Genomic DNA, 57671 nt, shown 5'->3' with positions numbered 1-57671 from the left:
CGCCGTCTCAGACGTGATGGGCGACCCGGGTGCTGCGGGCGGCGCCGACGGCCCCGAGACCCCGGACGGGCTCGACATCGCCGAGGCTGTCCCCGCCACCGACCCTGCCGCTGGCTCTGGCGACGCTGCGACCGGACTTCGCGATGAGGAGCCTTGTGGCTGGGGAGCCGGTGAGCGCGGGGCCGGTGAGCGCGGGGCCGGTGAGCGGCGGCCCGGCGAGTGCGAGCCGCGCGACACCGCAAGCACCGCCGCTGCTGAGGGCGACCACGCCGCGAACGCCGACTCCGCCGAAGACGACAACATCACGAGCGCTGGCTCTGCCGAGAGCGACGAGACCGCGCCCGCCAAGGGCGATGGGTGGGATCGCGGCGCGGCCCGGTCCGGAGCAACCCACGCCCGGCGGGGTGCGTCAGCATGGCCTGCTCACGGTGGCGGGCATTGGCACACAGCGCCTTCGCACGCTGCCCCTTCGGACACAGCACCTTCGGACATAGCACCTTCGGACATAGCGTCTTCGGGCGCGACGGCTTCGGATGCGCCGCCATCGCAGGCGGCGCACTCGCAGGCAGCGCCTACGGAGGTGGCGCCTTCGGAGGCGGCGTGGCCGGACCCTCCTCCCGAGGACGCCTCCGTACGTCACACCCACGCCGGGCCTGGGCCTGCGGGGGACTGCCGGCATGGCCACAGCACGTGCCGGTGCGACGGCCAGGGCGCGTGGCGGTGCAGTGGCGAGGTGCGCTGCTCGCGTGCGACGCAGGCGTCGGGGACATCGGGACCGTCGGGAGCGACGCCCGGCGGGCCCGGACCGGAGCGGGAGACACCACCCGGATGGGCATCGGGAACGGCACCGGGAGCCAGGCGAGCGACACCGGAGACGGCGCAGGAGGCATCGCAAGGAGCCGCACAGGGGGCATCGCGGGGTGCATCACCGGGAGCAGCTCCCGGGGCGTCACCCGCAGCAGCACCGGGTGCGTCGGCGGGCACGATGCCCGGGGCGATCCTGGGGTCGGCGCTGGGAGCGTCGGCAGGCACGTTCCTGGGTGCGTCGTTGGGGATGGCACCGGGGACCGCGCCGGGGTTGTTGCTGGCGACGGGGCAGGTGCTGCCCGTCTCCAGCGTGCACCGCCTCGCCCGCACCTCGACTCTGGTGCGGATCGTCATGAACGCCGACGGGCAGGTGCTCGACATGGGGCGCAAGGTCCGTCTGGCGACTCCTGCCCAGCGGCGGGCCATCTTCGCCCGGTATGCCACGTGCTGGGTCGACGGCTGCCCGCTCCCGGCGACCATGTGCCAGATCGACCACGCCGACAACTGGAGCACCGGCGGCCTCACGGACCTGAAACTCCTCGGCCCGGCCTGCCAGTTCCACAACCGCGACCGCTACCAGCACCCCGACCGCTACACCCGCCGCAACGTAGGCGAAGACCGCTGGGCCTTCACCTACCAGCGCCTCGGAAGAACCCGACGACTACACGAGTAAGACGGGGCACACAGGGAGCGCGACGCGGCACCGAGCGACGCGCGGACCGGCCCGGACGGCTGCGCGAGTGAGGCGGGAGGCACAGAGGGCGACGCGCAGGCAGGCCAGGCGCGGGGAGTGAGGCGGGAAGCACCGGGCGGGTGGACGCGCGGGCAGGGAGGCCCGGACGACGCACAGGGCAGGCCCGGGCGGACGCGCGGACAAGTTCGGCGGCTGCGTGCATGACCATCAGGACCGAGGAGCGAGGCCCGACGCGAGGCACGAGGCACGAGGCGAGGATCGCCGGTGCGCTGTCCGTTGGGCGTCATAGTGCTCCGCACATGAGGCCTCACGGTGCCCGTCGGGGCTTCACGCTGTTCCCTAGGGCCAACACATGCTCCCTGGGGCTTGATCTGCGTCGTAGTGCTGCGTGGGGCTTCACAGTGCTTCGTCGGGATTACCCCGGTGGGATCGAGGGAGCGGAGCGGAAGGGAGCGAGGACCGCAGCGAAGGCCCAGCGGAGCGGGCTTCGCGAGGACCGTGCCGACCCGACCGACCCGGCTATGGGGCCGTGGACAACCCCCTAGCCAGTAGAAGCCCGGCTAGTCGAACAGGCCGGGCGGGGGAACGGGGGCGAGGACGGCGTCGCCGTCGGAAATGGGGGCGGCACCTGCGACCAGGCGGGTCAGGTCGTCGTCGGCCACGCATCGCGCCTGGGTGAGGCCGCCCGCGGCCTTCCTGGTGAGCGCCTCGATCGGCAGGTCGCCGGACGAGGCGGCCAGGATGACGTTGCCGAACCTGCGCCCGCGCAGGATGCCGGGCTCGGCCAGCAGCGCGGCATGCGGGAAGACCCGGCTCACCGAGGAGGCGACCCGCTTGACGAACGGCAGGCCCTTGCCGTCCGCGACGTTGATCAGTGCCATGCCGGAGGGGCGCAGCACGCGGGCGATCTCCGCCATGTATTGGACGGTCGCCAGCTCGACCGGCATCGTCGCGCCCGAGAACGCGTCGAGCACGAACAGGTCGGCCGAGTCGTCGCCGAGGGCCGTCGTGGCCGCGCGGCCGTCCGTCACCCGGACCTTCAACCGCGGCACCGACTTGAGGTTGAGCTGGTCGCGTACGAGCTGGACGAGTGCGGCGTCGGGTTCCACGACGATGTGCCGGGAGCCGGGCCGCCGCGCGGAGATGTAGCGCGGGATCGTGCAGGCCCCGCCGCCGATGTGGACGGCGTCGAGCGGGCCTTCGGGCAGGCAGTCGATCACGCTGGCCATGAGCTGCGTGTACGAGAAGTCCAGGTAGGTGGGATCGGTCAGATCGACGTACGACTGAGGCACGCCGTCCCTGATCAGCATCCACCCGTCGGGCCGGTCGAGGTCGCGCAGGAGCTCCACCTCGCCGAAGGACACCGGATAGCGGCCTGGCAACGGTTCTTTGCTCCTCGCCACCTATGACTCCTTTCGCGTGATATGAGAACCGTATGCGGAACAGGGCCCTGCTCGCCCTCGTCGTGGTCGCCGCGGGCATCTTCGTCTTCGGCGTTGCCGGACTCATTGTGTCCGGCAGGCAGGAAGCGAGTTCGGACTTCGTCGCCGCGCCGCGGGGGACGCCCGCGGGAGGGGGCCCGCAGACGCTCCAGCTCCGCCCCGACTCGTCCCCCGAGCCGTCTCCAGAGCCGTCTCCCGAGAGCTCGCCGGAGGGCTCCCCGGACCAGACGGCCGCCGCCTACTTCCAGGCCTGGGTCAAGAGCGACTACGACGCCATGCGCGAGCTGGTCGACGAGCCCCCGGACGACTTCGCGGACCAGCACCGCGAGTTCGAGGACGCCGCCCTCTCCAAGTCGCTGCGGATCACGGTGGGCAATCTCGTACGCACCGGGAACGACACGGCGGAGATCCCCTTCACCCAGGACCGGGACGAGCAGGACGCCGGCACCTGGCGCTTCGACTCCAGTCTCCATCTGGCCGTACGCGATCTCACCTGGAAGGTCGTCTGGACGCCGGCCGTCCTGCATCCGGACATCCAGCCCGGCGGCAGCCTCGTCAGGACCGAGCCCGAGGCGGGGCCGCTGCGGCCGGTGACGAGGGGAGGGCGGGAGTTCCCGCAGAACTCGGGCGCCGAGGCGTACATCGACAACCTGATGAACCAGGGGGTGGCGCCCACGACGGGGGTGGCCGTGGGATGGGCGCTTGAGGTCGAGAACCCGGGCATGCCGGCGAAGACCGTTCTGTCGTACAAGCCGGAAAAGCGGCCCGTCGGCGTACGGACCACGATCGACTATGCGACGCAGGTGGCGGCGGCACGGGCGCTGGACGGCGTGCAGCGGGGCGCCCTCGTGGCCGTACGGCCGTCCACGGGGGAGATCCTCGCGGTGGCCGACCGGCTGGGCGGCCGGGGGGCGTTCGAGCGGAAGTACGCCCCCGGCTCGACGTTCAAGACGATCACGGCGGCGGCGCTGCTCGCGAACGGGCTGTCCCCGGACAGTTCGGTGGAGTGCCCGGCGTCCTACCAGATCCCCTTCAATCGGTCGATCCCGAACTACCAGAACGAGGACCACGGGACGATCACGCTGCGCCAGGCGTTCGCGCTGTCGTGCAACACCACGTTCGCCCGGCTGACGATCGAGCGGCTGAACGCCGACACGCTGGTCGACCAGGCCAGGGCGTTCGGCTTCGGCGAGGGGGAGGGCGGCGGCGCGGGCACGTGCGGCAGCCTGCGGCGGCCGGAGAACCCGGACGCGCTCGCCGAGGACTCCTTCGGGCAGGGCACGGTGGAGGCGACCCCGCTGTGCATGGCGCTGGTCGCCGCCGCGGTGGAGAGCGGCGAGTGGCGGCCGGCCCGCCCGCTGGCGGACGAGGCGCCGCAGGGGGAGCTGCCGCAGAGCGTGCCGCTGCCGTCCAACGTGGCGGAGGGGCTGCGTTCGATGATGAGCGCGGTCACGGCCGACGGGACCGCGGCCGGTTCGGGGCTGCCGCAGGGGACGGCGGGTAAGACCGGCACCGCCGAGGACTGGCACGGCGGGCAGGACCACGCCTGGTTCATCGGCTATCGGGGCGACCTCGCCTTCGCCGTGTTCGTCGAGCACGGCGGCACCGGACGTGGCGCCGCCGTCCCGATCGCGGCCCGCTTCCTGAAGGCCCTCTGAACCCCAGCTTCACACGCCGGGCCAGGCGAACCGGTGGGTGTGGATGCCGAAGTAGGTGAACGCCTCGGCCCTGGTGACGCCCGGCACCCGCTTGATGTGGTCGTTGAGCACGGTGAGCAGCTCGGCCGGCTCCCGGCACACCACCTCGGCGAACAGGTCGAACGAGCCCGCCGTGAGCACCACGTAGATCACGCCGGACAGCTCGCTGATCCGGTCGGCGACCTCGTGCACGTCGCTGTCGACGCGGACGCCGATCAGCGCCATGACCGGCAGGCCCAGCGCCATCGGGTCGGTGACGCCGACGATCTGCACGACTCCCTCGTCGCGGAGCCGCTGCACCCGTTGCCGTACGGCGGGCGCCGACAGGCCGGTGGCCTCGGCGAGCGCGGTGTAGGAGGCCCGGCCGTCCCGCTGCAGCTCGCGCAGCAGGATCCGGTCGGTGTCGTCGAGCGTCATGCGACCAGCTCCGCGACGGCCGCGGCGAACACCTCGTGGTGCAGGTGTACGTCGGCCTCGGTGGTGGCGGGGGACATCAGCGCCATGTTGTGGAACGGCGTGAGCAGCACGCCCCGGTTGGCCAGATAGACGTGCAGGTAGTCGTCCAGGCCGGGGTCGCCGGCCGCGTTCGACTCGCCGCCGTTGCGCGGGGCGGGGCGGGTGAAGCGATACTCGGCGCGCGCCCCGAGCTGGGTGACCGACCACGGCAGGCCGTGCGCGTCGATCACCTCCTGGACGCCCTTGGTGAAACGGGTCGCCAGCTCGGTCATGGCGGCGAACGCGTCGTCGGTGAGCACGTGCTCCAGCGTGGCGCGCATCGCCGCGACCGACAGGGCGTTGCCGGCCAGTGTGCCGCCGACGCCGCCCATGTCGACCAGGTCAAGCCCGTCCATCGCCTCGACGCGCGCGGCGACGTCGGCGGACAGGCCGTAGCCGCCGCTGGGGATGCCGCCGCCGATCGCCTTGCCGATCGTGACGATGTCGGGGCGCAGGCCCCACGCCTTCGTGCAGCCGCCCGGGCCCGCCGAGAAGGTGTGCGTCTCGTCGTTGATCAGCAGGCTGCCGTACCGCCGGGTCAGCTCGCGCACGCCCTCCAGGTAGCCCGGTTCGGGCAGCACGATGCCGATGTTGGTGAGAGCGGGCTCCATGAGGACCGCCGCGACGTCGCCGTACGCGAGCTCGCGTTCCAGCGCGGGCAGGTCGTTGAACTCGACGACGCGCGAGGTGACGGTGGGATCGACCGGAGCGCCGACGTTGCCCTCGCGGGACACCTGCCGGCCGTCCGGGCCGACCACGAGCAGCACCTCGTCGACGCTGCCGTGGTAGCAGTAGCTGTTCACGAGGATCTTGGGCCTGCCGGTGACCGCCCTGGCCAGCCGGATCGCCCATCGGTTGGCGTCCGTGGCCGTGAGCGAGAAGCTCCAAAAGGGCACCCCGAACCGGCGGCCCAGCTCGGCGCCGACCCAGGCGGCGTCCTCGGTCGGCATCATCACGGTCGCGCCGCCCCGGCGGCCGAACCGGTCGGCGACGGCCTCCACGGTCGCCTGAGGGGAGTGCCCGGCCATCGCGCCGGTGTCGCCGAGGCAGAAATCGACGTACTCGTGGCCGTCTAGGTCGGTGACGCGGGCACCGCGGGCCTCGGCCAGGTAGAGCGGGAAGCCGGCGGCCGTCTTGTTCATCCACGTCATCGGCACGCCGCCGAAGAGGTGGCCTCTCGCCTGCTCGTACGCGGCGGCCGAGCGTGGGTTGCGCTCCCGGAACGCGTCGCGTTCGCGGTCGAGCAGCCGGGCCAGGCGAGTGCGGTCGATCATCATCCCTGCCTCAGAAAAGATCGCGACATCCGGGTTAAACCACGGAATCTGAAGTAAAGGTACACAATCGCGTTCGAATCGTCAGCATGCGGCCCGTGGTGGGGTATCGGGCGCGGATCTACCCTCACGGCCTGAAAAATGTCCTCTTAAGGTGCTATCTAAGCGGAAACCCTTCACATAGAAGGCCAGATATGAGGGAATCATCTCGTATCCCAGCGTGACGCGGAGGCGAAATGGACCCCACCACTGTGCACGACGCCCTCGCACGGCACCTGCTCGTGGACGGTTACCGCCTCGTGCTCGACCTGGACAGGAGCGCCGGCTCCTGGCTGGTCGACGCCCGGGACGGCCGGAGATACCTCGACTTCTACACGTTCTTCGCGTCGTCGCCGCTCGGGATGAACCCGTTCGCCGACGACCCGGAGTTCGTGGCGCTGCTCGGCAGGGTGGCCGCCAACAAGCCGGCCAACTCCGACATGTACACCGTCCACCTCGCCGAGTTCGTGGAGACGTTCCGGCGGGTGCTGGGCGACCCCGAGCTGCCGCACCTGTTCTTCGTCGAGGGCGGGTCGGCGGCGGTGGAGAACGCGCTCAAGTGCGCCTTCGACTGGAAGAGCCGCTGGAATGAGGCCCACGGCCGCCACCCCGGGCTCGGCACGCGCGTCCTCCACCTCACCCGGGCGTTCCACGGCCGCGGCGGCTACACGCTCTCGCTCACCAACACCGACCCGGTCAAGACCGACAGGTTCCCGCGGTTCTGCTGGCCGCGCATCGACGTCCCCGCCATCCACTTCGGGGACGTCGAGCAGGCGGAGGAACGGGCGCTCGCTCAGGCCAGGGAGGCGTTCGAGCGGTTCCGCCACGACATCGCCTGCTTCATCGCCGAGCCGATCCAGGGCGAGGGCGGCGACAACCACATGCGTCCCGAGTTCCTCCAGGCGATGCAGGCGCTCTGCCACGAGTACGAGGCACTGTTCGTCGTGGACGAGGTGCAGACCGGCGTCGGCCTGACCGGCACCCCCTGGGCGTACCAGCAGCTCGGCCTGGCCCCCGACATCGTGGCCTTCGCGAAGAAGGTGCAGGTCGGCGGCATCATGGCGGGCCGCAGGGTGGATCTCGTGCCCGACAACGTGTTCAACGTCAGCGGCAGGATCAACTCCACCTGGGGCGGCGGCCTGGTCGACATGGTGCGCTCCCGCCGGATGCTGGAGATCATCGAGCGGGACGGTCTCATCCCGAGGGCGGCCATCCTGGGTGAGAAGCTGCTGGGCGCGCTCCAGAGCCTGGAGGCCGAGGGCCTGGTCGCCAACGCGCGCGGACGCGGGCTGATGTGCGCCTTCGACGTTCCCGACCCCGCCGGCCTGGTCACCCGGCTCCGGGAGGAGCGCGCGATCCTGGTCCTGCGCTGCGGCGAGCGGTCCGTACGGCTACGCCCGGCCCTGTCCGTCCAGCCGGACGAGCTTGAGTACGGCCTGGCCGGGCTGCGCGCCGTCCTCACCGGGGACCTGGCCGGGCGCTGACGACACAGGGGTTGACGGCGCCGGTGGCGTGGTCTCGGCACGCCACCGGCAAATGGCCGTCATGCGTGAATCCACGCCCAGTTTCGCGTAGATGCGGTTGACGTGGTTTTTCACGGTCTTCTCGCTCAGGAACAGCAGCCGCGCTATCTCACCGTTGGAGTGACCGGTCGCGATCAGCTCCATGACCTCGGCTTCTCGCTTGCTCAGCCCGTCGATTCTCATCCGGCCTCCGTAGAAGACGATCAGAGATCGCCGAGGCCCCCGCACGGCGGTTGTGAGGCAGCATAACCCGCATCGTCCACCTTTGGGGAAAAGTGCACTGACTTGCCCGGGTCAACGCCTCTCGTGGACCGTGACGGTTTCGAGATGCGGATCGGCGGCGATCTCGGCCGCGGTGAAGCGCTCGGTCACCCACCCGCCCCGCGAGAACAGGGCGGTCTGGTCGGCGTGGTGGGGCGACGCGGGGTTGGCGGACAGCGAGTAGGTGAGGACGGTACGCGTGCGCGGGCCGGCGGGGGTGAGCTCGACGGCCATCATGAAGCTCGATCCGGTGTCCACCTCCGGGTAGCGCCCGTCGGTGCCCAGCGGCCCGCCCGTGCGCACCCGGTCGAAGCAGCCCTCCCCTTCGGTGCAGCCGGGAATCGGGATCGAGGCGTAGCTCTGCGCCTGCCCGGGAGTGAGCGTCAGCGGGATCCCGTTCGAGCGGAAGAACCCCACGGCGTCGGCGAGGGCCTGCCGTACGGCCGGGACGTCCTTGAGACCGCGCGGGGTGGTCAGCGGGTGCGCGGGGTCGAACGGCACCCGCCACGGGCTGTAGGGGGGATCTCCGGCCTTGACGGGACGGCCGAGCCGCGTGAAGAACTCGCGCCAGAGGATCGCGCCCGCGCCGTCCAGGGTGGCCCGCCCGTCCCACTTCTCCAGCGTCCGGCAGCCCTCGCGTACGTCGTTCCGGGAGTCGGTGTCGCACATCTTGAGCAGGTCGTCGCGCATCAGCTCGAAGGTGAGGTCGCGCTTGCCGCGCACCGTCGCCTGCAAGGTGTCCAGCGTGAAGCCGGGCGCGCCGAGCCCGTCGGCCCCGGACAGCCGCTGGGCGATCATGTCGAGGCTGACCCGGGGGCGCGGCTGCAGGTCGGTGCCCGTCTTGCCGTACGCCGTGGGATAGCCGGTGAGCGGCTTCGCCGGGTTGGTCATCCAGTAGGTGTTGTTGGAGTTGGCGACGTAGTCGGCGCGGATCAGCGCCGGCTGCTTGGCGGGCCCGAAGATGCCCGGCACGACGGCGTCGCCGTCCCTGCCCCACAGGCACGCCGAGGTCGAGCCGTCCAGGACGTACGCGTCGAGGCCGGGAACGGGCGAGGGCTTGGCGCAGCGCTCGGCCTCGGCGTCGGTGACGTGGGGGACGACCGAGGTGTCGGCGAAATAGGCGGTGCCGCTCACGTCGGTGGCGAGGGTGTGGACGAACGGCATCCCCTGGTAGGTCCGCTGGGCCGCGCGCAGCTCGTCGAGGCTGCCCGCCCTGGCCATCGCCAGCCATTCGTCGGCCGCCCGCAGGTTGGCGGCGTTCGCGTCGGCCAGCGCGTACGCGGCCTCGTCGCTCTGCCCGACGGCGAGCACCGGGCCATAACGGGAGGTGAGGAGGGTGTGCTGGGAGACGGTGCCGTCCGGCAGCGTGACCTCCACCTCCTGCTCGCCCATCGGCTCCACCCGGCCGTCGACCGTGTAGCTGTGGCCGCCCGCGAGCGCCAGCCGATAGACGGTGAAGTGCTGCGCGTGGGTGACGGTGTGGGTCCAGGCGACCTTGGCGTTGTGGCCGATCTGGACGACCGGGGTGCCGTACAGGCTGCCGCCCGAGACGTCGAGCACGCCGGGGATCGTGAGCTGGACCTGGTAGAAGCGGCGGATTCCCTGCCAGGGGAAGTGCGGGTCGGCCAGCACCATGCCGCCGCCGTCCCGGGTGGCCGTACGGCCGAGCGCCCAGGCGTTGCTGCCCGCCGCGGGCATGGGCCGTGGTTTCCCGGGTCCGGCCATGCCGGTGATGGCCTCCTTCAGGCTGGAGCCGGAGGCCATCCGGCTGAGGTCGAGCAGGTTGGTCCACATGTCGGTGGCGCTGATCGGGCCGACCCACGCCTTGCCCCGGCACCGGGGATCGGGCAGGTTCGCCACCCCGGTGTCCTCCAGGTAGCGGTTGTATCCGGCGACGTAGCCGTCCACCAGGCGGCGCAGCTCGGCGCTCGGGCCGACCGGCGCGGGCCGGGCAAGCAGCCGCGGTACGACGCCGGAGCCGGCGATGCTCTTGTAGTAGACGTCGCTGGCGAGGTCGGCGACCGGCTTGGCGGGGTCGTCGGACTCGGCCTCCGGGCCGAAATAACGCGAGCGTTCGCCGCGCAGCGTCACCACCCAGGAGGCCAGCGTGCACAGGTTGTCCTGGGCGAAGGCGTAGCCGTACCCGAACCCGAGGCCGCCGTAGTCCTTGGCGGTGATGTGCGGGATGCCGTATTCGGTGCGCCGGATCGTGGCCGAGTAACCCCCGCCGGCCGCCGCCGTCGCGGGCGCTGCCGGGACGGCGGGGGCGAGCAGGGCCAGCGCGACCACGAGGGGTCGGAGCTTCATCGGTCTCCTATTCGAAACGCGCGTTGTCGGGCGTGGTCATGCGCCGCAGCAGCGGCAGCGTGGTGAGGATCACCAGCAGGGACGCGGCCAGGCCGCCGCCGAGCGAGGCGAAGTAGACGGGCCCCGGCATCGCGAGCGACGTGCCCTTCATCCGGAGAGCGTCGATGAGCGGCTCGGCCACGCCGAAACCGGCGGCCGCGGCGAGCACGGCGGCCAGCACGAGCGGCAGCGCCGACTCCAGCAGCACCACCGCGGCCAGGGTGCGCGTGGGCGTGCCCGCCAGCCGCAGCAGGGTGAAGGGCTGCCTGCGCTCCACCAGCCCGCCGCCTGCCGCGACCACGAGGCCGCAGGCGCCGGCGACCAGGGTGAGCCCGACCATGGCCAGCGCGATGTTCTCCGCCCGGGTGTACAGATCGGCCCTGACCTCCGCGACCTCGGCGAAGGTCATCGGCGCTTCGACGGTGTAACCGGCCAGCAGGGTGCGCAGCCGCTCCAGCGTCCCCGTGTCGGACGTGGTGATCATGACGGCCGCCAGGTCGAGCCCGTCGGTGGAGGCGGCCGGGCTGTCGGGGCCCGCCAGCGGAAGGAGCCTGTCGACGGTGAGGGGGTTGTCGGCGCCGATGATGCGGGCGAAGTTGCCCGCCACGGCGCGCGTACCTTCGGGGCAGCGGCCCAGCACGGGGAAGAGGGCGAGGCCCGCGCACTCCACGACGTACGGCCTGGGCGGCGGGCCGTCGGGCCGCGGAGGCGCCTTCTCCGCGTCCACCCTGCCGTAGATCGGCAGCACCTCCACGCCCGGGTGGGCGCGCAGCCGGGCGAGCAGCTCCGTCCCCGCCCGCTGTGACAGGCCGGAGACGCCCGGCCGCTCGAACCTGGCGCCCAGGACGTCGTTGAGGGTGCCCCCGGCCACCTTCTGCTGCCCGGCGACCACCGCCGGCACGAGGGCCGCGATCGTCGTCCCGATGAACACCGCCAGCACCAGCCCGCTCACCGACCTGAAGGCGGTCTTCGGATCGGCGGCCAGGCGCCGCGTGGCCAGCAGCGTCGCCCCGCCCCGGGTCAGGCGGGCGGCCAGGCGCGCGGCGACCATGGTCAGCCAGGGCCCGGCCAGCATCAGCCCGACCATGATCAGTGCGAGTGCGACGACGGCGAGCAGCTCGTCGGGCTTGCCGTTGCGATACACCGGGCCCGCGAACATCCCCAGCCCCGCCAGCAGCGGGATCACCCGCCACGCCCGGGGCGGGGAGGCGGTGGTCTTCCGGGCGACGCCGAGCGGTGAGATCCGCACCCGGCGCAGCGACCACAGGGCGGCGCCGGCCGCCACCACCGGCACTCCGGCCAGCACGGCCGCGTACTGCCAGGCGTGCGGGGCGACCAGGCCGGGGAAGAACCGCGCGCCGGTGACCCGCACCCCGGCCACGGCCGGCCGTACGAGCTGGAAGATCGCGAGGCCCGTCAGCGCGCCGGCGAGCGCGCCCAGCGCCGCGTCCACCGTGGCGAGCACGTTGATCTGCCGCGTGGTGGCGCCGACCAGCCGGATCGCGGCGAAGCGGCTCTCGCGGCGGGCCGCGGCCAGCCGGGTGGCGGTGCCGACGAGCACCAGCAGCGGGACGATCAGCCCGACGGCGGCGACGCCGAAGGCGAAGCGGTAGACGTCCGCGTCGGCGCCGGCCGCGGGCCCGGTGGACGCCGTAGGTACCGTGGATACCGCGTCGACCTGCCGCGCGCCGGGCAGGGCGGCGACCTCGTCCGGCGTCCGTCCCACCACGACGACCAGCTCGTCGGGCCCGGACAGCGCCGCGTCGCCGATCAGCCCGGCGCGCGTGCCGGGGAAGCGGGCGGCGAGTCCCTCGCGCGGCGCGGAGTCCAGCAGCCCGGCCAGCGCGGGCGAGGCGTAATACCGCCCGGGGCCGGGCATGCGGGACAGGCCGGGGATGACCGGCGCCCGCGTGCCGAGCGCGGCGGCGTCGAGCCGCTTGATCGTCCGGCCCGCGTAGAAGTCCTCGCGGTAGCTCCACAGCGCGCCGTCGGCCGTCGTGTCGAGGGCCCAGCCGCTGGGCGCCGAGCCGGTCGTGCACTCCCAGCAGGGACGGCCGTTGGTGGCCTGGAACGCGTTGAACAGCGACAGCGTGGACAGCAGCACCGCGACGCCGGCCGCCACCCCGACGACGACCAGCGCCAGCCGCGCCACCGCCTCCCTGCCGCTGCTCAGCGACAGCCGCAGGCCCAGCCGGATCATCGGACCGCCCCGGTCGCGTACGGGTCGCTGACCCGGCCGTCGCGCACCACGACCTCCCGGTCGGCGCAGGCGGCCACCCGGGCGTCGTGGGTCACCAGGATCACGGTGGCGCCCTCCTCGCGGGCCAGGCCCACCAGCAGGTCCATCACGTGCTCACCGGTGAGCGTGTCGAGCGCGCCGGTCGGCTCGTCGGCGAACACGATCCGCGGCCGTGTGACCAGCGCCCTGGCGATCGCCACGCGCTGCGCCTGCCCGCCGGACAGCTCCCCGGTGCGCCGGCCGCCCAGGTCGGCCAGCTCCAGCCGTTCCAGCCATTCGGCGGCGCGCCGCTCGGCGTCCTTCCTCCGCGTACGGCCCAGCAGCAGCGGCAGCATCACGTTGTCGGCCGCGGTCAGCTCCGGCACGAGCTGGCCGAACTGGAAGACGAAGCCGAAGGCGGTGCGCCGCAGCTCGCTGCGGCGGCCGTCGTCGAGGGTGTCGAGGCGGCGCCCGTCGAACCACACCTCGCCGCTGTCGGGCGTGAAGATGCCGGCCAGGCAGTGCAGCAGCGTCGACTTGCCCGACCCGCTGGGCCCCATGATCGCCACGACCTCGCCGGCGGCCACCGACAGGTTCGCCTCGCGCAGCGCGACCGTGCTGCCGTAGGAGCGGCTGACCTCCCGCGCCTCGATGATCATGACGTACGCACCATCTCGGCCAGCGCCCCCAGCCGGGCCTGGGTGACGTCGATCCACCGCAGGTCCGCCTCCAGGTGGAACATGGCGTGGTCGGCCAGCAGGGCGTCGGTCAGGGGGCCGCTGCGCTTGACCTCGGTGAGCTCCCGCATGCGCCGCATGTGCGTGGCCCGCTGCGCGTCCAGATAGCCCGCCGCGTCACGGCCCAGCATCAGCGCCAGCACGACCTTGGTGAACAGCACCGTCTGCAGGTAGGGCTCGGCCGCGACCGGCTCGGCCAGCCATGTGGCGACCTCCTGCCTGCCCAGGGGGGTGATCGCGTAGCGCTTGCGGTCCGGCCCGTCGCCCGGCTCGCTCTGCCCGGTGACCTTGCCGTCCCTGGCGAGGCGGCCGAGCGTGGAGTACACCTGCCCGAAGGGCAGCGGCTTGCCCCGGCCGAAGAAGGTGTCGTAGTCGCGTTTCAGGTCGTATCCGTGGCTCGGCTCCCGCTCCAGCAGGCCGAGCAACGCGAGGGGTACGGTCATGCCCGCAGACTATATCCCGAGTGTATACACGCGGCGCATAGTCACTCATGAAAAAGGGCCGATGAAAAAGCGAACGGCCGGTCCGTGAGGACCGGCCGTTCGCCGTTGGGGTGAGTGATGGGACTTGAACCCACGACATCCAGGACCACAACCTGGCGCTCTGCCAGCTGAGCTACACCCACCATGTCCGCCGTTCGAGGCGTACGAAGAAAGTGTAGCGGCATTTGGGAGTTGTTCGCGCCCCAATACCGCCGCCTGCGGAGGTCAGGGACCGGAGACGGCCTCCGCGACCTCGCGGGCGGTGGCGGAGTCGGGGCCGGGCTGGGGCACGAAGACCGCGGCGCGGTAGTAACGCAGCTCGCGGATGCTCTCGGTGATGTCGGCCAGCGCGCGGTGCCCGCCCTGCTTCTCCGGGGAGGCGAAGTAGACCCGGGGATACCAGCGGCGGGCCAGCTCCTTGATCGACGAGACGTCGACCATCCGGTAGTGCAGGAACGTGTCCACCTGCGGCATGTCCCGGGCGATGAAGGCGCGGTCGGTCGCGATGGAGTTGCCGCACAGCGGCGCCTTCTTGGGCTCGGGCACGTGGGAGCGGATGTAGTCGAGCACGACGGCCTCGGCCTCCGCCAGGGTCACCCCCGTCGAGAGCGCCTGGAGCAGCCCCGAGGCCGTGTGCATCTCGCGCACGACATCGGACATCTGCTCCAGCGTCTCGGCGGGGGGCTTGATGACGACGTCCACGCCCTCATCCAACTGGTTCAGCTCGCTGTCGGTGACGACACAGGCCACCTCGATCAGCGCGTCACGGCCGAGGTCGAGCCCGGTCATCTCACAGTCGATCCAGACCAGCGGGTCAGTCATGGCTCAAGAGTAATGCTGAAGGGTAAATGGGGACGTCACTGAGACTGAAGCGAGTCCTCCACGCGCTTGAGGATCGACTGGTCCAGGTTGTCCGGCACCGAGACGTACAGCATCGCGGGACGGGCGTTCAGACCACGGTCCACCAGGACGATCGCGCCCTTCTCCTTCTTCCACTTCAGGCCGTTGGCCTCGGAGACCTTGGTGAAGTCCATCTCGAACTCGAAGATCCAGCCCTGCTTGCCGCTCACGGTCAGCGCCTCGTTGCGCAGGACCTTGCGCTCGTGCGGGATGCCGTAGAAGTCGTTCTCGTAGGTGAGCAGCACCGCCTGGGACAGCTGCCCCAGACTCTGCGGGCCGCTGTAGGGGAAGATCTGGGGCACCTCGGCGGTGTAGACGCTGGCGACCCAGTCGTTGCCCCTGCCGTCGTAGTTCGCCTGGGACGTCTCCGTGCAGCCGCTCGTCCACAGCGGCCTCTGCTGGTCGGCCGGGTTGTTGATGTTCTTCGACTCCGGCACCTGACACTTGTCGCCCGGGTACGCGTACGACAGGCCGGTCACAGGGTCGGAGATGCGGCCGCCGGACGGCTGGGGGAGCTGCGGCAGCGGCGGGACGGACTGCTGCGGCTCCTGCTCGGGCGGCACGGTCTGGTCGAGCTGCGGGGCTGTCGTGTTGACGTCCGGCCGCGCGTTCGCCGTGTAGGCGCGATCGCGCAGGACGATGACCGCGCCGCCGATGACCAGCGCGAGCACCACGACGGCCGCGATGCCGCCCACGACCCACGGCCAGACCGGCGCCGTACGCCGCGGCGTGCCGAACTCGGGCACCGGAAGCTGCGCCGTCTGGTTGATCGGCCCCCACTGCGCCGTCTGGTTCATGGGCCCCCACTGCGGAGCCTGCTGCTGGGCCTGCTGAGGGGCCTGCTGAGGGGGCTGCTGTGGCGCCTGTTGCGGCGCTTGCGGGGCTCCGGCCTCCTGTCCGGGAGCGTGGGTGGCGTCGGTCCACTGAGTGCCGTCCCACCAACGCAGGAGAGAGGAGCCGTACGGGTCCGGATACCAGCCGGCGGGGGTCGTCGTCATGCGCGCCAGACTAATGAAATCAGCATTTGTAGGCGAAACTTGCTTTGTCCTGGATCGGCTTTCCGGACGTCGTGGGGGACAGGATGCGGAGCGTGGCCGTGCCCTTGAACGTTCCCGATCCGGTCACGTTCCAGTGCAGGGGGAGATCCACCGACGTGTTCCCCGGGGAGACCTGCTGCTCCCCTTCCACCGGCTTGCGGCCGTCGCTGCGCAGCCAGCGATAGCGGATGGTCCCCGCCTCGCCGTTGGTCGTGACGATGCCCACGAAGTCGGCGGTGCCGTCGCAGCGCACCGTCTTCGAGGGCGCCTTGACATCGACGTCGGTCACCGCGAGCGGCGCGGCGGGTGTCTGGCGCAGCCAGAGGATCGCCGCCGCGATCAGGATCGCCAGCAGCAGCGTCCCCGCCCACGCCGTCGAGCGCCTCCGGCGCCGCCGGGGCGCCGGACGGCCGGTGTGGGTGGCCGTGACGGCGGCGGAGGTCTGCCCGGCCCGCCAGATCTGCGCGGCCGTGGTCTCGGTCGGAACCCCGGGCCCGAACCGCATCATCACGTTGCCGGAGCCCTCGGTGGCGTCCGGCAGGTCGAGCAGGGTCACCGCCTCCCCGCCGGAAGAACCGGCCGCCGCGACGGTGGAAGGTTCGGGGAACGCCGGGGACGCGGAGAACGCGGGCGCGGACAGGCCCTGAGCCGCGTGAGCGAGCCCTTCCCTTCCCATGCCGGGGAACGCGCCGCGCTCGGCGAGCAGGGTGTCTCGTGCGGCGGCCAGCCCGTGGGCCGCGGCGGCGGACGCGCGCCGCAGTGCCGTCGCGGCGTGTCCGTCACGGCAGTCCGCCGCCAGGGCACCGGCGAGCGCGGCCCAGGCCGCCACGTCCTGTTCCGCGGACGCGTATTCGCCCCGCAGCGCCCGGAGCAGGCCGCGCTCGGCCAGCAGCGCCGAGCCGTCCTCCCCGATGACGACGGTCCCGGCGTGCAACGCGCCGTGGGCCGCCCCGGCGGCGTGTACGGCGAGCAGCGCCTGCGCGGTCTCCAGGAGCACGGTCGCCGCGCCGCCCGGGTCGAGGCGGCCGGCGGCCATCAGGCCGGCGACGGACGGCGTGGCCCGTGTGGTGATCAGCCAGACCTCGTCACGCGCGGCCACCAGGTCGATCACGGGCAGCAGCCCGATCGGCCCGCCCGACTGGAGACGCAGGTCGGCGCCGACCGTCGTGACGAGTCGTTCGCGTGCCCCGGCCGTGGCGACGGCCGGTGGATCGAATAGCAGCGCGCCGGACGGCCGTCCGTCGGGGGACACCGCGTCCGCCCAGGTGCCGACCTCGCTGCGCCGGGTCCGGCCGGTGAGCCGGTGCCCCGCGACCGTCGCGCCTTCTCGCATCTACCGCCGCCTTCGGTGCCGTCCGCGCATGCGCCCCATGGCCAGTGTGGCGGGAACGAGGCCGGTCGTCACCAGGGCGGCGGCAAGTCCGACCGCCGGAGTCTCCGAAGATGGAGTGGGCGAGAACGTCAGCACGGGCGGCGGATCGCTGGGGGTGCCGGGCGTCGTCGGCTGGGTCGAGGGCTGAGTGGGCTGGGTCGTCGGCCGGGTGGGCTGGGTCGAGGGCTGGGTGGGCCGTGTCGTGGGCGGCCGGGTGGTGGTGCTGGGCCGCGGGTTCGCCGGCGTGTTGCCGCCCGGGTCCACCGTGACCGAGCCGTCCGAGGGCACGGGCGCGGGCGACGGCCTCGGCTTCGGCGTGCGCCTGAGCGTCGGCGTGGGCCTCGGCCTCGCGGTCTTCGAGAGGCTGGGCCTGGGGGTCGGCCGGGTGGTCGTGCTGGGCCGCGTGGTCGGCGCCGTCGGCAGGGTGTTCGGCTCGGGGCTGGTGATCGCGGGTGTGGGGGTGGCGTCCTCGGGATTTTGGGTCGGCTCGCCGCCGGACTCGTCGCCCGAGTCGTCACCGGAGCCGACGCTGGACTCGTCCTCCACCTCGATGGACGAGGGATCGATCGCGGGCGTGCTCGACGTCTCGATCGACGACCCGGCCTGCAGGGTGGCGTCGCCGTTCATGGTCTGCACCAGCGCCACCGTGCCGGCCGCGATCACGACCATGCCTGCCAGGGTCAGGCCGATCTTCATGCGGGTCCGGCTCAGCAGCCCGCCGAGGCTCGTCTCGGCCAGCGCGGTGCCGGCCTCGGGGGCGTTCTCCTTCAGCGGGAAGAACGGCACGAGCAGCCCGGCGAGCGCCGCGAGGCGGCGCCGTCCGCGGTCCTCCCAGGCCGGGCCGTACACGTCGGAGGCGACCGTTTCGAGCGCCTGCAGGAACTCCTCGGCCGACGCGAACCGGTCCTCGGGCCGCTTGGCCATGCCGCGCTGCACGAGGTCGCGCAGCGGGGGCGGCACCTCGTCGACCGGAGGAGGGGTCGCCTGGTGCTGGCGGGCCAGCGCGGCCATGTTCTGCGCCCGGAACGGCCGTCCGCCGGTGAGGCACTCGAAGAACACGACCGTGGCGGCGTAGACGTCGCTCGCCGGCCCGGCCTTGCCGCCCTGCCACTGCTCCGGTGCCATGTACGGCGGCGTCCCGGCCGCCCTGACCCCCTCGCCGGCCTGCGCCGCGATGCCGAAGTCGACGAGCTTGCTCGTGCCGTCGGCCTCGATCATGACGTTCTCGGGCTTGTAGTCGCGGTGGACCACGCCGATGGAGTGCGCCGCGGCCAGGCCGAGCAGCGAGCCCTTGAGCACGGTGAGCGCGGCCTCGGGACCGGTCGGGCCCTCCGAGCGGAGCATCGCGCGCAGCGAGACGCCGTCGATCAGCTCCATGACGATGGCGGCGCCGCGCGCGGTCTCGAGGTACTCGTAGAAGCGCGCCGCGTGGGGGCTCGGGTCCATGGAGGCGAGCAGGCGGGCCTCGTGCCGGAACCGGGCGACGAAGTGGAGGTCCGCCATCATCTCGTCGGACAGGTACTTGATCGCCACCGGGGTGTCGTCGCCGTCGTGCCGTGCGAGCACCACTCGCCCGGCGCCCCCGGTCCCGAGTTCACGAATCTCCGTATAGCCGGGGACGCGCCAGGCGCCCGTCTGGCCGTGCATAACGGTCTGTCTCCTCATCGCCTGGGGCCCCCGCCGAATGACGAGACCGTAGCTTAGTGACACGCCGGGTGATGCGCCGAGAAGTCACGATTTAGTCAGACCGGGTTGTCAGTAATCGTCTGGTCGCGTCCGGTGCTATTTGATGCACGAATCCGTTTGCCGGGTGACCGTGGAGGCGCCGCCCGCCGCGGCCGGCGAGGTGGACGCGGTCACGCCGTAGGAGCCGCAGGGCCAGGTGGAGTAGGTGTACGTGGCCGTGACGGTGTAGGCGGTCTTTCCCGACAGGCTGAGGGTCCGGGTGGACACCGTGGAGCCGCCGGACGCCCAGGCGAGGTTCAGCCGCACCGCGGAGGTGTTTCCCGCGGTGACGGCGATGGTGGCCGTGGCCGTCGTCCCGCTGATGGTCAGGCTCTGCACACGCACCTGGCCGACGGAGGCGGGGCAGGTCACCGTGGCCGCACTCGTCGCCGTGCCGCCCGGGGCCGCGGGGTCGGTCGATGCCTCGAACGTGACCTTCTCGCCGCAGGGGCGGCGGGAGAAGGTGTGCGACAGCGTCCGCGTGTAGGTCGTCGCTCCGGACAGGCGGACCGTCTTCGTGCCGCCGCCCGCGGAGGGCGCGGAGAACCGCCCGGTGAGGTCGACCGGGCCGGTGCCGTCGGTGGTCACCGTGACGGTGGCCGTCACGGTCGCCGTCGCGGCCCCCGCAGCCCGGGCAAAGGACGCGGCAGAGGACACGACCGGTGCGCCGACCTTCACCGAGGTGACGGAGGTCGGGCACGCCGGCACCTTGGCCGTGGCGGTCCGGGTGCCGCCGGGCCAGGCGGGGCTGGTGGTCACGCTCATGCCCCAGGTGCCCGAGCAGACGCGGCCGAGACCGCCGGAGACGGTGCGCGTGTAGGTCGTCGCGCCGCTGAGGGTGAGCGTGCGGGTGGCGGTCACCGTGCCGTTCGCGGTGAAGCGCACGGTCAGGGTCACCTTGCCCGGCCCGCTCGTCCTGACGGTGACCGTGCCGGTGCCGGTGCCGGTCGCGCCGTGCGCACCCCTTCCTGTCCGGTACGACAGCCCGCCGACGTCCAGCTCGGCGACCGTCGTGAGCGAGGGCGAGGGCGAGGGCGAGGGCGAGGGGGAGGGGGAGGCCGAGGGCGAGGGGGATGGCGAGGGCGAGGGGGATGGCGAGGGCGAGGGCGTGGGGGACGCCGAGGGCGATGGCTTCACCGAGGGCGACGGCTTGGGGGAAGACACGGGAGACGGCATGGGGGACGGCATGGGAGATTCCGGATAGGTCACCACGGGTGTCTCCGACGGCGTCGCTTCGGGCGTCGCCTCCGATGTCGCCTCGGGCGTCTCGTCCGGCGTCCCCGTGGGCGTCTCGTCAGGTGTCTCGCTCGGTGTCGGGCTCGGGGTCGCGCTTGAGGTCTCCTCGGGGACGACCGGCGACGCGGACGCCGTGACGGGCACCGTGTTCCCCGCGTCCGTGCTCCCCGGGTCTGTGATCCGGGTGGCCGGCGACGTCGCGGCGGTGCGCGTCCCGGCCGAGCCGAGGGCGTACGCCCCGATGCCGCCGCCCGCGACCACCACCAGCGCGGCCCCGGCGGTGAGCAGGACGCCCTTGCTCCGCAGCGCCCGCAGTGACCGCAGCGTCGTGGTGAACAGCGAGGAGCCGGTCTCGGAGGGGCGCGTCGGGTTCAGCGGGAACGTCGCGGCGAGGGCGGCGGCGAGCGCGGCCAGCCTGCGACGGCCCCGCTCCTCCCAGTCCTGCCCGTACGCCGCCACGGCGGTCCGCTCCAGCTCGTAGACGAACGCGGCGGCGCTCGCCGGCCGCAGCGCGGGATCCTTCGCCATGCCGCGCGCGACCAGGGGCCGCAGCGGCTCGGGGACCTCCTCGACCGGCACGGGCGCCGTCTGGTGCATGTGCCGGAGGACGGAGTGCTCGGTCGCCCGGTACGGCCGGCGCCCGGTCAGGCACTCGAAGAAGACCGCGGTCGCGGCGTACACGTCGGACGCCGGCGAGGCGGCCGCGCCCGTCCACTGCTCGGGGGCCATGTACGGCGGGGTGCCGGCCGGGGAACCGGGGGCTCCTCCGGCCCGTACGGCGATGCCGAAGTCGGCGAGCTTGCTCGCCCCGTCGGTGGTGACCAGCACGTTCTCGGGCTTGTAGTCACGGTGGACGACGCCGGTCGCGTGCGCCGCGGCCAGGCCGAGCAGCGAGCCCTTGAGGACGGCGAGCGCGGCCTCGGCGCCCGTCGGGCCCTGCCTGCGCAGCAGCGCCCGGAGGGTGGGGCCGTCGACCAGTTCCATGACGATCGCGGCGCCCTGCTCGGTCTCCAGGTATTCGTAGAGCCGCACCACGTGGGGGTCGCTCAGCTCGACGAGCAGGCGGGCCTCCTCCCGGAAACGGACGACGAACGCCTCGTCCCGGCGCAGGTCCTCCGACAGATACTTGATCGCGACCGGAGCGCCGGAGCGCTCGTGGACGGCGAGGACGACGCGGCCCCCGCCTCCGGCGCCCAGTTCACGCGTGACCGTGTAACCGGGCACATTCCAGTGCTCGGCGGAACTCATGCGGCCTCCCTGGTCGATGAAAGGTCGGTCGCAGTTTCGGCGAAACCGCTTGCAAACCGCTTACAGCCGCGGCTGCCGGTTCCCGATGTGCGGGGGAACCGGGATGCCGGGTGTGAGGCGCGGGTCGGGCTCGGGTGCGCCCCACGCCACGGTGAGGGGCAGCACACCCGCCCAGACGGGCAGGTCGTAGTCCTCCTCGTCGTCTTTCGGCGGTCCCTGCCGGACCTTCACCGACGCCTCCTCCAAGGACAGGGCGACCACGGCCGTGGCGGCCGTCTCCTTGCGGCCCGGCGGACGCACGACGTCCCACTGCCCGGGGGCGAGCTGCTCGGTGATGGCCCGCAGACCGGTGAGCTGTTCCTCGGGGTCGTCCACCACCCGGGCGAGGCCATAGACCATGGCGGACCGGTAGTTCACGGAGTGGTGGAAGGCGGAGCGCGCCAGCACGATCCCGTCGAGGTGGGTCACGGTGACGCAGACCGGGCCGCCGAGCGCGGCGCGCAGCGAGGTCGCGCCGGTGGAGCCGTGCAGATAGAGGGTGTCGCCGATCCGTCCATATCCGGTGGGGATCACCATGGGCGACCCGTCGGCCACCACGCCGAGATGACAGATGAGCCCGGCGTCGAGGATCGCGTAGAGGTCGGCGCGGTCGGTGCGGGCGCGGTCTTTCGCCCGTCGAAGGGTGGTGCGGGAGGTTGGGGAGAGCATGTCCGTTAAGTTAGGCCGAAGTGGACCGGTGGAGGACGTCCACTTGCGGGCCATATGGGGAGACCACTTTGCGCGTGACCATAGACCTGCCGCTGGCCGTGGACCGCGAGTGCCCGGTGCCGCTCGCCGTCCAGGTGGCCGATCAGTTACGCGAGGCCATGCGCACCGGCCGGCTCAGGGCGGGGGAGCGGCTGCCGTCCACGCGGGCCCTCGCCGCCCTGCTCCGGGTCAGCAGGACCGTCGCGACCGACGCCTACCAGCAGTTGTACGCCGAGGGGTGGCTGGACGGGCGGCACGGCTCGGGCACCTACGTGGCCGACGAGGCGCTGCCGTACGAGAAGCCTGCCGAGAAACCGGCCGCCGAGAAGCCGGCCGAGAGGTCCGCCGAGAAGTCGGCCGAGGCCCGCCGGGCCGAGCGTCGCGAGCCGCCGCCCCCGGGGGTGGTGGACCTGCGGGCGGGACGGCCGTGGGTGTTCGGTTATGACACTGCGGCCTGGCGGCGGGCCTGGCGTTCGGCCGGCGAGCTCGCGCTGAACGCGTTCCCCGACCCCTACGGCCACCCGGAGCTGCGCGAGCTGCTGGCCGACCACCTGCGCAGGGCCAGGGCCGTGCCGGTGGGCGCGGGCAACGTCATGGTCACCAGGGGCACCGGCAACGGGCTCGACCTGATCGCGGCCACGCTGCTCGGACCGGGCACCCGGGCGGGCGTGGAGGAGCCCGGCTGGCGGGCCGCCCGGCGGATCTTCGCCTCCCGGGGCGCGGAGGTCGTGCCCTGCCCGGTGGACGAGCAGGGCGTGATCGTCGAGGCGCTCCCCGACGACCTGCGGGTGCTCTACACGACGCCCGCACACCAGTTCCCGCTCGGCGGCAGGCTGCCGATCCCGCGCAGGGAGAAGCTGCTCGCCTGGGCGCGCAGGACCGGCGCGATCGTCGTCGAGGACGACTACGACGCCGAGTTCCGCTACGACGTCGCGCCGCTGCCCGCGCTCTACGGGCTCGACCCCGGGCGGGTGGTGCTGCTCGGCACGCTGTCGAAGTCGCTCGGTCCCGACGTCGGGCTCGGCTGGCTGGTCGCCCCCGCCGGCCTGCTCGACGCCGTGGCCGAGCGCAGGACGCAGCTCGCCGACCGCACGTCGGGGCCGGTCCAGCGGGCCGTGACGACCCTGCTGGAACGCGGTGACCTCGACCGGCACCTGCGCAGGATGCGGCTGGAGTACGCCCGCAGGAGGGAGACCATCGTCGAGGTGCTCGGGCCGTACGTGCGAGGCGACACGGCCGGGCTCCACGTCATGGTCCCCCTGCCCGCCGAAGTGGTCCCCGGCCTGGTGCGGCGGGCCGGGGAACGCGGCGTGCTCCTGGACACGGCCGAACCCCACCACATCGGGCCGCCTCGGGTGCACGGCCTCGTGCTGGGCTACGGCTCGGCGTCCCGGGCCGACGTACGGCGCGGGTGCATGGTGATCAGGGAGCTCATACCTCCTGCAGAAGCCTGAGCTCGCTTCGGGGCACGGGGACCTCCAGGTTGGGCGCCTCCTCGCCGATGATGCGGGCGATGTCGATCGATCCCGGGTCGCCTTCCCTTGTGCCGGGCACCTGGGAGTGGCCGAAGTGGCCGCCCCGTGCCCACAGCCGTTTGCTGCGTTCGGCGGTCAGGGAGTGCGGATAGGGCAGTGGAGGGCCGGCCGGCCATCGGCGCGGCACCTCCCACGAGTCGAGCCAGGCCAGGATGTCGTCCAGGCCGTCGAGTTTGGTGTCGGTGAACGGTTCCCTCGCCGAGCCGATGACTTGGATCTGCACGCAGATCCGTCCGTTCCTGCCGCGGTCCGCGGCGAGCCCGCCGCCCGCCCTGGTGGGCGGGAGCAACTGGACGATCTCTCCGGTCACCGGATTCCACACCAGGTGGGAGGGCCGGTGGAGCTGGACCAGCCGCTGGGCGACGGACCTGGCGGAGACCCCTTGGGGGTCGGCGGGCCAGATGAACCAGACGGTCCTCGGGGCTCCTCCGAGCATTGATCCGGAGTCCCCGGGGGAGGGAAGTCGGCTTGCGCCGGGCAGCCATGCTTGGGCCACAATGCCCCCTCAAATCCTCGGTCGCGTCGTTTTTCCCCTTTCAAACTTCCGCTGACACCTCGCGAATCCTGATTGTTACTGGCGAGTGCCAAAGTTCCAACAAGGGTGTAACAAATGGTGATTGTGTGGCGGATGCGTCAGGTAGAGGGCGTGGCGGCGGCCTCGCCGGCCGCGGACGGGCCGTCACCCGTCTCGCCGGACCCGCCGGACTCGCCCGGCTCATCCGGTGGCTGGGAGGAGGAGCCGCCGCCGGGGGGACGCGTGGGGCGGGTGGGGGCCGTCGTGGGCTCGGAGCTCCGGTCGGGCAGCGGGTCGGTGTCACCGTTCCCCTCCCGGCCGTCCCAGGTCATCCGGCACGAGGGCCGGCCGGCCGAGGACGTGAAGGTCACGATCCCTTTGCCCGCGACGCCCGGATCGACGACGGAGAGCGTGACCCGGCCGCTCGCGCCCGCGCGGAGCCTGCCGTGCCGGGGTGAGACCGTGATCCCGCCCGAGGCGACGGCCGTCCACTCGATCACGGCGTTGCGGGCGGCCAGCGTGATCGACGCGCCCGTGGCCGTGCCCAGGTCTCCGGGGCACAGCGCCGTCAGTGCCGGCTCGGGCGTACGCCGCGTGGAGGGGGAAGACGGCCGCGACCGCCCCGAGGGTGCGGTGTGGGGTGGGGCGGTCGCGGCCGATTGGGGGGAGTCGTTCGGTGGGGGTGTCTCGTCTCCGGGGGCGGCGGGCGTCGCCTCCGGCGGGCCGTTCCCCTCCCGGCCCAGCACGGGCTCTTCGGACGCTTCGGGCTCCTCGGGCTGTCCCGGGTCCTGCGGGGCCGCCGTCGGGGAGACGCGTATCGCTTCGAGCCGCTCGGCCGGGGCCTGACCGGAGACCAGCGCGAGCCCGCCGGCCGCGCCGAACACGCAGACGGCGGCGAACATGACGGGGGCGGTCCGCAGCGGGCGGGAGCGGACCCGTCTGCGCTCGTTCCGCCCGGGTTCTGTTCGCGCGTGCCCCGTTTGGGAGTGCCCTGTTTGGGGGTGCCCTGTTTGGGGGTGCTCTGTTTGGGGGTGCCCTGTTCGGGAGTGTGCTGTGTGCGCGGGTTCTGTGCGCCGGTGTTCCGCCCGCCTGCCGGTGGTCGCGGGGAAACCGCGCTGGTCGAACGCGGCGGTGGCGACGTCGTCACGCCGGTCGGCGTGGAGCGCCGATTCGATCACCCGGCGGCGCAGCGACAGCGGCGGGAAGGCGACGGGGATCATGTCGAGCAGCCGCCCGGCCGACACGTGCCTGCCCCGGCCCTCGCGGCAGATCTCACAGCCCGCGATGTGCTTGCTCAGCCGCTTGCGCAGCGGAGCGGCGAGAGGGCCGTCCTGCCAGGCGGCGCCCACGCCGTGGTCGACCAGGGCCGACAGCTCCGGGCAGTGCGCCCGGCCGACCCTGGCCAGCACGAGGGCCGCGGCGGCGTTCTCCAGGTGGTCGCGGGCCCGGGTGAGCCGCGCCGACACCTGCCGGGAGGAGAGCCCGAGAACCGACCCGACCTCGGCCGCCGTCAGGCCGTGCCGTACGGCGAGCTGGAGCACCTCGCGCTCATGGTCGGCGATATCCCCGAGCGCCTCCCGCACCAGCGCGGCGAGCGGCGGGTCCGCGGACTCCGTCATCTCCATGACGGGCCCGGTGACCTGCGCCGCGCCCTTCCGGGTAGAACGGGTGGCGCTGTGGAACCGGGTCAGCGCGTACAGCCACGCCCGCAGCCGGGCCGGCTCCTTCAACCGGCCGGCGCAGCAGGACGCCGCCACGAGCGCGTCGTGCACCGCGCGCTCGGCCGTGTCGAGGTCGCGCACCAGCTCGTACGCGTAGTCGCTCAGCCGGTCGGCGTAGGCGTCGTACAGCGCGGCCGTGGCCTGGGCGTCCGCGCCGCCCCCGCGGCGCAGCGCCTCCAGCAGTCGGTGGTCGTCGGCTCGCCCGACGCCGGGCCATTCGGGCAACGAACATTCCTCCCCGTGTGACGGAACCTGGTCTCGCCGGTCCCCACACGAGTGGGACGCCGTCCCCTCTGGCGTCGTTTACGGGTCGCGGGGCCATGCCCAACGGGTATGACCTGCGAAAACAGCGACTGCTGTTACTGGAGTCTGCGGGCGATCCCCTTGAGGAAGATGTTCCGGATCTCCAGGATCGTCTGCGGGAAGTAGGCCGCGCCGCCGGTCGCCTTGGCGATGGAGGTCATCTGCGTGCGGTCCTCGTCCTTCTGGGTGTTGAACGAGATGATCAGGATGCTCACCGGCCGCTTGGGGTCGTAGGCGTCCTTCAGCTTGCGCAGGATCTCGGTGTTGGAGATGCCGCCGTTCGGGTCGTCGTTTCCGACGCCGTCGGTGAACAGCAGGATCGTGTTGACCTTGTCGGGCTCGTACTCCTTGGTCATCTTCTGGTACGCGGCCCACAGGGTGTCGTTCAGGCCGGTGTTGCCCGTGGGGATGGCCTTCGCCTGGCGCAGGGCCTTCATGATCACGTCGCGGCGGGTCACCCCGTTGATCTGCTGGGCCAGCGGCCCGATCTGCACGACGGGCTTCCAGTCGACGCCCGGGCCGCGGAGGTTGTCGGAGAAGGCCCAGATGCCGATCTCGGCCTTGTCGGGGAACAGCTTCAGGCCCTCGACGGTGAGGTCGGTGATCGCGCGCATCCGGCTGACGCCGCTCTTGTCGGCGGGCAGCGCCATGGTCCCGGAGATGTCGATGAGGGCGAGCAGCCGGGTGCCGAGCTTGATCTGCTGCCACGCCTGCGCGAGGCGGGTGACGGTCGCGGAGTCGGGCAGCGGGATCGCGGCCGGCTTCTTCGCGCTGACGCCGTTGTCGGGCTTCAGCAGGCTGCCGCCCTTGCCGTCCGGTGCACGGAAGCCGAAGTCCTGCACGGTCTTCCTGCCGCTGGGCGAGGTCACCTCGGTCGCGAGGGCCTGCGCGGCCTTGCGCGTCGCGGCGTCCTTCGTCGTGACGATGATCGGGTAGTCGAGGCTGATCGTGCCCTCGGCCGGATAGAGCGCGACCGCCGGGTTCGATGGGGTCGTCGTCGTGTTGTAGGACCACACGGCCTGCTCGGACGTCACGCCGACGGGGATGCGGGCCGCGGCCTTGGTCAGCGTGGCGAACATGCTGTCGGGGGTCGAGACGGTGGACTCCGACAACTGGCGCAGCACGCCGACGAGCGTCTCCTCGCTGCCGCCTCCCTGCTTGAGCACGGCGGCCCCGGCCAGCAGCGCGCCGAGACCGGCGGCGTTCTGCGTGGGGTCGAGCGCGAGCACGCGCACCTTCCGCGCCAGGCCGTCGGGGTTGGCGGCGTTGGCCGCGCTCATCAGGCCGGTCCAGCTCGGGCTGAAGGCCGACTGGAGCTTGTCCGCGCCGGTCTTGGACGCGGCCAGCACGACGGGGGTGCTCGCGGCGTACCCGGCGGGTTCGGGCGCGTTCTTGACGCCGCTCAGCCACAGGCTGGAGTCGGGGATCCACAGGTCGGGGTCGATCTTGCCGTTGGTGGGACCGGTGCCCGCCATCGCGTTGGCGACGTCGGACGAGTCGGCGGCCTTGACCGTGACGGCGACGCACCTGCCGTCGACGGTCCTGCCCGACTTGCCGAACTTCGTGGCGATCTTCTGGACGGCGGGCTCGATGTCGGGCGCGGCGACGACCGAGAGTTCGACCTTCTCTCCGGCGCAGCCCGGGCTCTTGTTCACCACCACGTAGGCGGCGACGCCGAGGAGGACGGCGAGGGCGACCGCTCCGGCCAGCGGGACGAACACCGTCCCCCGCCCGGCGCGCCGCCGTGGCGGCGGGGGCTCGTACCGGGGGTCGAAGCCGCCATCGAGTTCGTCTGTGCGGTGTCGTCCGCCCACGGTGCTCTCTCCGGATATCGACGGGCCGTAACAGGTTTACGGAACGATACTGGCAAAAGGCACATCTTGCGCCAGGGTGCACAGACTGGGTGTACGGAGCGGGTGTGCGGGAGCGTTCGGCCTGGCCGTACGCTGAGGGCCGTGGTCATCCCGGTGGAGGACGCGGCGGATCCGCGCCTGTCGGACTACGTCCGGCTGCGCGACGTCGATCTGCGCAAGAGCGTCGAGAGCGAGCGCGGGCTGTTCGTCGCCGAGGGCGAGAAGGTCATCAGGCGGGCGATCGGCGCGGGCCACCCGGTGCGTTCCGTGCTGACCACGGCCAAGTGGCTCGACGCGCTGGCCGACGTCGTCGGCGACGCCACCGTCTATGTGGTCTCCGACCGGGTGATGGAGGGCATCACCGGCTTCCAGGTGCATCGCGGCGCGCTCGCCGCGATGGAGCGCACCCCGCTTCCCTCGGTCGGCGAGCTCCTCGCGGACGCGGGGGCGAGGATCCTCGTGCTGGAGGACCTGGTCGACCACGGCAACGTGGGGGCGATCTTCCGCTGCGCGGCGGCGCTCGGCGTCGGCGGGATCGTGCTGTCGCCGCGCTGCGCCGACCCCCTCTATCGCCGCGCCGTCAAGGTGTCGATGGGGGCGGTGTTCGCCATCCCGTACGCCCGGATGACCGACTGGCACGGCGGCCTGGCGGAGCTCAGGGCGGCCGGTTTCCGCCTGCTCGCGCTCACGCCCGACCAGTCGGCCGTGCCGCTGGACAAGGCCCCGCTGTCCGGCCGGGTCGCGCTGATGCTCGGCTCGGAAGGCGACGGGCTGTCGTCCCACTGGCTGCACGAGGCCGACGAGCCCGTCTGCATCCCGATGAGCGCACGGGCGATGGACCTCGGCGTCGACTCCCTGAACGTGGTGGCCGCCGCGGCCATCGCCTGCCACGGCCTGCTCAGGAGAGAATGACCCCGGCCCCTTCCATGACCTCTCCGCCAGGCCCTCCCGCAGCCCCTCCGCCAGCCCCTTCAGCGACCCCTTCAGTGGCCCAGTCGAGCAGCCTGCGCGCCGTCGCGAACCTGGCCCTGTCGCTGCGCTCGCCCAGCACGACCCCGACGTACGTGCGCCCGTCGCGGACGGCGGCGAACGACAGGCAGTAGCCGGCCTGGTTGGTGAAGCCGGTCTTCAGCCCCACCGCGCCGTCGCGCAGCAGGTCGTTGGTGTTGCGCCACACGTGCACCCGGTGGTGGGCCGACTTCCCGACCACCCGCTTGGGCGTCTTGGCGACGGTCGCGATCACGGGGTCGCGCAGCACCGCGGCGGCCAGCGTCGCCTGGTCGCGGGCGGTGGAGTACGCCTTCGAGGGCAGCCCGTCGGGGTTGGCGTAGCGGGTGTCGCGCAGCCCGAGACGCCGGGCCGCGGCGTTCATCTTGGCGACGAACTTCGCCGTCCCCGGGCCGTACTTCTCGGCCAGGGCGTGCGCGGCGTCGGCTCCCGAGGGGAGCATGAGCCCGTAGAGCAGGTCGCGCACGGTGAGCCGCTCGCCCGCCCGCAGGCCCGCCGTCGTGGCCCCGCCGGCCACCGCGTGCCGTACGTCGGCCTGCTTGATGGTCACCACGTCGTCGAGGCGGGCCTGCCGCCGCACCACGTAGGCGGTCATGACCTTGGTCAGGCTCGCTATCGGCACCCGGCGCGTCTCGCGCTTGGCGAACTGGACCGTTCCCTGCGCTCCGTCCGCTCCGTCCGTGATGTCCACCAGGTAGGCCGCCCTGGCGGTGACCGACGGCTTCTCCGCGGCCTGAGCGGACCCTGTCTGAGCGGGCCCTGCCTGAGCGGGCCCTGCCTGAGCGGGCCCTGCCTGAGCGGGCGCCGCCGTGAGCCCTGTCGCGGCCCCCGCCGTGACGAGGGCGGCGGCCAGCGCGATGAGTACCCCGTTACGCATCCCGACATGATCGCACGGCCTCGGGCGCGGCGGGCGCGTCCCCGCCGCGGCCCCTCCTCCTGCGGCGCCGTACGAGGAGGGCGACGGCCACGGCGATGACGGCGACGACGGCGGCGGCCAGCACGGGGGAGCGGGCCGCCAGCGACAGCCAGGCCCACAGGAGCGAATAGAGGCCGAAGGAGGTCACCGGCACCCAGGTCAGGCAGCCGAGCGCGCTGGCCGTCACATACCAGCGGTAGTCCACCCGAAGAGCCCCCGCGACCCACGGCAGCGTGTGCCGCAGGCCGGGCACCCAGAAGCAGCCGTAGACGGCGAGCGCGCCCCACCGGCGCACGACGTTCTCCACGCGTTCGATCCGCTCCCGGCCGATCCTGCGGCCCACCCGGGAGCGGTAGAGCGCCTCGCCGAGCCGGCGGCCGACCCAGTAGTACACCTGGAACGCGCCGAAAAGGGCGACCGCGCCGACCGCGACGACCAGCCACAGAGGAAGGCCGAACACGGAGGCGGCCGTGGGGTCAGGGATCCTCACGTGCTCTCACCGCCGGTCATGGGGGCAGTCATCAGGCCAGCCTCACCTTAGCGTCCCGGCTCGCGCCGATTGCAAGCGAATGTCAACCGGCGATCAATTCGTCCTATGTACACCTGAGGGCACGAGAGGCGACGGGTTCGCGATGCGACAGGGGCCTTTGCGAACTTCGCCCCTCTGCTCCCTGCCCGCCCGCTCGCCCGCCCGCTCACCTGTTCGCGAGCGCCCCGCGGGCCTCGGCGACCCAGCGGGGCACGCCCACCCGCTCGGCCACGGCCAGCGCCTTCTCGTAGTGGTCGCGGGCCGGCAGGCCGAGCCGTACGGCGAGGTCGCCGAGCGTCTTCGCCACCGGCCACAGGGCGACCACACCGGTGCCGGCCCCGGCGATGCGGTCGCGGAACGGCGCGAGCTTCTCGTACGCCTCCCGCATCCGGCCCTCGTCGTCCAGCAGCATCCCGGCGAGGGCCCGCCAGATGAGCGCGAGCTCGTAGAGGAAGTCGGTGCGGACCGGTTCCCGGCTCGCGGCCACCACCTGTGCGTCCCTGATGTGCCCGGCCGAGGCGAGCGCCACGGCGTAGGCGTCGAGCGTCCACTTCGCGCCGCGCTGGTGCGCCTCGCCCAGCGGCTCGGCCATCTCGGCGGCCCGCCCGTCCACCAGGTGGAGGCAGAACGTGGCGATCAGCGGCAGGTCCTGGCGGCCTTCGAGCATGCCGGCCCGCGCGGTCAGCCGCGCCGCGTTGCGGTAGGCCCGCTCGGCCCCGGCGTAGTCACCGGTGATCATCAGCCGCTGCCCGGCGTACCACGCGCCGACCGCCGCCGGGGCGGGCAGGGCGTACTGCCGCCCGAGGCGCTCGGCCTGCGCGAGGTGCTCGTCGGCCTCGGCGAAGTCGCCCCGGGCCGCCGCGCACTCCAGCAACACGAGGTGCGCCAGCGTCTGCACCGCGATCTGGCCCGACTCGGCCCCGACCCGCAGCAGCTCACGGCCGATGGTCTCGCGCTCGTCCACCTGCGTCAGCGTGTAGGACTGCCGCAGCCGCCCGCTCAGCGCCATCGCCAGCAGCGCGGGGTCGCCGCTCGACCTGGCCAGCTCCTCGGCCTCCAGCGACGCCTGGTAGCCGCGCTCGGTGGCCGATCCCTCCAGCTCCAGGGCCAGCGTCGCGAGCAGGCTGGCCCGCAGCGACTGCTCGCCCTCCGGCAGCTCGACGAGCGCCTTCTCGGTGACGTCGACGATCTCCCAGGCCGTACGGGTGAAGTCGCGGGCGATGCCCTTGTGCGGCACCGCGAGCGCCGCCGCGACCCGGGCGGTCAGCTCCAGATCGCCGAGGGGCAGCGCGACCGACATCGCCTCACCCCGATGCGCACGGGCGGCGGTCATGTCCCCGCACAGCGCCAGCGCCCTGATCAGCCGCAGCTGCAGCTCCAGCCGGTCACGCGCCGGTCCCCGGCCCGCGTGAGCACGGTCGAAGGCGGCGATGGCCTGCTGCCAGAGCGTCGCGGCCTCCCGGTGGGCGAACCTGCGCTCGGCCTGCTCGGCCGCCAGACCGGCATACCGTACGGCCTTCGCGGCCGTCTCCACCGTGCCCGCCGCGTCGTAGTGGTGGGCCAGCGCCGCCACGTCGTTCGGGCTGCGCTGCTCGATCACCGAGGCGACCGCGGCGTGCAGCCGCGAACGGCGCAGCCGGGAGGCGTCCGAATAGATCGTGTCCCTGACCAGGTCGTGGTCGAACCTGAGCAGGCCGGGGCCCGGCTCGGTCACCAGCCCGGCGAGCAGGGCCGCCTCGACCGCGTCCACCACGGCGTCCTCGTCGCCCGAGACGTCGACCAGGACGTCCACGTCCACGTCGCGGCCGATCACGGCGGCCTGCAGCAACACCTGCTGGGCCCGCTCGGGCAGCCGGGCGATCCGCCGCCGCAGCACGTCGCGCACGCCCGACGGCACCTCGGAGATGTCGGCCTCGGCCTCGAACAGCCGGGCCGTCTCCTTGACGAAGAACGGGTTGCCCCCGGCCCGCTCGACGATCGTGCTGACGACCTCGTCGTCCACCTCGTGCACGCAGGTCGCCCGCACGAGCTCCGCGACCGCGGCGTCGTCGAGGCCGCCGAGCCCGACGCGTACGGGATCGAGCCGGGCCAGCGCGGCCAGCACGTCCTGCTGCTGGTCGTTCAGCTCGCCGTCGCGGCAGGTCACCACGACGAGCACGCGGCTGGCCGCGAGCAGGCTGGGCAGCGCGCGCAGCAGCGCGAGCGTCTGGTCGTCGGCCCAGTGCAGGTCTTCCAGGAGGATCAGCAGCGGGGCCTCGCGCGCCACGGCCGACAGGTAGCCGCCGACGGCCCGGTGCAGCCGGAAACTGCCCGCCGCCTCGTCGTCGGCGATGTCGGGGGCGGTGTCGTCGAGCAGCGGCGCCAGCAGCGCGGCGTACTCGCCCGCGCCCCTGCGCGCGACCAGGCCGCGCAGCACCTCGACCCAGGCCCAGCCGGGCGGGGTCGCCGTGCTGTCGGGGCAGCCTCCGGTCGCCCCGATCCAGCCGTCGCCCTCCAGGCGTTCGAACAGCCGCCGCACCAGCGTCGTCTTTCCCGCACCGGGGTCGCCGCTGACCACCGCGACGGTGAACCGGCCAGCCTGGGCGCGGGGCGCGGCGGCGGTGAGCGCGGCCAGCTCGGCGTCACGGCCCACGAACGGCTCGGGCTCCAGCGGCGGGGCGTCGCCGGTGGCGACCGGCCGGGGCGGCCAGGTCGCGGAGATCTCCACGGGCCGCCGGGGCGCGGGAAGCACGAGGTCGAGCCCGGGGTCCTGCGACAGGATGTCCGACTCCAGCTTCCGCAGCGCCGGCCCGGGGTCGATGCCCAGCTCGTCGGACAGGATCGTGCGGGCCCGGCGCAGCGCGGCGAGCGCGTCGCCCTGCCGCCCGCACCGGTAGAGCCCGAGCGCGAGCAGCCGCCAGCCCTCCTCACGCAGGGGGTGCTGGGTGGTCAGCGCCTCGAGGTCGGGCACGGTCTCGGCGTGCAGGCCCATGCGCAGCCCGGCGTCGGCGTGCCGCTCCCTGGCCACCAGGCGCAGCTCGCTGAGCCGCGCCACCTCAGCCTCCGCCCAGGGCTGATCGGCGAAGTCCGAGTAAGGCGTGCCCTCCCACAGCGCGAGCGCGGTGTCGAGCCGTGCCCGGGCGGCCTGGGGGCTGTCGTCCATCCGCTCCCCGGCCGAGCGGACCATCGCCTCGAAGCGCAGCGCGTCCACCTGCTCCGGCGCGGCGCGCAGGGCGTATCCCGACGCGACGGTCACGAGCAGGCGGTTGGGCCCGCCGCGCGGCCGGTTGGGCTCCAGCACGCGGCGCAGCCGGGAGATGTAGACCTGTAACCCCGACTGGGCGCCCTTCGCGGCGTCGTCGTCCCACAGGTCGAACAGCAGGGTGTCGACGGGCACGACCTGGCCGCGCGCCACGAGCAGGCGGGCCAGCACCGCGCGCTGCCGCAGCCCGCCGAGATCGAGCTCGTGGGTGCCGTCGTGCGCCCCCACCGGTCCGAGGACCCGGAACGTCACCGGGCTCGTCGGGGGGCTCATCGGGCGTTCCTCCGCTCTCGCACGTCGTGCCTGCCGGCCGCCGCTCGTCGTCCTGTCTCAGGCGTCACCGTATGCGCGCCCGCGAAGGGGCACAAGGCATTCACCAACCCGGACACCCTCACCTTCTCGCCCCGCGAGTGTAGGAGATCGGCAGGGTGACCCGCAGTTGATCAGCGGACCCGGGTGGGGTCCGGGGAGACGGCCGGTTCCGCCTCGGCGGAGGCGGCGCGGGCCTCACGCCTGCGCAGCAGGGACCAGCCGCCGAGCGCCAGCCCGCCCCAGGGGATCTCGATGGTGTAGGTCCAGAATCCGAACAGCACGGCGGCCGCGGTGGCCCCGCCCGCGGGCTGGCCGAACGCCCCGATCAGCAGCGTCGCGACGCCCCCCTCCATGATCCCCGCTCCGCTCGGCGTGACGAGGGCGGTGGTGAGGACGCGGCTGAGCGCGAAGACGGCGACGGTCTCGGCCGGCCCCGGGTAGGAGCCCGTGGCGACCAGGCAGGCGGCCATGATCAGGCACTGCAACGCGAGGAAGGCGACCATCCCGAGCGACAGGCCCGCCCACCGGCTGTGGATGATCTCGGCCGTGTCCCTGCGCAGCCGTTCGATGGCCGCCGACGCCGCGTGCTCCGCCGGGCGGAACCGCCGGGGCGCGAGCCGTACGATCCCGTCGAGGACGCGGCCGAGGACGGCGGCGGCGCGGTCCCAGTAGAGCGCCGTGGCGACGACGGCGACGAGCACGAGGATCGAGACGGCCCCGACCCAGCCCGCCTTGGCGACCGTGGGATTGGTGGCCTTGCCCGCCATGAGCAGGCACACGATCCCCACGGCGGGCAGGATGAACCGGAACAGCGAGTTCCAGATGCCGGTGACCAGCGTGTAGACGACGATCGGCCGGTTGGCGAAGCCCCAGCCGCGGGTCATGCCGAACGTCAGGGCCACGCCCGCCGCGCCGCCGAACGGCAGCAGGTTGCTGACCGCGCTGCCCGCCGCATTGAGCGTGAGCGCCTGCATGTGCGTGAGCCCGGGCAGCGCGGAGGTCATCACGAACGTGTACGCGTACAGGCTCGCCAGCCACAGGATCGTCATCAGCGCGATCGTCTGCCAGCCGAGGCCGCCGAACTCGTGGCCGATCTCCGTCCAGCTCACGGTGGCGCCGGTCAGGGTGTGCACGATCTGCGGGAGATAGATCACCAGTGCTGTGGCCAGCCCGAGCGACACCACGGACAGCGCGATCTGCAGCCACTTCCTGTTCACCCGCGTACGCCCCCAAGTCCGGTTGCCGGTCCCCTCCAGTCTGCCGGTCCCCGGAGGTGCCGGGCTCCTCCTGGGGGAGGAGTAAGCCCTTAAGGGATGTGCGGGCCGCCGTCGAAGGGGTGCCGCAGGCGGGTGCCGCGGGGCAGGCCGCGGCGCACGTACCACTCGGTGCCGAAGACGAACCGGTAGGCGGGCCCGGGGATCTTCAGCATCGCGCCCAGCGTGCGGTCGCCGTCGCCGCCGGTGGCCTGGGTGGCGTGGGCCGCCATCGCCGCCCGCTTGGCCTTGGCGTACTTGCGCACGTTGACGCGGTGGGTGATCGCGTCGCGGGGCGAGTAGGCCCGTTCGAAGCTCCGCACGTCGATCGCCGGGTAGAACCGGGAGGCCAGCCGCACACCCTTGAGCAGGAGGTCGCGGTCGACCGTCGCCTCCAGCACGATGGGCGTCCCGGCGATCTCGGCGGCCCGGCTGCCGACCCGGTAGACCTGCACGTGGTCGGGGTGGCCGTAGCCGCCGGCCGGGTCGTAGATCGTGAGCAGGTCGGCCGTCTCCTCCTTGAGCACCGAGGCCAGCCGCTGCGCCGCCTCCTCGACGTCGGCGTCGATGAACGCGTTGTCCGGCCGGTCGTCGGCCACGCCGCCGTCGATCGCCAGGCCGGAGTCGCCGTAGCCGAGCAGCACGACCCGGGCGCAGCCCAGGGCCGCCGCCGAGCGGTGCAGCTCGTCCATGCGGGTCCTGCCGAGCTCCTCGCCGTGCGGGAGGTCGGCGAGGCCGCGCTCACCGGCCGTCGCGACGACGAGCACCACGCGGTGCCCCTCGTTGGCCAGCATTGCCATGGTCCCGGCGGTCAGCAGCGCCTCGTCGTCGGGATGGGCGTGGAAGAACACCGCCGTCCTCATCGCGCCCCACGGAACGTCGTCATCGCGTGCTCCACTCGTCTGCGCCGCCGGTTCCGCCCATGATCCCACGTGGCCCGGGTCGCGTGACGTCGCCCTCCCCCTGAGCAGTCCGAATAGGCACGCGGTTTGATGGGCGTGGCGGGCTCTGTCAGGCTGACCCGGTGAGGATTCTTCACGTCAGCGACTGCTATCTGCCGCGGCTCGGGGGGATCGAGGTGCAGGTCGCCGACCTCGTCAGGGCTCAGCGCGAGGCGGGCCACACGGTCGAGGTGGTGACGGCGACGCCGGGGGAGCGGCTGCCGGGGGTGCACCGGGTGGTCGCGAACCTCCCGTTCGACCTGCCGGTCCATCCGCGCGGCACGGCCCACCTTCTCCGGATCATGAGGAGCGGCCGGTTCGACGTGGTACACGTCCACACGGGGGCCGTCTCGCCGTTCGCGTGGATGGGCGTGCAGGCGGCGGTCCGGGCCGGGCTGCCGGTGGTCGCGACCGTCCACAGCATGTGGGATCCGGTCACCCGCGGCGTCTACCGGGCGCTCCAGGCGGCCTTCGGGTGGCGGCGCTGGGGCCTGGTCCTCACCGCCGTCAGCGAGGCCGCCGCGCGGCCGATCCGCGCCGTGGCCGGGCCCCGCGTGCCCGTGCAGGTGGTGTCGAACGGCCTGGACGTGACCTCATGGCGGCCCGAGCCCGGCCCGTCACAGCCCGGCCCGGCGCAGTCCGGCCCGTCACAGTCCGGCTCGGCTCGGCTCGGTTCCGTACGGGACGGTGTGCAGGACGCCGGGGACGCGGCGGTGCACGTGGTGGCGGTCGGCAGGCTGGCGCCGCGCAAGCAGCCGTTGCGCCTGCTCAAGCTGCTGGAGACGGCCCGCGACAGGGTGCCGAGGGACATCGCGATGCGCGCGACGATCGTGGGCGACGGACCGGCCCGCGGGCGCATGGAGCGCTACCTGCGGGCGCGCCGGATGAGCTGGGTGTCGCTGCCGGGCAGGTACAGCCGGGAGCAGATCAAGGACCTGCTGGCCGTGGCCGACGTGTTCGTGGCCCCGGCGCCGCGCGAGTCGTTCGGCCTGGCCGCGCTGGAGGCCCGCGCGGCCGGCGTGCCGGTGGTCGCGCGGGCGCAGAGCGGCGTGGCCGACTTCGTCAGGCCGGGCAAGGAGGGCCTGCTGGGCCGCACGTTCGACGACCTCGTCGCCTCGGTCGTACGGCTGGCCCGCGACTCCGCCCTGCGCCGGTCGATCGCCGAGCACAACAGGGAGACGGAGCCGGTCCGGTGCTCCTGGCCCGCCGTGCTCGAGGGCTTCGCCCACTGCTACGAGCTGGCCGGACGCTGATCCGGAGCCATCGGGGTTAGTAGGGGAGGACCCTTCCCGAGGGGGTGCGCAGGTCGATCGGGGCGGGAACTCTCGGCGGCCGCGGTCGCGGCACGATCTGCACCTTCTTCATCGGGGCCCTCCTTTCGGCGGTGTCCGTCAGCTGGTGCCTTCATGATTCCCATGAATCGGCCGAGATTATCCTCCGGTCGCCAGTTCTTGTTCTTGTAACATTCGCCGCCCGGTCATCCGCGCGCCGCGGACGGCCCGGCGGCGGCCCGCGCGCCGGCCGGGTCCCGCGCCGGGTCCGCGTCACGTGTGCGCCGTGTGTGTACTGGGTCCGCGTCGCGTGTGCGCCGGGTCCGCGTCGCGTGTGCGTCGCGTGTGCGCCGCGTGTGTGCTTGGGCCCGCGCCGACGCCGCGTCGGCTGTGTGCCGGCTCTGTGCCGACGCCGCACGGACGCCGCGCCGTGCGATCAAGATCTATCTGATAAGCGCGGCGTGCTCGATTTGGTGGCGTTTAGCGAGCGCCCTCTCGATGTGCTGCTCCATGATCCGCGCACGTTCGTGATCTCCCTGCCGGGCGCTGGCGGCGGCGAGATTACGGACCACCCGGAGTACGGCCCCCGCCACTTCCTGCAGATGCGTTTCCCGATGCCAGGTATCGCTGAGCGGATCGAGGCCGAGCACATTCAGCATGGCCCGCACCGATCGGCATTTCCCGGCCGCCCGTTCGCGATCTCCGGACGCCAGCGCGGCGTTGCCTTCGGCCACCGCGCCGTGGACGGCCGCGAGGGCCTGCGGCACGTTCAGGTCGTTGTCCATGGCCTCGCTGAACTGCGGGGGAAGGGGCGCGGCGGCGTCGGAGGCCACCCGCAGCACGAACCTCTCGATCCGCCGGTAGGCCGCCGCCGCCTCGTCCAGGGCGTCGGGGCTGAATTCCACCGGCGACCGGTAATGGGCCGCCGCCAGGTAATAACGGAGTTCGGCCGGCCGCACCCGGTCGAGCAGGGCGGGGACGGCCAGCGGGTTGCGCTGGTGTTTACGTATCTTCTCGCCCCGGTGCGTCACCGGCCCGTTGTGCAGCCAGAATCGCGCGAACGAGTCCCCTGCGGCCCGTGACTGCGCCATTTCGTTTTCATGGTGCGGAAATATGAGATTTGCCCCGCCGCCGTGGATGTCGAATTCCGTGCCCAGATATCTGCGGGCCATCGCGGAACACTCCAGATGCCACCCCGGGCGCCCCTCGCCCCAGGGCGAGTTCCACACCGGCTCGCCGGGTTTGGCGCTCTTCCACAACGCGAAATCGCGTGGATCGCGTTTTCCGTGCTCGTTCTCCTCGGTCGCCCGCAGATGCCTCGCCTGCTGCCGGGAAAGGGATCCGTAATGCGGGTAGGTGCCGACCGAGAAATAGATGTTGCCGTCGGACTCGTACGCGTGCCCGGAGGCGACGAGCTGCTCGACCATCTCGATCATCTCCGGGATGTGCCCCGTCGCCCGCGGCTCCACGCTGGGCGGAAGGCAGCCCAGGGCGGTGTAGGTGCGGACGAAGGCGCGGTGGACGGGATCGGTGATCCGCCACCAGGGAACCCCCTCGGAAATGGCCCTGTGGATTATCTTGTCCTCGATGTCGGTGACGTTCCGGCAGAGCAGGACCTCATATCCGCTGTTTTTCAGCCAGCGGTGCAGGATGTCGAAATTCACCTGCGATCTGAGTTGCCCCACGTGCGGCGGAACGACGACGGTGGGACCGCAGAGATAAATCGACACAGTTCCGGGAATTCGGGGGACGAAATCGCGGACGGCGCGGCGATGCGTATCGTATAGGCGAAGACCCACCTAGCCGAGGGTAAGCGACTTATCCGCTCGCTGTCGATAGCGCGGAGCGACCCCGCGCCGCACACCGGGAAATGGCGATTGTGAGGCCGGGGAATAAGGACGATCCGCCCGCTGGTTGGTGCGGGCATGGAGCCGACGAAACGGGGCCGTGTCCGGGTGGAGACGACGGCCAAGCGCGTGCGCGTCTACGTCGAGGGCCGGGCGGTGGCCGACACCACCAGGGCCCTGCTGGTCTGGGAGGTTCCCTACTACCCGACGTACTACTTCCCGGCGGACGACGTCCGCATGGAGGAGCTGAAGGCCACCGGGGAGACGCGGCACTCGCCGAGCAGGGGCGACGCGGTGGTCCACGACGTGGCCGGCCGGGCGGGCGCCGCCCTCGTGTACGGGGACGACGCGCCGCTCGATCAGATCCGGGGCCACGTCCGCTTCGACTGGGACGCGATGGACAACTGGTTCGAGGAGGACGAGGAGGTCTTCGTCCACCCCCGCGACCCGTACACGCGGGTGGACATCCTGCCCAGCTCGCGCCACGTCCGGGTGGAGGTGGGCGGCGTGACCGTGGCCGACTCGCACAACCCGCGCATCCTGTTCGAGACCGGTCTGCCCCCGCGTTACTACCTGCCGAAGACCGATGTGCGGCTGGACCTGCTGCGCCCGTCCGAGACCGTGACGCACTGCCCGTACAAGGGCCGCGCGGTGTACTGGTCGGTCGGCGAGGAGGAGTCCGGCAGGGACCTCGTCTGGTCGTATCCCACGCCGCTCCCGGAGTCGCAGAAGATCGCCGGGCTCGTCGCCTTCTACGACGAGAAGGTGGACGTGTACGTCGACGGCGTTCTCCAGGACCGCCCGAAGTCGAAGTTCGCCTGACCGCCTCGCCACCGGTCAGCCGAGGTCCACCTCTCGTGGGGGGTCCTTGTGCCGGGGGAACTCGACGTCGTCGTCCCAGTCGGGGTCCGCGAGGAGGAAGCGGACGAAGCCGGGGGCGTCTTCGTGCCACTCGGTCACAGCGGTGCGCCTGTCCGGCCTGTCCGGCCTGTCCGGCCTGTCCTGACGGAACTGTAGGCGGCCGGCAGGCGGCGGTGCGGGCGATCCGGTGCTGTGGTCCGGATGGCCCAGCGGCGGATCAGCGGCGGATCAGCGGCGGATCAGCGGCGGATGACGTGGAGGACGCTGGCGATGCGCTCGGCGGCGGTGACCACGTCGGAGGCGTGCCCGATCCGGCCGGCCCACGACAGCCAGTACCACCACTCGCCGTCGCTGGCGTTGGACGCGAGCACGTCCTCGGCCATCGTGGGCTCCATGGGGTTGATGACGCGCAGACGTGGATAGAGACCGGCCGGCGCCGTCAGGCGCACCTGGAAGGAGTGGGCCTCGAGCTGCGCGGCGAGCCGCTCCAGGTGGTCCATCGCCTCGCTGCGGTCTACCGTCGTCATGGTCAGCCTCCGGGAACGTCAGGACCTATCACCGGAAAGGGTGAACCCGCAACGACCCACCGGCAATCGCGCCGATTCGCCGAAACCGTGCAACAACCAGGGAATTCGCCCGGTTTCCGTGGAACACCCGCGGGTTCGGGAACACGAAGGGATAACAGTCCCGGGGGGTTGGGTGCCTGCGTGTTTACCTTGGGGAAACAACCGTAAACGGGGACCGCTTCACCAGTGGAGGGCGTGCACATGGCCCGCGGAGAGCACTCACCCGCTTGCGCGCGTCGTTGGCGCGAACAGGCACAGGCACGGCAGTGGACGCTGTGGCAGACCGTCCAGGCGATCCACGGATGCTGCGGCGTCAGCCTGCTGAAGGCGCACCGGCTCGGCCGCGGATGGTCGGCCCGGCAGGCGATCGAGGAGCTGGAGCAGCTCTGCGAGCAGCAGAACCTCGGCCACCCGCGAGCGAGCATCGACCTGCTGAACGCCTGGGAGAACAACCGGGCCCGCCCGCGCCCCCAGACCATCGACCTGCTGGCCCGGCTCTACCGGGCCAACGCCGTACGGCTCGGCCTGGCCGCCGACTACTGCGAGGACACGGGCGGGCAGAAGATCGTCGTGGTGGGGCCGGGCCAGACCGGTGAGCAGACCCGCGCCGAGGACCCGGCCGCCGACGACGCGGAGCGCCGGGCGATGTTCCACCAGGCGATGCTCATGGGCACGCCGAGCGGCCGGTTCTTCGCGGAGATCGAGAGCCTGCGCCACGACCTCGACCGCACGCTGGCCGCGGGCACGGTGAGCGAGGACCAGCTCGACCGGCTCGACGAGCAGGTGCTGCGCTACCGCAGGGAGTACATGACGACCCCGCCGACGCCGATGCTCTGCCGGGTCATGCTGGAGATCTCCGACGTGCGCCGGCTGAGCGCGGTCCGCCAGCCGTCGTCGGTGCAGCGCCGCCTGCTCACCGCGACCACGATGCTCACCCTGCTCGCCGCCGACGCGCTGATGAAGCTGGGCGACACCCGCCAGGCCCACGCCTGGTACGGCACCGCCCGCGCCGCCTCCGACGACGTGGGCGACCTGCGGCTGCGGGCGCTCGTGCGGGCCCAGCAGACGATGCTCCTCTACTACTACGGCGACCTGAACGAGACCGTGCGGCTGGCCCGCGAGGCGCGGACGCTGGCCGGCTCGGCCCCCAGCTCGCCCGCGGCGCTGGCGGCGGCGGCCGAGGCCCGCGCGCTGGCCAGGATGGGCGACGGCAAGGCCGCCAGGACCGCGCTCGCCGAGGCGGAGCAGATCTTCGCCCGCATGCGCGGCATCAGCCAGGACGACCTGGCCTTCGTCTTCACGGAAAAGCGGATGAAGTTCTACCGCACCGGCACCCTGATCGAGCTGGGGGACGCCCAGCAGGTGCAGGGCATCGACGGGTTCCCCCCGGGCTTCCAGACCATCGACCCGGCGCTGATCCTGCTCGACCAGGCGAGCCACCTGGCCAGGAACGGCGACCACGAGGAGGCGTGCAGGATCGCCGCGGACGCGCTGCGCCAGGTGCCCGCCGAGCACCGCACCTCGATCGTCGTCACCCGGGCCAGGGCCCTGCTGGCGGACGCCGACCCCGCGCTGCCCGCCGTACGGCGCCTGCGACGGGTGCTGGCGGAGTCGACGCCCACACTCGCCATGAGCGGGCTGTACCCGGCGGCCGAGGGTGCCTGAAACCGCGATGAGGACGATGGAGCCGGCACCGCTGGCCGAGGAGGCGTTCGGGGTCCTGCGCGAGGTCTGCGCGAGCATCGGGGTGGACGCGCGCGGGGCGCGGCTCCTGCGGCTGCGCAGCAACGCGGTCTTCAAACTGCAGGGGGACGTGGCGGGCGGGGAGCTGGTGGTGCGGATCGCGACCGCGCCGGACGCGCTGACCCGGCTGCCGGTGGTCGTGGCGGTCGCCCGCTGGCTCGCCGACCGGGGCTTCCCGACGGTGCGGCCCGCCGACGAGATCGCCGACCAGCCGATCGTGCACGACGGCCGGGCGGTCACCTTCTGGCGTTACGTCCCCTCCCGCGGCCGCCCGACGACCCGGCAGCTCGGCCGGGTGCTGCGCAGCCTGCACCGCGAGCCGCTGCCGCCGGTGGGGCTGCGGACGCTCACCGACCCGCTCGCCGAGGTGCGGCACGCGGTGGAGCACCGGGCCGAGGTGCTCACCGCCACCCAGCGGTCGTGGCTGAGCGACCGCATCGAGGAGCTCACCGGGCGCTGGCACGACCTCGACACCGGCTCGCCGGTGCTGCTGCACGGCGACGCCTGGATCGACAACCTGCTGCGCTGCCAGGACGGGCACGTGGTGCTGTGCGACTGGGACGGCGTGGCAGTCGGCCCGCGCCAGTGGGACCTGGTGCACACCTATCACGGGCAGCGCCGCTTCGGCCTGTCGGCGGCCGACGTGGACGAGTTCGCCCGCGCGTACGGCTCGGACCTGCGGCTGTGGCCCGGCTACAGCACGCTGATGGAGGTGCGGGACATGTACGCCGTGGGCATCCATATCCGGAACGCCTCCGGCGACCCGTTCTCCCGGCAGGAGCTGCCCCGGCGGCTCGACTCGCTCACGCGCGGTGACGGGCACGCGCGCTGGTACATGGCGGCACCGGCATAGCCTCGGGTAATCGCGGGTACTCTCCGTACAGGCTGCGAGTGTCGCAGTAGACAATTCCTGAAAACATGGTTTGTAAAAAGCGCACCCGGGTTACATCCGGCGGCGGATATGCGCGCACTTCCAGCGTCCCACGCGGGTCGCGCGACGAATCCGCTGTGCAGCCTCGTGTTCCTGACCTGGGAACATGGTGTGGCTTCCAAGAAGGAGAAGCAGTTGTCTGAAGGCACTGTCAAGTGGTTCAACGCCGAAAAGGGCTTCGGGTTCATCGCTCCGGACGACGGCACCGCTGACGTGTTCGTTCATTATTCGGCGATCAATTCGAACGGTTATCGGACGCTGGACCAGAACCAGAGAGTCAGCTACGTGACCGTTCAGGGAAACAAGGGACCGCAGGCCGAACAGGTCACGCCGCTCTGAAGACGTGACTCACGGTGACATCGCGGTCGTGACCGGCCGCGCCCGCGGTACCACGTCGGCCCGCGCCGCTGCGGCGGCGCGGGCCCGATGTTTTGCCGTTCCTTTGCCGGGCAGCGGCAACGGTCATGAGACTGAGCATGACCTCCGATCTGTGGTGGAAGAACGCGGTCGTCTACTGCCTCGACATCGAGACCTTCGCCGACGGCGACGGCGACGGGATCGGTGACTTCAGGGGGGCGATCCAGCGCATCGACCATCTGGACCGGATGGGTGTGACGTGCATCTGGCTCATGCCGTTCTTCCCGACGCCCGACAGGGACGACGGCTACGACATCACCGACTTCTACCGCGTCGATCCCCGCCTCGGCACGCTCGGCGACTTCGTCGAGTTCATGCGGGTGGCCAGGGATCGCGGCATGCGGGTCATCGCCGATCTCGTGGTCAACCACACCTCCGACCAGCATCCCTGGTTCAAGGACGCCCGCTCCGGCCGCGACTCCCGCTATCGGGACTGGTACATCTGGTCGGACAAGCCGGAGCCCGACGATCCCAAGGGCATCGTGTTCCCCGATCAGGAGGACAGCCTCTGGGAGTACGACGAGAAGACCGAGCAGTATTACTTCCACCGCTTCTACCGGTTCCAGCCCGACCTGAACACCACCAACCCGGAGGTGCGGGACGAGATCGCCCGGATCCTCGGCTTCTGGATGGAGCTGGGCCTGTCGGGCTTCCGGGTGGACGCCGTGCCGTTCCTCGTCGAGCAGGTCACCGACAGCGACGAGCTGCCCGACCCGCACGAGTTCTTCTCCTGCCTGCGGGCCTTCCTCAGCCGCCGCGACGGCAGCGCCATCCTCCTCGGCGAGGTCAACCTGCCGTACGACGACCTGGTGCGGTATTTCGGCAACGATCTCGGCGACGAGATCACCATGTGCTTCGACTTCATCACCATGCAGCGGACCTACCTGTCGCTGGCCCGCCAGGACGCCGGTCCGCTGGCCGCGGCCCTGCGGGAGCGCCCCAAGGCGCCCAAGGACTCCCAGTGGGCGACGTTCGTCCGCAACCACGACGAGCTCACGCTCGACAAGCTGAGCGAGGCCGAGCGTGAGGAGGTCTTCGCGGCCTTCGGCCCGGACAAGGACATGCAGTTGTTCGGCCGGGGCCTGCGCCGGCGCGTGCCGACGATGCTGGGCGGCGACCTCGACCGGATCAAAATGGTCTACAGCCTGCTGTTCTCGCTGCCGGGCACCCCGGTGCTCTTCTACGGTGAGGAGATCGGCATGGGGGAGAACCTGGAGCTGGAGGGCCGCCAGGCCGTCCGCACGCCCATGCAGTGGACCCCGCACCGCAACGGCGGCTTCAGCGACGCCGATCCCTCGAAAGTGCGCATCCCCATGCCCGCCGGGGACTACGGCCCCGAGAAGGTCAACGTCAGCGCGCAGGAGCGCGACCCCGGCTCGCTGCTGTCGTGGATCACCCGGTTGATCCGGCACTACCGCGACTGCCCCGAGCTGGCCTGGGGCGAGTACGCGGTGCTGGACACCGGTGTTGACGCCGTGTTCGCCCACCGGGCCGATCGCGACGGCGAGACGGTCGTGGCCGTGCACAACCTCGGTGAGACCGAGGTCGAGGTGGAGATCACCCTGGACGGGCTCGGCTCGTCCACGGTGCTGACCGACCTGCTGGTGGACGGCACGGTGGAGATCTCCGGCGACGGCCGGGCCCGCTTCCCCATGGGCAGGTACGGCTGCCGCTGGTTCCGCGCCTCCACCCCCGAGACTGCCCCGGCCGATTCCGCCGACGTCTCCTAGGGGATCCCTCAGGGACGGCTCGGGTGGATCTCCGATGGGCCGGTGCCCTTCCCGCGGCCAGAGTGAAGAGCCATGGGAATGGTCTTGGGATACGCGCTGGTCGCGGCCGGCGCCACCGCGATGTTCGCGCTGCACCTGGTGGGAGGGCTCGACCCGCTCACGGCGACGATCAGCCAGTATTTCTACGCGCCGGACGGCTGGCTGTTACCCCTCTCGCTGACGTCGATCGCCGTGGGCTCGGCCGTGCTCGCCGTACGGCTCGACCGGCTGGGGCGGCTCGACCGGCGCGCAGCGCTGCTGGTGGGCCTGTGGAGCGCCTGCCTGCTGCTGGTGGCCGGGTTCCCGACCGATCCGCTGGGCGCGCCGCTGTCGCTCTCCGGCAACATCCACCGCTATGCGGCCTTCGTCGCCTTCGCCAGCCTGCCGGTGGCCGGGCTGCGCGTCGCCCGGGCCACCCGTTCGCGTCTGGTGCGTGTGCTGTGCGCCGTCGCGCTCGGCTCGCTGGTCCTCGTGGTCGTGCCGTACGTGTTCCGGATGCTGGGCCTCGACCCCGGGACGGTGCCGGCCGGGCTCACCCAGCGCCTCACCGTCGTGACCGAGATGGCGGCGCTGGTGGCCATGTCGATATCCGCGTCCCTGGCGGCGCCGAGGTCAGCCGCCGCAGCTCTGGTAGGTGTAGACGCCGGGCCGGACCTTGTATCGGTCGCGGACCCGGGTCGTGCCCGTCCGGGTGTCGATCGTGAGGACGGTCACCACGTCGCGGGCGCGCTCGTAATCGGAGACGTGGACGGTCACCTCGTGCTCGCCGGTCCAGTCGACGGTGTCGGGCGAAACGTCCTTCGGCAGCGCGATGGGCACGGAGCCTCCCGTCTGGTCGGTCCTGACGTCGTAGAAGCGCAGCGCGGCCTTCTTGCCGCTGCCGGTGACGAAGGCGACCGTGCGGCCGTCGGCGGCCAGCGCCCACGGGCCGTTGTTGGCCACGATCTGGGGTGGGACCGCGCCGGTCAGCTCGGCGCCCGTGAGGTCGTGGACGGACAGCCCGGTGGTGTTGGCGCCGGCGTCCCGCGGCAGGAGGACGGCCGAGCCGTCCGCGCTGAAGCCGGAGAACCCGTCCGACTTCGGGATCGTGCCGGTCGCGGCCGCCCGCGCGACGTCGAACAGGCGGCCGTGCGTCGCGCCGTGCTCGTCGGTGTAGAGGAGGGCCAGGCGGCCGCCGTCCTGGGACATGTCCAGCCAGACCGAGTCCATGCCGACGCCGCGCGGTAGCGGCGTCTTCGGCATCACGCGGACCCCCTTGAGGACCCCGCCGTGGAACTCGCGCACCACCAGGCGGTGATCGGACTTGCGGAAGTAGGCCACCGACTCGCCGTCGCCACTGACGGTGAGGGGCGCGCTGGTGCTCTTGTCGACCTTTCCCTTGGCGTCGATCGGCCACAGCATGGCGTCCTTGAGCGCGACCCGCCTGCCGTCGAGCAGGTCCAGCCGCCAGGTGTGACACGGCACCTCGGTGCCGTCCTTGATCCGGCAGGCGTCCACCGAGGCGTAGCGGATCGAGTGGTGCGTGGTCTGGGCCGTGGCGGGCGCGGCCGTCGTGAAGATCGTGAGCGTGGACAGGGCGAGGCCGGCCAGACCCGAGACGACCGGCAGGGCGGGGTGGCGCATGACTTCTCCTTTCTGGGAGGCCATGCAATTGGACCAGCCCCGGGCGTCGCCGGTTCGTCACATCTCTGTTGCGTACGCCTCGCCGTACCGGGTGACGGACCCCGGACGGCACGAAGGGGCGGGCCCGCGGCGGGCCCGCCCCTTCGTGCGCGGTCGTCAGACGAGGCGGTCGTCAGATGAGACCGAGAGCCCGTACGGCGTCGCGCTCCTCGACCAGCTCGTTCACCGAGGCGTCGATCCGCTCACGGGAGAACGGGTCGATGTCCAGGCCCTGGACGATCTCCCAGCGGCCGTTCCTGGACACCACGGGGAAGGACGAGATGAGGCCCTCGGGCACGCCGTAGGAGCCGTCGGACGGGATGGCCGCCGAGGTCCAGTCGCCCTCGGGCGTGCCGTTCACCCAGTCGTACACGTGGTCGATCGCCGCGTTCGCCGCGGACGCCGCCGAGGACGCGCCGCGCGCCTCGATGATGGCGGCGCCGCGCTTGGCGACGGTCGGGATGAAGGTGTCGCGCAGCCACTCCTGCTCGACCAGCTCGGCCGCGATCTTGCCGCCGACCTCGGCGTGGAAGAGGTCGGGGTACTGCGTCGCGGAGTGGTTGCCCCAGATCGTCATCTTCTTGATCTCGGTCACCGGCACGTTCAGCTTGGCCGCGAGCTGCGAGAGCGCGCGGTTGTGGTCGAGGCGGGTCATGGCGGTGAACCGCTCGGCCGGAACGTCCGGAGCCGCGGACTGCGCGATGAGCGCGTTGGTGTTGGCGGGGTTGCCCACCACGAGCACGCGGATGTCGTCGGCCGCGTGGTCGTTGATGGCCCTGCCCTGCGGGCCGAAGATGCCGCCGTTGGCCTCAAGGAGGTCGCCGCGCTCCATGCCCTTCGTACGCGGGCGGGCGCCGACGAGCAGCGCGATGTTGGCGCCGTCGAAGGCCTTGGCCGGGTCGTCGGAGATCTCGATGCCCCGCAGCAGCGGGAACGCGCAGTCTTCGAGCTCCATCGCGGTGCCCTCGGCCGCCTTGACGGCCTGCGGGATCTCCAGAAGGCTCAGCTTCACCGGAGTGTCCGCCCCGAGGAGCTGACCCGAGGCGACGCGGAAGAGCAGCGCGTAACCGATCTGGCCGGCCGCGCCGGTGACGGTCACTTTGACGGTCATGACGATCCCCATTCGCGATATGTGTGACTCACGGATGCTACCCGCCGGGCGGGTTCCTCCCGTGACCAGGTGGCGCCGTGTTCCCGCGTCGCGCGGGTTCCCCGCTTCCGCGCGTCGGGGGCCGGAGGAGACATCCGGCCCCCTGGCCACGCGTTATCGCCTGCGGAAGGGTGAAACTTTCACGAAACACGTAGGTGACTTCAGACGTAACAGCGTGACGGAATCCCTGCTCGGACGCGAAGTGAACGCCGCGCCGCGACTTCGCCGTTCATCCGCCCTTGACGGGTCCCTGTACGGCGCCGGAGGCGGTGCCTATGGTTCGTGGGAGCGCTCCCAAGCGCAGAATTCATCGCCAGGAGGACCTTCCCAATGAGATCCACCCCCCGACCGGGAGCCGTGAGCTCCACGGTGCGCCGCGGCCTGGTCGCGGCGGCCGTGCTCGCGCTCGGTTCCACGGCGGCCGTCGCCACCGCCACCTCGGCGAGTGCCGCGGTCTCCTGCAAAGTCACCTACTCCGCCAGTGAGTGGCAGGGCGGCATGTCCGTCAACCTGACCATTCAGAACCTGGGCGACGCCATCAACGGCTGGACCCTCGCGTTCACGTTCCCGAACAGCAGCCAGAAGGTCACCCAGGGCTGGTCGGGCAACTGGAGCCAGTCGGGCAGCAACGTGACCGTGACCGCCATGGACTGGAACAAGTCCATGCCCACCGGCTCCTCGACGAACATCGGCTTCAACGGCACCTGGTCCGGGAGCAACCCGACGCCGACCGACTTCAAGATCAACGGCGTCTCCTGCAACGGCACCCCGCAGTCGCCGTCGCCCTCGCCGTCGCCGTCCGTCTCGCCCTCGGCCTCTCCCTCGGCCTCTCCCTCGGCTTCTCCCTCGGCCTCCCCGAGCGTGTCCCCGTCGGCCTCGCCCTCCCCGCGGGTCTCGCCGTCGATCTCCCCCTCGCCGTCGCCCTCCCCGTCGACCTCGCCGCCGCCGCCCGGGACCCACGTGGACAACCCGTACTCCGGCGCGACGGGCTACGTGAACCCGGACTGGTCGGCGAGCGCCGCCTCCGAGCCGGGCGGCTCGCGCGTGGCCAACATGTCCACGGCGGTCTGGCTGGACCGCATCGCGGCGATCAGCTCCGGCTCGGCCGGCAACAACAGCATGGGCCTGCGCGACCACCTCGACGAGGCGGTCAGGCAGGACGCGGCCAACGGCAGCACGCCTCTCACGATCCAGGTTGTCATCTACGACCTGCCGAACCGCGACTGCTCGGCGCTCGCCTCCAACGGTGAGCTGAAGATCGCGCAGAACGGCCTCGCACGGTACAAGAGCGAGTACATCGACGTGATCGCCGACATCATGTCGGACTCGAAGTACTCGAACCTCCGCATCGTGACGATCATCGAGCCCGACTCGCTGCCGAACCTGATCACCAACGTGAGCTCGTTCCAGGCGTGTCAGGAGGCCGAGTCCTCGGGCGCCTACGTCCAGGGTGTGCAGTACGCGCTGAACAAGCTGCACGCGATCAAGAACGTCTACACCTACGTGGACGCGGCGCACCACGCCTGGCTCGGCTGGGACAACAACTTCCAGCCGATGGTGAACCTCTTCTACCAGGTCGCCAGCGGCACCACCGCCGGCGTGAACAGCATCGACGGGTTCATCGTCAACACCGCCAACTTCGGCGCGACGGTCGAGCCGTACTTCACCATCAACACCTCGGTGAACGGCCAGTCGGTGCGTCAGTCCCACTGGGTGGACTGGAACTGGTACGTGGATGAGCAGTCCTTCGCGATCGCTCTCCGCAACGCTCTGGTGGCGAAGGGCTTCCCGAACACGCTGGGCATGCTGATCGACACCTCCCGCAACGGCTGGGGCGGTTCGGCCCGGCCGACCGGTCCGAGCACGTCCACCAACGTGGACACGTTCGTCAACGAGTCCCGCGTCGACCGCCGCATCCACGCCGGCAACTGGTGCAACCAGTCCGGTGCCGGTCTCGGTGAGCGTCCGAGGGCGAACCCCGCCACCGGTCTCGACGCCTACGTCTGGATCAAGCCCCCGGGTGAGTCGGACGGCTCCAGCTCCGCCATCGACAACGACGAGGGCAAGGGCTTCGACCGCATGTGCGACCCGACCTACGGCGGTAACAGCCTGAACGGCAACAACCCGAGCGGCGCTCTCGCGAACGCCCCGGTTTCCGGCCACTGGTTCTCCGCTCAGTTCCAGCAGCTCATGCAGAACGCCTACCCGCCCCTCTCGTAACACGAGGCGCGAGTGACAGCGGGCCCCGCCGCATCCGCGGCGGGGCCCGCCCCTTTGTGCGCCCGGTCTTTGTGCGCCCGGTCTTTGCGCGCCCGGTCATGTCGCCGGGTCAGGAGTAGTGGCTCGACCTGCTGCTCCGGGTGAGCTTGAGCACGACCGACACGATCAGCGCGATCGCGCCGATGATGAGAACCCACTTCAGCGCGCCGAAGATGAGCCCGATGACGGAGCCGAGAAGGAAGAAGCCGACGACCACGGCTGCGGCGATGAGGAGAATGCGTCCCATGCCTTCACGGTACGGGCCGCCCTCCCGCCGGTCGCAGGGCCGAAGGCCAAGTTCAGGGCAGACTCAGGGTCATCTCAGGGTGGGGGGAGGGGGCCCGCTCCGGCGTCAGTCGTTGGCGTGCAGCGCCGCGTTGAGCTCGATGCCCCTGCTGTCGCGGGACACCGCCTCGACCGCCCCGGTCGTCGAGTTGCGGCGCAGCAGCAGGCCCGACTTGCCCGACAGCTCCCGCGCCTTCACGACCGCCCCGTCCGGCAGCGTGACCTTGGTGCCCGCCGTGACGTACAGCCCGGCCTCCACGACGCAGTCGTCGCCGAGCGAGATGCCGATGCCGGAGTTGGCCCCGAGCAGGCAGCGCTCGCCGATCGAGATGACCTCCTTGCCGCCGCCGGACAGCGTCCCCATGATCGAGGCGCCGCCGCCCACGTCGGACCCGTCGCCCACGATCACCCCGGCCGAGATGCGGCCCTCGACCATGGACGCGCCGAGCGTGCCGGCGTTGTAGTTGACGAAGCCCTCGTGCATGACGGTGGTGCCGCTCGCCAGGTGGGCGCCGAGCCGTACGCGGTCGGCGTCGGCGATCCGCACCCCGGAGGGCAGCACGTAGTCGACCATGCGGGGGAACTTGTCCAGGCCGTACACGGTCACCGGGCCCCGGGCCCGCAGGCGCAGCCGTACCTCCTCGAACCCCTCCACCTTGCACGGGCCGTGGTTGGTCCACACGACGTTGGACAGCAGCCCGAAGATCCCGTCGAGGTTGAGCGCGCGCGGCCGGACCAGGCGGTGGGACAGCAGGTGCAGACGCAGGTACACGTCATGCGTGTCGGCCGGCGGGGCAGACAGGTCGGCGATGCCGGTGCGCACGGCCACGACCTCGACGCCCCGGGCGGCGTCGGGGCCGACGAGGGCCGCCATGGCCGGGTCGAGCTCGTCGCCCGCGATCCGCTCGGTGCCCACGGCCGGGGGCTCGCCCAGCGCCGGGGAGGGGAACCAGGTGTCCAGCACGGTGCCGTCCGCGGCGATCGTGGCAAGGCCGATGCCGTACGCACCCGAGGTGGTGGAGTCGATAGCTGTCATGTGCACCAACGCTACCGGCTCACGGCGAAAGATCCCCAGGACGGACGACGCGGGCGGCGCTGCCGATCGCCGCGAACAGGTGCTCGGGCCACTCGGTCAGGGATCGACGCCCGTCACGTGACAGAAGGGGCACGCCGCACCTGGTCGGTCGCCGGGTGATCAGCTGCCGAACTCGCCCTTCTTGACACCCGCGATGAAGGCGCTCCACTCGCTCGGGGTGAAGGCCAGGACCGGGCCCGTGCGGTCCTTGCTGTCCCGTACGGCCACCACCCCCGGCAGGTTCGTCGCCACCTCGACACAGTTGTTCCCGCCACCGCTGTAGCTGGATTTACGGAACTCGGCACCGGACAGATCAGGGGAGATCATGTTCACTCCTCGCCGCAGTTATGAGCTCTGCTGACTTCTCGGGGGACAGGCATATGTTGAGGATGCGTTCGAATGTCAGCATAAGCCGCCGTACTTGATCGGTCGCCTCTACGTACACGTCGCCGGCTGGCCCTTCGACGTATCCGACGTCAGGATCCTCGTCGTCGAAACTCAGCACGGAGAAGCCTCCCTCCATGCCGCCGTGGGCGCCGGCCGCCAGCGGAAGGACCTGGATAGTGACGTTCGGCCAAGCCGCGACTTGGAGGATGTGATCAAGCTGGCGTGCCGTGAGGCCCGGTGATCCGACGGGCTTGTGCAGGATGCCCTCGTCGAGCAGAGCGTGCACAGTAGGGGCGTGAGAGCCGAGAAGGTTGATCTTGCGTGCCATGCGGGCGTCCACGCGCCGGTCGATGTCCGGCGAAGCAAGTTCGGGTCTTGTAGCGCAGATGATCTCGCGGGCGTAATCCTCGCTTTGGAGCAGGCCGGGAACCAGCGTAGGTTCCCACATTCGGATGGCCGTCGCCTCGCTTTCCAGCGCGATGTAGGAGCCGGTGAAGACGTCGCTGTAGGCGGTCCACCAGCCTCGTTTGCCGGCGTCCTTGCCGAGCTGGATCAGGCCAGCCTTCCCGCTGCTGTCCACGCCGTACAGATCGCAGGCGTTGCCGATGTCCTCCGCGCTCGGCAGCAGCCGCGCGTTCTCGACGCGATTGAGCTTCGAACGGCTCCACCCAAGCTGGTGGGCTGCCACCTCGGGTGAGAGACCCGTCTGCTCACGGAGTCGCCGCAGTTCGCGACCCAATCGGCGGTGTCTCACAGTGGGACTTCTCATCACCAAGCCCTTGGATAGTCATGATCGCATGAAGATTGCCCGCACAGTTCCTTGCCATCTCGCACTGTGCGAGCCATGATGTCGCAGAGCGGACACGAACAGTAAAAGAATGATGACAGAGGGGAGCGGCTAAGCAAAGTCATCGCCATCAGAGGCGATACAAGGACGGACCCGCCCGTCGCGGGCACGATCGGACGGGTCCTTGATCAGGAAGCGAGGTTCCTGACCCATGACCCAAGATAGGGCCGCTGCGCCCGGCACGGAGTTCGCCGGGTGGCGGATCATGAGGAGCGACGCCGGCCGCTTCTGGGCGAGCCGTGAACGGCCGTTCCCATCGGAGGCCGAGCAGGCGGGTGCTTGCCGTACCGTCGACGCCGACAACCTGCGCGAACTGTGTCAGGCCATCGCGGAACAGGAGAGCCTGGCCGAGATGGCGGTGCTCCGATGATCGGAAACCGCATCACGACGTCCGCCGGAGTCGGCCTCCGCAATCGGAAGGGACCAGCTACGTGGGGCATGCCTTTCCGGCCGGGCCGTACGGCTGAGCGTTCGCGCCGGTCGTGCCCGCCCTGGTGCGTGGAGCCCCACATCGATGAGCCTCCTGGTGAGCGCATTCACAACGCCTGGCTGCGGTCCATCGAGCTGAACGCGATCCCCCTGGCCGGGCAGCCGCAGTGGATGTGGATCGATCTCAGCCTCGGGCCGGGTGACGCCGAGCCCCGCGTCCACCTGAGCATCGAGGATCGCTCCTTTGTAGAGCTGACGATAGGCGAGGCGCGGAGCGTCGGAACGCATCTGATCGGCCTGGCCGCTCTCGGTGTGATGGAGATCCCGCCGACGTCGCCCGTCTGATCCTCGTACGCAACGTACATCCCCTCTCAAGCCTGCCGGTCGTTGCCGCCCGCGACCGGCAGGGCCTGGGGGTCTCCCATAGAAGCCTTCCCCGTTTAAGGAGACCGCTTCCGCCGAACGCCTTCCTGTCGTACAGCCCCCGTTACGACAGGAAGGCCTCATGCCCGTCCCCGAGGTCTGACGGCACGCGGCTCGGGGCCGCTGCCCAAGCTGTGCTATGCCCTCGGCTGATAGTTTAGGCGGCGCTTTCCGGGGGCACCGCCGTCGCCTGGACCGATGCGAGGACCTCGACGAGGGCGTCGACGTCGGAGTCGGAGAAGAGGTCTTCGGGACCGCCGGGGGCCAGCGAGGTGAAGGGCGACTCGTAGAGCACGTCGACCTCCATGAAACCGTTCTTCGCCAGGAAGTCGATTACCAGTGACACGAAGTGGAACTGGCTCGCGGAGAGGCTCTTGCCCGACTGGAACTGGTCGAACGCCTTCGCTGCGGCCTCTCGGTCGAGACCAGTGAGAGATCGGAGGAAGAGGCCAAGCCCGCCGTGCTCGGATTTGGCCCGCTCGATGTCGTCCGCCGTGCCGAATCCGTTCCTGAGGAAGATCAGCTCAAGCTGGTCGAGGTCGGCGGATGTGATCTGCTGGTTGCGGTGAAGCTTCTGAATCACAAGCTCGTTCTCGTGACTGCGCAGGTATGTCCGGACCTTGGCTTCGAACTTGGACTTGTCCGTGCCCAGAGACACCCCATTGATCTGCGTCACGCTCAGGTCGCCGAGCTCGTCCTCGAAGTCGGTGTAGACGATGCCGCGCTTCACCTTGGGGATGAGCTTGACCAGCCCGCGCAGCCGCTTGCGCATGTTCTCCAGCATCGGCAGCGTGACGTCCTCCCACCACTGGTCAGTGGTGAGGTCTTCGAGGAACTCCTGCTGCTGCTTAACGTTGGGGATCGTCAGCGTGGTCGGGTCGAGCAGCGCCGAGGCAATCTCCTGCACCTGGTCATGGAGCTTGGAGTAGTCCGCGTCGGCCTGGATGAGTGCGAGTTGCAGTCGCAGTGCGAGCAGGTCGAATCGCTTGGCCTCCTGGCTGTTGTCGTCGTCGCGGAACTCGGTGGGGAGGCCTGCCAAGGTCGAGATGATCTCGGCGTGCTTGTCCAGTGTGATCCGCTGCCAGTTCGCAGGCTCGCGGTACGTCTCCACCTCGCGAAGGTGACGGCGCACCTCGACGTTGGCCGTATTCATGTTGGCCACTTCGGACTGAAGCCGCTCGGCGAGGGACCAGCGCAGATCGACCTCGCTCTTCGTCCCGTCGGGCGTGCCGTTCGGAAACGGCGGCAGGTCAGGATGGTGCTGATCGAGCTTGAGCAGCAGGTCCATCCGCTGCTTGAACAGCCGCTCGCTGAGCGAGGGCTGGACCCTGCCCTCGGCGGTCGGGAAGTTCTGATTGAAGAACTCCACGTTCTGGAACAGGTCGAAGACGAGGAAGCCGGTCTTGTCCTGGTTGGGGCCGAACAGGTCGGGACAGAGCCGCGTACCTCGGCCGATCATCTGCCAGAACTTCGTCTTGGACCGCACGAGCTTGGCGAACACCAGGTTGACGACCTCGGGTACGTCGATGCCGGTGTCGAACATGTCGACCGAAATCGCAATGTGCGGGGCCTTGTCTCGGTCGGAGAATTTGTCGATCAGGTCCTGGGCGAGCCGCTTCTGATAGGTGATGACCTGAGCGAATGTGCCCTTGTATTCGGGGAAGAGTTCGTTGAAGCGCTGGGCGATGAACTCGGCGTGGTTGTTGTTCCGCGCGAAGACGATGGTCTTGCCCAGCCGCTCCCCGCCCTCGACCTTCGCGCCGTACGTCATCAGCGTGATGAGCGTCTTGTCGATCGTGTCCGCGTTGAAGAGAAACTTGTTGATCTCGTCGGCGCTAACCTCGTCGGGAACGTCATCGTTCTCCGACCAGTCAAGCGCGTCCCACTTCTCCTTGTCCTCGTCGGAGAGGTCGTCGTACTTGATGCCGCCGCGTTGAAACTTCAGCGGTACGTCCACGGCGGTCGGGGCGACCAGATAGCCCTCGGCCACGGCCTCGTCCAAGCCGTAGACGTCGGTAGGCACGCCGTCTTCCAGGTGAAAGAGCCGGTAGGTGTTGCGGTCGATCTCGTCCTTCGGGGTGGCGGTCAGCCCGACGAGCAGCGAGTCGAAGTAGTCGAAGATGGCGCCGTACTTCTGGTAAACCGACCGGTGCGCCTCGTCGATGATGACCAGGTCGAAATAGCCGGGGCCGAACCTGCGCACACCATCCGTGGTCTCGTTGATCAGGTTCATCATGGTCGGGTACGTCGAGACGTAGACCCGGCCCTCGTCGTTCTTCTCGTTCAGCAGGTTCACCGTGGGCACGCCCGGCAGGTGCTCCTTGAACGCGTTCGTGGCCTGGTTCACCAGTGCCTGGCGGTCGGCCAGGAACAGCGCCCGCTTGACCCAGTTGGCCCGGATCAACTGGTCGACCAGGGCGATGATCGTGCGGGTCTTGCCGGAACCTGTCGCCATCACGAGCAGCGCGTGCCGCAGGCTGTCCTTGTCGAACGTCTCGTCGATGCGGCGGATGGCCCGGCTCTGGTAGTGACGGCCGGCGATCTCCTCATTGATCGGCTCCGTCGTCAGCGACCGGCGGCTGCTGCGGCGATGGGTAAGGGTGCGCAGCTCGTCCTTGGTGTAGAAGCCCTGGATTTTCCGGGGCGGATAGTTCAGGTCGTCCCAGATGAATGTGTCGTAGCCGTTGGTGTAGAAGATCACCGGCCGCTGTCTGTACATCTGCTCCAGACAGTCGGCGTACGTCTTGGCCTGGTGCTGGCCGGCGGCCGCATCATGGCTGGTGCGTTTGGCTTCGACCAGGCCAAGGGGTTTGCCGTTGTCGTCCCACAGGACGTAGTCGACCTTGCCGGTCCCGGTCTGCGTGTTGGGCATGCCGGTGATCGGGAACTCCCGGTCCTCCTTCTTATCAAGCGGCCAGCCCGCCTCCTTGAGCAGGAGGTCGATGAGGAGTTCCCGCGTTTGGACTTCGTTGTAGTCGTGGGTGTCCTGGACCGTCGCGTTGGCCGCCTTGGCCTGCTTGATTTCGGCCCGAAGTTTCGCCAGCTCGGCGTCCAGGTCCTGGTTCTTCCGAAGCTGTTTGGCCAGCTCGGCCTGCTGCTTGGCGAACTCCTCGGCCATTGTCCGGAGTTCGTCCTGCTTCTTCTGCCTGACCTCGGCAGGCATGGGCTTGGGAATCAGCATCTGGTCGAAGGTCAGGCCGACGGCTGGCAGCGCATTCTGGTTCCGGGCATACCGCCGGGCGATCCAGTACATAACGTGGAACAGCTCGGCCACGGTCCGGATCGCGTCTCCGGGTGGAACCGGTCCGTGCCGATGCACGGCTGTGTTGCCCTGGCGCCGGATTAG

47 protein-coding genes, 1 tRNA gene and 1 pseudogene (1 of these 49 running past the window's edge) are annotated in these 57671 nt (G+C 71.2%); 14 read left to right on the top strand and 35 right to left on the bottom strand.

The features are described 5' to 3' along the window. Positions 1-1480, top strand: partial view of a DUF222 domain-containing protein gene (locus tag HCK04_RS31905; protein ID WP_168066431.1) — the 3' portion only. It extends 851 nt beyond the left edge of the window; only the last 1480 of its 2331 coding nucleotides appear in the window; its start codon lies off the left edge, out of view; the stop codon is at positions 1478-1480. A gap of 581 nt (positions 1481-2061) precedes the next feature. Here the strand turns inward: HCK04_RS31905 and HCK04_RS31900 are convergent. Continuing rightward, on the bottom strand, positions 2062-2904 hold the full coding sequence (locus HCK04_RS31900) for a fused MFS/spermidine synthase (protein ID WP_260617486.1): 843 nt from the start codon (positions 2902-2904) through the stop codon (positions 2062-2064). Between the two features lie 32 nt (positions 2905-2936). Here HCK04_RS31900 and HCK04_RS31895 point away from each other — a divergent pair, with 32 nt between their 5' ends. Further along, entirely contained in the window at positions 2937-4601 is a 1665-nt protein-coding gene (locus HCK04_RS31895) for a penicillin-binding transpeptidase domain-containing protein (RefSeq protein ID WP_142651085.1), read from the top strand. Positions 4602-4610: 9 nt separating this feature from the next. On the opposite strand, the gene HCK04_RS31890 is transcribed toward HCK04_RS31895, so the two are convergent. Together HCK04_RS31890 and HCK04_RS31885 are read right to left on the bottom strand one after the other, a co-directional pair. After that, positions 4611-5057, bottom strand: a complete 447-nt coding sequence (locus tag HCK04_RS31890) for an Lrp/AsnC family transcriptional regulator (RefSeq protein WP_142651084.1) — start codon at positions 5055-5057, stop codon at positions 4611-4613. Continuing rightward, positions 5054-6409, bottom strand: a complete 1356-nt coding sequence (locus HCK04_RS31885; RefSeq protein WP_205830956.1) for a transaminase — start codon at positions 6407-6409, stop codon at positions 5054-5056. The genes HCK04_RS31890 and HCK04_RS31885 overlap by 4 nt, the downstream gene beginning before the upstream one ends. 233 nt (positions 6410-6642) lie before the next feature. On the opposite strand from HCK04_RS31885, the gene lat reads away from it, so the two are divergent. After that, complete coding sequence (gene lat / locus HCK04_RS31880; protein WP_142651082.1) at positions 6643-7929, top strand: L-lysine 6-transaminase; 1287 nt, start codon at positions 6643-6645, stop codon at positions 7927-7929. Between the two features lie 42 nt (positions 7930-7971). Here lat and HCK04_RS42930 read toward each other — a convergent pair. The 12 genes and pseudogenes from HCK04_RS42930 to HCK04_RS31820 all read right to left on the bottom strand — a co-directional run. Further along, positions 7972-8139: pseudogene (locus tag HCK04_RS42930) on the bottom strand (LuxR C-terminal-related transcriptional regulator); the annotation flags it as partial. A gap of 123 nt (positions 8140-8262) precedes the next feature. Further along, entirely contained in the window at positions 8263-10536 is a 2274-nt protein-coding gene (locus tag HCK04_RS31870) for a penicillin acylase family protein (protein WP_142651080.1), read from the bottom strand. Between the two features lie 7 nt (positions 10537-10543). Next, on the bottom strand, positions 10544-12775 hold the full coding sequence (locus tag HCK04_RS31865) for an FtsX-like permease family protein (protein ID WP_142651079.1): 2232 nt from the start codon (positions 12773-12775) through the stop codon (positions 10544-10546). Then, positions 12772-13452: an ABC transporter ATP-binding protein gene (locus tag HCK04_RS31860; protein WP_142651078.1), complete on the bottom strand. Its 681-nt coding sequence runs from the start codon at positions 13450-13452 to the stop codon at positions 12772-12774. Before HCK04_RS31860 ends, HCK04_RS31865 begins: the two co-directional genes overlap by 4 nt. Continuing rightward, positions 13449-13973 carry a PadR family transcriptional regulator gene (locus tag HCK04_RS31855; protein WP_142651077.1) on the bottom strand — a complete coding sequence of 175 codons (525 nt, stop codon included), beginning with the start codon at positions 13971-13973 and terminating at the stop codon, positions 13449-13451. Before HCK04_RS31855 ends, HCK04_RS31860 begins: the two co-directional genes overlap by 4 nt. A gap of 106 nt (positions 13974-14079) precedes the next feature. Beyond that, positions 14080-14155: transfer RNA gene (locus HCK04_RS31850), tRNA-His, on the bottom strand. 82 nt (positions 14156-14237) lie between these two features. Beyond that, positions 14238-14834 (bottom strand): oligoribonuclease, encoded by a 597-nt coding sequence (gene orn / locus HCK04_RS31845; protein WP_142651076.1) that lies wholly within the window; start codon positions 14832-14834, stop codon positions 14238-14240. A 35-nt stretch (positions 14835-14869) separates the two neighbouring features. Beyond that, entirely contained in the window at positions 14870-15910 is a 1041-nt protein-coding gene (locus HCK04_RS41510; protein WP_205830955.1) for a DUF2510 domain-containing protein, read from the bottom strand. A gap of 19 nt (positions 15911-15929) precedes the next feature. Further along, on the bottom strand, positions 15930-17282 hold the full coding sequence (locus HCK04_RS31835; RefSeq protein ID WP_142651075.1) for a hypothetical protein: 1353 nt from the start codon (positions 17280-17282) through the stop codon (positions 15930-15932). Next, on the bottom strand, positions 17283-18968 hold the full coding sequence (locus HCK04_RS31830; RefSeq protein ID WP_142651074.1) for a serine/threonine-protein kinase: 1686 nt from the start codon (positions 18966-18968) through the stop codon (positions 17283-17285). Between the two features lie 135 nt (positions 18969-19103). Further along, entirely contained in the window at positions 19104-21530 is a 2427-nt protein-coding gene (locus HCK04_RS31825; protein ID WP_240972003.1) for a serine/threonine-protein kinase, read from the bottom strand. Between the two features lie 60 nt (positions 21531-21590). Then, a complete protein-coding gene (locus tag HCK04_RS31820) occupies positions 21591-22238 on the bottom strand; it encodes a pyridoxamine 5'-phosphate oxidase family protein (protein WP_142651073.1) in 648 nt (215 codons plus the stop codon). A gap of 68 nt (positions 22239-22306) precedes the next feature. Here HCK04_RS31820 and HCK04_RS31815 point away from each other — a divergent pair, with 68 nt between their 5' ends. After that, positions 22307-23731, top strand: a complete 1425-nt coding sequence (locus HCK04_RS31815) for a PLP-dependent aminotransferase family protein (RefSeq protein ID WP_142651072.1) — start codon at positions 22307-22309, stop codon at positions 23729-23731. On the opposite strand, the gene HCK04_RS31810 is transcribed toward HCK04_RS31815, so the two are convergent. The 3 genes from HCK04_RS31810 to HCK04_RS31800 form a co-directional block, all read right to left on the bottom strand. Then, positions 23709-24248, bottom strand: a complete 540-nt coding sequence (locus HCK04_RS31810; RefSeq protein ID WP_185949075.1) for a hypothetical protein — start codon at positions 24246-24248, stop codon at positions 23709-23711. The genes HCK04_RS31815 and HCK04_RS31810 overlap by 23 nt on opposite strands. Positions 24249-24445: 197 nt before the next feature. Further along, positions 24446-26272, bottom strand: coding sequence for a sigma-70 family RNA polymerase sigma factor (locus HCK04_RS31805; protein WP_142651070.1), 1827 nt, complete (start codon positions 26270-26272; stop codon positions 24446-24448). A gap of 134 nt (positions 26273-26406) precedes the next feature. Continuing rightward, positions 26407-28164, bottom strand: a complete 1758-nt coding sequence (locus HCK04_RS31800) for a substrate-binding and VWA domain-containing protein (RefSeq protein ID WP_142651069.1) — start codon at positions 28162-28164, stop codon at positions 26407-26409. A 141-nt stretch (positions 28165-28305) separates the two neighbouring features. Between HCK04_RS31800 and HCK04_RS31795 the strand changes: the two genes are divergently transcribed. Further along, positions 28306-29115 (top strand): RNA methyltransferase, encoded by an 810-nt coding sequence (locus HCK04_RS31795; RefSeq protein WP_142651068.1) that lies wholly within the window; start codon positions 28306-28308, stop codon positions 29113-29115. Here the strand turns inward: HCK04_RS31795 and HCK04_RS31790 are convergent. The 5 genes from HCK04_RS31790 to HCK04_RS31770 form a co-directional block, all read right to left on the bottom strand. Beyond that, positions 29102-30088 (bottom strand): D-alanyl-D-alanine carboxypeptidase family protein, encoded by a 987-nt coding sequence (locus tag HCK04_RS31790; RefSeq protein WP_142651067.1) that lies wholly within the window; start codon positions 30086-30088, stop codon positions 29102-29104. The two genes, HCK04_RS31795 and HCK04_RS31790, sit on opposite strands and share 14 nt — an antisense overlap. Further along, complete coding sequence (locus HCK04_RS31785; protein ID WP_142651066.1) at positions 30081-30617, bottom strand: VTT domain-containing protein; 537 nt, start codon at positions 30615-30617, stop codon at positions 30081-30083. The genes HCK04_RS31790 and HCK04_RS31785 overlap by 8 nt, the downstream gene beginning before the upstream one ends. A gap of 205 nt (positions 30618-30822) precedes the next feature. After that, positions 30823-34170: an AfsR/SARP family transcriptional regulator gene (locus HCK04_RS31780; RefSeq protein ID WP_142651065.1), complete on the bottom strand. Its 3348-nt coding sequence runs from the start codon at positions 34168-34170 to the stop codon at positions 30823-30825. 170 nt (positions 34171-34340) lie between these two features. After that, positions 34341-35426, bottom strand: a complete 1086-nt coding sequence (locus HCK04_RS31775; RefSeq protein WP_142651064.1) for a lysylphosphatidylglycerol synthase domain-containing protein — start codon at positions 35424-35426, stop codon at positions 34341-34343. Positions 35427-35515: 89 nt separating this feature from the next. Further along, the gene (locus tag HCK04_RS31770) at positions 35516-36325 is read right to left on the bottom strand and encodes a PIG-L family deacetylase (RefSeq protein WP_142651063.1); all 810 of its coding nucleotides are present in this window, start codon (positions 36323-36325) and stop codon (positions 35516-35518) included. 161 nt (positions 36326-36486) lie between these two features. Between HCK04_RS31770 and HCK04_RS31765 the strand changes: the two genes are divergently transcribed. Beyond that, on the top strand, positions 36487-37656 hold the full coding sequence (locus HCK04_RS31765) for a glycosyltransferase family 4 protein (RefSeq protein ID WP_142651062.1): 1170 nt from the start codon (positions 36487-36489) through the stop codon (positions 37654-37656). Between the two features lie 461 nt (positions 37657-38117). Here the strand turns inward: HCK04_RS31765 and cysS are convergent, their stop codons facing one another. Beyond that, complete coding sequence (gene cysS, locus HCK04_RS31760) at positions 38118-39473, bottom strand: cysteine--tRNA ligase (RefSeq protein ID WP_142651061.1); 1356 nt, start codon at positions 39471-39473, stop codon at positions 38118-38120. Between the two features lie 126 nt (positions 39474-39599). Between cysS and HCK04_RS31755 the strand changes: the two genes are divergently transcribed. Continuing rightward, positions 39600-40343, top strand: a complete 744-nt coding sequence (locus tag HCK04_RS31755; RefSeq protein WP_142651060.1) for a DUF427 domain-containing protein — start codon at positions 39600-39602, stop codon at positions 40341-40343. Positions 40344-40358: 15 nt separating this feature from the next. Here HCK04_RS31755 and HCK04_RS43875 read toward each other — a convergent pair whose 3' ends face one another. Further along, positions 40359-40481, bottom strand: coding sequence for a hypothetical protein (locus HCK04_RS43875; protein WP_260617485.1), 123 nt, complete (start codon positions 40479-40481; stop codon positions 40359-40361). Positions 40482-40621: 140 nt separating this feature from the next. Then, positions 40622-40909, bottom strand: coding sequence for a hypothetical protein (locus tag HCK04_RS31750; protein ID WP_079315904.1), 288 nt, complete (start codon positions 40907-40909; stop codon positions 40622-40624). 240 nt (positions 40910-41149) lie between these two features. Here HCK04_RS31750 and HCK04_RS31745 point away from each other — a divergent pair, with 240 nt between their 5' ends. The 4 genes from HCK04_RS31745 to HCK04_RS31730 all read left to right on the top strand — a co-directional run bounded on the left by HCK04_RS31745 (position 41150) and on the right by HCK04_RS31730 (position 45769). Continuing rightward, on the top strand, positions 41150-42613 hold the full coding sequence (locus HCK04_RS31745; protein WP_142651059.1) for an XRE family transcriptional regulator: 1464 nt from the start codon (positions 41150-41152) through the stop codon (positions 42611-42613). Positions 42614-42620: 7 nt separating this feature from the next. Continuing rightward, positions 42621-43544 (top strand): aminoglycoside phosphotransferase family protein, encoded by a 924-nt coding sequence (locus HCK04_RS31740; protein ID WP_142651058.1) that lies wholly within the window; start codon positions 42621-42623, stop codon positions 43542-43544. Between the two features lie 213 nt (positions 43545-43757). After that, entirely contained in the window at positions 43758-43961 is a 204-nt protein-coding gene (locus HCK04_RS31735) for a cold-shock protein (RefSeq protein ID WP_079315906.1), read from the top strand. Positions 43962-44098: 137 nt separating this feature from the next. Next, positions 44099-45769, top strand: a complete 1671-nt coding sequence (locus tag HCK04_RS31730) for an alpha-amylase family protein (RefSeq protein WP_240972002.1) — start codon at positions 44099-44101, stop codon at positions 45767-45769. Between the two features lie 182 nt (positions 45770-45951). On the opposite strand, the gene HCK04_RS42925 is transcribed toward HCK04_RS31730, so the two are convergent. The 4 genes from HCK04_RS42925 to HCK04_RS31720 form a co-directional block, all read right to left on the bottom strand. Continuing rightward, positions 45952-46155 (bottom strand): hypothetical protein, encoded by a 204-nt coding sequence (locus HCK04_RS42925; RefSeq protein WP_240972001.1) that lies wholly within the window; start codon positions 46153-46155, stop codon positions 45952-45954. 6 nt (positions 46156-46161) lie between these two features. Continuing rightward, on the bottom strand, positions 46162-46389 hold the full coding sequence (locus HCK04_RS42920) for a hypothetical protein (protein WP_240972000.1): 228 nt from the start codon (positions 46387-46389) through the stop codon (positions 46162-46164). A 31-nt stretch (positions 46390-46420) separates the two neighbouring features. Next, the gene (locus HCK04_RS42915; protein WP_240971999.1) at positions 46421-47431 is read right to left on the bottom strand and encodes a hypothetical protein; all 1011 of its coding nucleotides are present in this window, start codon (positions 47429-47431) and stop codon (positions 46421-46423) included. 172 nt (positions 47432-47603) lie between these two features. After that, positions 47604-48581 carry a malate dehydrogenase gene (locus HCK04_RS31720; protein ID WP_142651054.1) on the bottom strand — a complete coding sequence of 326 codons (978 nt, stop codon included), beginning with the start codon at positions 48579-48581 and terminating at the stop codon, positions 47604-47606. Positions 48582-48950: 369 nt separating this feature from the next. Here HCK04_RS31720 and HCK04_RS31715 point away from each other — a divergent pair, with 369 nt between their 5' ends. Next, positions 48951-50840 (top strand): glycoside hydrolase family 6 protein, encoded by a 1890-nt coding sequence (locus HCK04_RS31715; RefSeq protein WP_142651053.1) that lies wholly within the window; start codon positions 48951-48953, stop codon positions 50838-50840. 109 nt (positions 50841-50949) lie between these two features. Here the strand turns inward: HCK04_RS31715 and HCK04_RS31710 are convergent, their stop codons facing one another. From HCK04_RS31710 to HCK04_RS31695, 4 genes are all read right to left on the bottom strand, one after another. Further along, the gene (locus HCK04_RS31710) at positions 50950-51126 is read right to left on the bottom strand and encodes a hypothetical protein (protein ID WP_167530540.1); all 177 of its coding nucleotides are present in this window, start codon (positions 51124-51126) and stop codon (positions 50950-50952) included. Between the two features lie 105 nt (positions 51127-51231). Beyond that, positions 51232-52200 carry a 2,3,4,5-tetrahydropyridine-2,6-dicarboxylate N-succinyltransferase gene (gene dapD / locus HCK04_RS31705; RefSeq protein ID WP_142651052.1) on the bottom strand — a complete coding sequence of 323 codons (969 nt, stop codon included), beginning with the start codon at positions 52198-52200 and terminating at the stop codon, positions 51232-51234. A gap of 159 nt (positions 52201-52359) precedes the next feature. Beyond that, a complete protein-coding gene (locus tag HCK04_RS31700) occupies positions 52360-52566 on the bottom strand; it encodes a DUF397 domain-containing protein (protein ID WP_142651051.1) in 207 nt (68 codons plus the stop codon). Continuing rightward, positions 52553-53395: a helix-turn-helix transcriptional regulator gene (locus HCK04_RS31695; RefSeq protein WP_205830954.1), complete on the bottom strand. Its 843-nt coding sequence runs from the start codon at positions 53393-53395 to the stop codon at positions 52553-52555. The genes HCK04_RS31700 and HCK04_RS31695 overlap by 14 nt, the downstream gene beginning before the upstream one ends. 229 nt (positions 53396-53624) lie before the next feature. Between HCK04_RS31695 and HCK04_RS31690 the strand changes: the two genes are divergently transcribed. Further along, positions 53625-53843, top strand: a complete 219-nt coding sequence (locus HCK04_RS31690; protein WP_142651050.1) for a hypothetical protein — start codon at positions 53625-53627, stop codon at positions 53841-53843. Between the two features lie 128 nt (positions 53844-53971). Continuing rightward, positions 53972-54247: a hypothetical protein gene (locus tag HCK04_RS31685; RefSeq protein ID WP_142651049.1), complete on the top strand. Its 276-nt coding sequence runs from the start codon at positions 53972-53974 to the stop codon at positions 54245-54247. Between the two features lie 235 nt (positions 54248-54482). Here the strand turns inward: HCK04_RS31685 and HCK04_RS31680 are convergent, their stop codons facing one another. Beyond that, positions 54483-57599 (bottom strand): DEAD/DEAH box helicase family protein, encoded by a 3117-nt coding sequence (locus tag HCK04_RS31680; RefSeq protein WP_260617484.1) that lies wholly within the window; start codon positions 57597-57599, stop codon positions 54483-54485. Between the last annotated feature and the right edge of the window lie 72 nt (positions 57600-57671).

The sequence above is a fragment of the Microbispora sp. CL1-1 genome (genome assembly GCF_012034195.1).
Taxonomy (GTDB): Bacteria; Actinomycetota; Actinomycetes; order Streptosporangiales; family Streptosporangiaceae; genus Microbispora.
Note: the sequence above shows the minus strand (reverse complement) of the source record. Positions and strands in the feature narration are given on the sequence as shown.

Excerpts from the sequence above, each read along its gene's own strand:
- HCK04_RS31895 (WP_142651085.1), top strand. The coding sequence starts at position 2,937 with ATGCGGAACAGGGCCCTGCTCGCCCTCGTCGTGGTCGCCGCGGGCATC.
- HCK04_RS31890 (WP_142651084.1), bottom strand. The coding sequence starts at position 5,057 with ATGACGCTCGACGACACCGACCGGATCCTGCTGCGCGAGCTGCAGCGG.
- HCK04_RS31885 (WP_205830956.1), bottom strand. The coding sequence starts at position 6,409 with ATGATCGACCGCACTCGCCTGGCCCGGCTGCTCGACCGCGAACGCGAC.
- lat (WP_142651082.1), top strand. The coding sequence starts at position 6,643 with ATGGACCCCACCACTGTGCACGACGCCCTCGCACGGCACCTGCTCGTG.
- HCK04_RS31870 (WP_142651080.1), bottom strand. The coding sequence starts at position 10,536 with ATGAAGCTCCGACCCCTCGTGGTCGCGCTGGCCCTGCTCGCCCCCGCC.
- HCK04_RS31865 (WP_142651079.1), bottom strand. The coding sequence starts at position 12,775 with ATGATCCGGCTGGGCCTGCGGCTGTCGCTGAGCAGCGGCAGGGAGGCG.
- HCK04_RS31860 (WP_142651078.1), bottom strand. The coding sequence starts at position 13,452 with ATGATCATCGAGGCGCGGGAGGTCAGCCGCTCCTACGGCAGCACGGTC.
- HCK04_RS31855 (WP_142651077.1), bottom strand. The coding sequence starts at position 13,973 with ATGACCGTACCCCTCGCGTTGCTCGGCCTGCTGGAGCGGGAGCCGAGC.
- orn (WP_142651076.1), bottom strand. The coding sequence starts at position 14,834 with ATGACTGACCCGCTGGTCTGGATCGACTGTGAGATGACCGGGCTCGAC.
- HCK04_RS41510 (WP_205830955.1), bottom strand. The coding sequence starts at position 15,910 with ATGACGACGACCCCCGCCGGCTGGTATCCGGACCCGTACGGCTCCTCT.
- HCK04_RS31835 (WP_142651075.1), bottom strand. The coding sequence starts at position 17,282 with ATGCGAGAAGGCGCGACGGTCGCGGGGCACCGGCTCACCGGCCGGACC.
- HCK04_RS31830 (WP_142651074.1), bottom strand. The coding sequence starts at position 18,968 with ATGCACGGCCAGACGGGCGCCTGGCGCGTCCCCGGCTATACGGAGATT.
- HCK04_RS31825 (WP_240972003.1), bottom strand. The coding sequence starts at position 21,530 with ATGAGTTCCGCCGAGCACTGGAATGTGCCCGGTTACACGGTCACGCGT.
- HCK04_RS31820 (WP_142651073.1), bottom strand. The coding sequence starts at position 22,238 with ATGCTCTCCCCAACCTCCCGCACCACCCTTCGACGGGCGAAAGACCGC.
- HCK04_RS31810 (WP_185949075.1), bottom strand. The coding sequence starts at position 24,248 with ATGCTCGGAGGAGCCCCGAGGACCGTCTGGTTCATCTGGCCCGCCGAC.
- HCK04_RS31790 (WP_142651067.1), bottom strand. The coding sequence starts at position 30,088 with ATGCGTAACGGGGTACTCATCGCGCTGGCCGCCGCCCTCGTCACGGCG.
- HCK04_RS31780 (WP_142651065.1), bottom strand. The coding sequence starts at position 34,170 with ATGAGCCCCCCGACGAGCCCGGTGACGTTCCGGGTCCTCGGACCGGTG.
- HCK04_RS31770 (WP_142651063.1), bottom strand. The coding sequence starts at position 36,325 with ATGAGGACGGCGGTGTTCTTCCACGCCCATCCCGACGACGAGGCGCTG.
- HCK04_RS31755 (WP_142651060.1), top strand. The coding sequence starts at position 39,600 with ATGGAGCCGACGAAACGGGGCCGTGTCCGGGTGGAGACGACGGCCAAG.
- HCK04_RS31750 (WP_079315904.1), bottom strand. The coding sequence starts at position 40,909 with ATGACGACGGTAGACCGCAGCGAGGCGATGGACCACCTGGAGCGGCTC.
- HCK04_RS31745 (WP_142651059.1), top strand. The coding sequence starts at position 41,150 with ATGGCCCGCGGAGAGCACTCACCCGCTTGCGCGCGTCGTTGGCGCGAA.
- HCK04_RS31740 (WP_142651058.1), top strand. The coding sequence starts at position 42,621 with ATGAGGACGATGGAGCCGGCACCGCTGGCCGAGGAGGCGTTCGGGGTC.
- HCK04_RS31730 (WP_240972002.1), top strand. The coding sequence starts at position 44,099 with ATGACCTCCGATCTGTGGTGGAAGAACGCGGTCGTCTACTGCCTCGAC.
- HCK04_RS42925 (WP_240972001.1), bottom strand. The coding sequence starts at position 46,155 with ATGTTGCCGGAGAGCGACAGCGGCGCGCCCAGCGGATCGGTCGGGAAC.
- HCK04_RS42920 (WP_240972000.1), bottom strand. The coding sequence starts at position 46,389 with ATGGCCACCAGCGCCGCCATCTCGGTCACGACGGTGAGGCGCTGGGTG.
- HCK04_RS42915 (WP_240971999.1), bottom strand. The coding sequence starts at position 47,431 with ATGCGCCACCCCGCCCTGCCGGTCGTCTCGGGTCTGGCCGGCCTCGCC.
- HCK04_RS31720 (WP_142651054.1), bottom strand. The coding sequence starts at position 48,581 with ATGACCGTCAAAGTGACCGTCACCGGCGCGGCCGGCCAGATCGGTTAC.
- HCK04_RS31715 (WP_142651053.1), top strand. The coding sequence starts at position 48,951 with ATGAGATCCACCCCCCGACCGGGAGCCGTGAGCTCCACGGTGCGCCGC.
- HCK04_RS31710 (WP_167530540.1), bottom strand. The coding sequence starts at position 51,126 with ATGGGACGCATTCTCCTCATCGCCGCAGCCGTGGTCGTCGGCTTCTTC.
- dapD (WP_142651052.1), bottom strand. The coding sequence starts at position 52,200 with ATGACAGCTATCGACTCCACCACCTCGGGTGCGTACGGCATCGGCCTT.
- HCK04_RS31700 (WP_142651051.1), bottom strand. The coding sequence starts at position 52,566 with ATGATCTCCCCTGATCTGTCCGGTGCCGAGTTCCGTAAATCCAGCTAC.
- HCK04_RS31695 (WP_205830954.1), bottom strand. The coding sequence starts at position 53,395 with ATGAGAAGTCCCACTGTGAGACACCGCCGATTGGGTCGCGAACTGCGG.
- HCK04_RS31690 (WP_142651050.1), top strand. The coding sequence starts at position 53,625 with ATGACCCAAGATAGGGCCGCTGCGCCCGGCACGGAGTTCGCCGGGTGG.